Annotated in this window: 44 protein-coding genes and 2 pseudogenes (2 of these 46 cut by a window edge); 31 read left to right on the top strand and 15 right to left on the bottom strand. The window is 63.9% G+C overall.

The features are described 5' to 3' along the window. Both A6V37_RS02600 and A6V37_RS02595 read right to left on the bottom strand, forming a co-directional pair. Nucleotides 1–594, bottom strand: partial view of a LysR substrate-binding domain-containing protein gene (locus tag A6V37_RS02600; protein ID WP_064265856.1) — the 5' portion only. The gene continues 66 nt to the left of window position 1, outside the view; 594 of the gene's 660 nt are visible here — the first part of the coding sequence; its start codon is at nucleotides 592–594; its stop codon lies beyond the left edge, outside the window. Between the two features lie 20 nt (nucleotides 595–614). Continuing rightward, nucleotides 615–2,156, bottom strand: coding sequence for an FGGY-family carbohydrate kinase (locus tag A6V37_RS02595; protein ID WP_064265857.1), 1,542 nt, complete (start codon nucleotides 2,154–2,156; stop codon nucleotides 615–617). Nucleotides 2,157–2,425: 269 nt separating this feature from the next. Between A6V37_RS02595 and deoC the strand changes: the two genes are divergently transcribed. The 8 genes from deoC to A6V37_RS02555 all read left to right on the top strand — a co-directional run bounded on the left by deoC (nucleotide 2,426) and on the right by A6V37_RS02555 (nucleotide 12,112). Then, complete coding sequence (deoC, locus tag A6V37_RS02590; protein WP_064265858.1) at nucleotides 2,426–3,436, top strand: deoxyribose-phosphate aldolase; 1,011 nt, start codon at nucleotides 2,426–2,428, stop codon at nucleotides 3,434–3,436. A 22-nt stretch (nucleotides 3,437–3,458) separates the two neighbouring features. Next, a complete protein-coding gene (locus tag A6V37_RS02585; protein WP_064265859.1) occupies nucleotides 3,459–5,852 on the top strand; it encodes an aldehyde dehydrogenase family protein in 2,394 nt (797 codons plus the stop codon). A 63-nt stretch (nucleotides 5,853–5,915) separates the two neighbouring features. Continuing rightward, entirely contained in the window at nucleotides 5,916–6,395 is a 480-nt protein-coding gene (locus A6V37_RS02580; protein ID WP_064265860.1) for an RbsD/FucU family protein, read from the top strand. Next, on the top strand, nucleotides 6,392–7,330 hold the full coding sequence (rbsK, locus tag A6V37_RS02575) for a ribokinase (protein ID WP_064265861.1): 939 nt from the start codon (nucleotides 6,392–6,394) through the stop codon (nucleotides 7,328–7,330). The genes A6V37_RS02580 and rbsK overlap by 4 nt, the downstream gene beginning before the upstream one ends. 11 nt (nucleotides 7,331–7,341) lie before the next feature. Further along, on the top strand, nucleotides 7,342–8,388 hold the full coding sequence (locus A6V37_RS02570; protein WP_100249343.1) for an ABC transporter permease: 1,047 nt from the start codon (nucleotides 7,342–7,344) through the stop codon (nucleotides 8,386–8,388). A 52-nt stretch (nucleotides 8,389–8,440) separates the two neighbouring features. Then, on the top strand, nucleotides 8,441–9,445 hold the full coding sequence (locus tag A6V37_RS02565; protein ID WP_064265863.1) for a substrate-binding domain-containing protein: 1,005 nt from the start codon (nucleotides 8,441–8,443) through the stop codon (nucleotides 9,443–9,445). A 64-nt stretch (nucleotides 9,446–9,509) separates the two neighbouring features. Then, entirely contained in the window at nucleotides 9,510–11,036 is a 1,527-nt protein-coding gene (locus tag A6V37_RS02560) for a sugar ABC transporter ATP-binding protein (RefSeq protein WP_064265956.1), read from the top strand. 20 nt (nucleotides 11,037–11,056) lie between these two features. Next, nucleotides 11,057–12,112: an ABC transporter permease gene (locus A6V37_RS02555; RefSeq protein WP_064265864.1), complete on the top strand. Its 1,056-nt coding sequence runs from the start codon at nucleotides 11,057–11,059 to the stop codon at nucleotides 12,110–12,112. A 51-nt stretch (nucleotides 12,113–12,163) separates the two neighbouring features. Here the strand turns inward: A6V37_RS02555 and A6V37_RS02550 are convergent, their stop codons facing one another. Then, entirely contained in the window at nucleotides 12,164–12,895 is a 732-nt protein-coding gene (locus tag A6V37_RS02550; protein ID WP_064285754.1) for a DeoR/GlpR family DNA-binding transcription regulator, read from the bottom strand. Between the two features lie 217 nt (nucleotides 12,896–13,112). Further along, nucleotides 13,113–14,250: pseudogene (locus tag A6V37_RS39825) on the bottom strand (ISKra4-like element ISBte2 family transposase); the annotation flags it as partial. A gap of 234 nt (nucleotides 14,251–14,484) precedes the next feature. Between A6V37_RS39825 and A6V37_RS02530 the strand changes: the two are divergent. The 4 genes from A6V37_RS02530 to A6V37_RS02515 all read left to right on the top strand — a co-directional run bounded on the left by A6V37_RS02530 (nucleotide 14,485) and on the right by A6V37_RS02515 (nucleotide 18,507). Continuing rightward, the gene (locus tag A6V37_RS02530; protein WP_064265869.1) at nucleotides 14,485–15,339 is read left to right on the top strand and encodes a MurR/RpiR family transcriptional regulator; all 855 of its coding nucleotides are present in this window, start codon (nucleotides 14,485–14,487) and stop codon (nucleotides 15,337–15,339) included. 135 nt (nucleotides 15,340–15,474) lie between these two features. Beyond that, a complete protein-coding gene (locus tag A6V37_RS02525; RefSeq protein ID WP_082904839.1) occupies nucleotides 15,475–16,551 on the top strand; it encodes a C45 family autoproteolytic acyltransferase/hydrolase in 1,077 nt (358 codons plus the stop codon). A 34-nt stretch (nucleotides 16,552–16,585) separates the two neighbouring features. Continuing rightward, the gene (locus A6V37_RS02520) at nucleotides 16,586–17,914 is read left to right on the top strand and encodes an aspartate aminotransferase family protein (protein WP_064285752.1); all 1,329 of its coding nucleotides are present in this window, start codon (nucleotides 16,586–16,588) and stop codon (nucleotides 17,912–17,914) included. A gap of 35 nt (nucleotides 17,915–17,949) precedes the next feature. Continuing rightward, nucleotides 17,950–18,507, top strand: coding sequence for a carboxymuconolactone decarboxylase family protein (locus A6V37_RS02515; protein ID WP_064265872.1), 558 nt, complete (start codon nucleotides 17,950–17,952; stop codon nucleotides 18,505–18,507). A gap of 201 nt (nucleotides 18,508–18,708) precedes the next feature. Here A6V37_RS02515 and A6V37_RS02510 read toward each other — a convergent pair whose 3' ends face one another. Beyond that, nucleotides 18,709–19,017, bottom strand: coding sequence for a DUF4148 domain-containing protein (locus A6V37_RS02510; protein WP_064265873.1), 309 nt, complete (start codon nucleotides 19,015–19,017; stop codon nucleotides 18,709–18,711). A gap of 377 nt (nucleotides 19,018–19,394) precedes the next feature. On the opposite strand from A6V37_RS02510, the gene A6V37_RS02505 reads away from it, so the two are divergent. The 5 genes and pseudogenes from A6V37_RS02505 to A6V37_RS02485 all read left to right on the top strand — a co-directional run bounded on the left by A6V37_RS02505 (nucleotide 19,395) and on the right by A6V37_RS02485 (nucleotide 23,427). Continuing rightward, complete coding sequence (locus A6V37_RS02505) at nucleotides 19,395–19,820, top strand: OsmC family protein (protein ID WP_064265874.1); 426 nt, start codon at nucleotides 19,395–19,397, stop codon at nucleotides 19,818–19,820. A gap of 312 nt (nucleotides 19,821–20,132) precedes the next feature. Then, complete coding sequence (locus tag A6V37_RS02500; RefSeq protein ID WP_064265875.1) at nucleotides 20,133–20,348, top strand: hypothetical protein; 216 nt, start codon at nucleotides 20,133–20,135, stop codon at nucleotides 20,346–20,348. A gap of 77 nt (nucleotides 20,349–20,425) precedes the next feature. Beyond that, nucleotides 20,426–21,064: a TetR/AcrR family transcriptional regulator gene (locus tag A6V37_RS02495; protein WP_064265876.1), complete on the top strand. Its 639-nt coding sequence runs from the start codon at nucleotides 20,426–20,428 to the stop codon at nucleotides 21,062–21,064. A gap of 31 nt (nucleotides 21,065–21,095) precedes the next feature. Next, nucleotides 21,096–22,653: pseudogene (locus A6V37_RS02490) on the top strand (MFS transporter). 501 nt (nucleotides 22,654–23,154) lie between these two features. Continuing rightward, complete coding sequence (locus A6V37_RS02485) at nucleotides 23,155–23,427, top strand: YodC family protein (protein ID WP_064265877.1); 273 nt, start codon at nucleotides 23,155–23,157, stop codon at nucleotides 23,425–23,427. Nucleotides 23,428–23,472: 45 nt separating this feature from the next. Here A6V37_RS02485 and A6V37_RS02480 read toward each other — a convergent pair whose 3' ends face one another. Beyond that, entirely contained in the window at nucleotides 23,473–23,784 is a 312-nt protein-coding gene (locus A6V37_RS02480) for a superinfection immunity protein (protein ID WP_064265878.1), read from the bottom strand. Nucleotides 23,785–23,988: 204 nt separating this feature from the next. On the opposite strand from A6V37_RS02480, the gene A6V37_RS02475 reads away from it, so the two are divergent. Together A6V37_RS02475 and A6V37_RS02470 are read left to right on the top strand one after the other, a co-directional pair. After that, nucleotides 23,989–25,452 (top strand): M20 family metallopeptidase, encoded by a 1,464-nt coding sequence (locus A6V37_RS02475; RefSeq protein WP_064285751.1) that lies wholly within the window; start codon nucleotides 23,989–23,991, stop codon nucleotides 25,450–25,452. A 437-nt stretch (nucleotides 25,453–25,889) separates the two neighbouring features. Further along, the gene (locus A6V37_RS02470) at nucleotides 25,890–26,777 is read left to right on the top strand and encodes a crotonase/enoyl-CoA hydratase family protein (protein WP_064265880.1); all 888 of its coding nucleotides are present in this window, start codon (nucleotides 25,890–25,892) and stop codon (nucleotides 26,775–26,777) included. 75 nt (nucleotides 26,778–26,852) lie between these two features. Here the strand turns inward: A6V37_RS02470 and pdeR are convergent, their stop codons facing one another. Beyond that, nucleotides 26,853–28,856, bottom strand: a complete 2,004-nt coding sequence (gene pdeR / locus A6V37_RS02465; protein ID WP_064265881.1) for a cyclic di-GMP phosphodiesterase — start codon at nucleotides 28,854–28,856, stop codon at nucleotides 26,853–26,855. A gap of 204 nt (nucleotides 28,857–29,060) precedes the next feature. Beyond that, entirely contained in the window at nucleotides 29,061–33,656 is a 4,596-nt protein-coding gene (locus A6V37_RS02460; protein WP_064285750.1) for a DEAD/DEAH box helicase, read from the bottom strand. A 216-nt stretch (nucleotides 33,657–33,872) separates the two neighbouring features. On the opposite strand from A6V37_RS02460, the gene A6V37_RS02455 reads away from it, so the two are divergent. After that, the gene (locus A6V37_RS02455; RefSeq protein WP_064265883.1) at nucleotides 33,873–34,922 is read left to right on the top strand and encodes an aldo/keto reductase; all 1,050 of its coding nucleotides are present in this window, start codon (nucleotides 33,873–33,875) and stop codon (nucleotides 34,920–34,922) included. A gap of 37 nt (nucleotides 34,923–34,959) precedes the next feature. Here the strand turns inward: A6V37_RS02455 and A6V37_RS02450 are convergent, their stop codons facing one another. Continuing rightward, nucleotides 34,960–35,331 (bottom strand): carboxymuconolactone decarboxylase family protein, encoded by a 372-nt coding sequence (locus tag A6V37_RS02450; protein ID WP_064265884.1) that lies wholly within the window; start codon nucleotides 35,329–35,331, stop codon nucleotides 34,960–34,962. A 116-nt stretch (nucleotides 35,332–35,447) separates the two neighbouring features. Here A6V37_RS02450 and A6V37_RS02445 point away from each other — a divergent pair, with 116 nt between their 5' ends. After that, nucleotides 35,448–36,392, top strand: coding sequence for a cupin domain-containing protein (locus A6V37_RS02445; protein WP_064265885.1), 945 nt, complete (start codon nucleotides 35,448–35,450; stop codon nucleotides 36,390–36,392). A 17-nt stretch (nucleotides 36,393–36,409) separates the two neighbouring features. On the opposite strand, the gene A6V37_RS02440 is transcribed toward A6V37_RS02445, so the two are convergent. Further along, a complete protein-coding gene (locus tag A6V37_RS02440; protein WP_064285762.1) occupies nucleotides 36,410–36,979 on the bottom strand; it encodes an FUSC family protein in 570 nt (189 codons plus the stop codon). A 193-nt stretch (nucleotides 36,980–37,172) separates the two neighbouring features. On the opposite strand from A6V37_RS02440, the gene A6V37_RS02435 reads away from it, so the two are divergent. Beyond that, nucleotides 37,173–37,754: a glycine zipper domain-containing protein gene (locus tag A6V37_RS02435; protein WP_064285749.1), complete on the top strand. Its 582-nt coding sequence runs from the start codon at nucleotides 37,173–37,175 to the stop codon at nucleotides 37,752–37,754. A gap of 105 nt (nucleotides 37,755–37,859) precedes the next feature. On the opposite strand, the gene A6V37_RS02430 is transcribed toward A6V37_RS02435, so the two are convergent. Next, nucleotides 37,860–38,198 carry a BON domain-containing protein gene (locus A6V37_RS02430; RefSeq protein WP_064265888.1) on the bottom strand — a complete coding sequence of 113 codons (339 nt, stop codon included), beginning with the start codon at nucleotides 38,196–38,198 and terminating at the stop codon, nucleotides 37,860–37,862. A 420-nt stretch (nucleotides 38,199–38,618) separates the two neighbouring features. Here A6V37_RS02430 and A6V37_RS02425 point away from each other — a divergent pair, with 420 nt between their 5' ends. From A6V37_RS02425 to A6V37_RS02385, 9 genes are all read left to right on the top strand, one after another. After that, nucleotides 38,619–40,100, top strand: coding sequence for an RNA polymerase factor sigma-54 (locus A6V37_RS02425; RefSeq protein ID WP_064285748.1), 1,482 nt, complete (start codon nucleotides 38,619–38,621; stop codon nucleotides 40,098–40,100). Nucleotides 40,101–40,273: 173 nt separating this feature from the next. Further along, a complete protein-coding gene (locus tag A6V37_RS02420; protein ID WP_064265890.1) occupies nucleotides 40,274–41,452 on the top strand; it encodes a pyridoxal phosphate-dependent aminotransferase in 1,179 nt (392 codons plus the stop codon). A 181-nt stretch (nucleotides 41,453–41,633) separates the two neighbouring features. Continuing rightward, nucleotides 41,634–43,430: a S10 family peptidase gene (locus A6V37_RS02415; RefSeq protein WP_064285747.1), complete on the top strand. Its 1,797-nt coding sequence runs from the start codon at nucleotides 41,634–41,636 to the stop codon at nucleotides 43,428–43,430. A gap of 257 nt (nucleotides 43,431–43,687) precedes the next feature. Beyond that, nucleotides 43,688–44,434, top strand: coding sequence for a FadR/GntR family transcriptional regulator (locus A6V37_RS02410; protein ID WP_064265892.1), 747 nt, complete (start codon nucleotides 43,688–43,690; stop codon nucleotides 44,432–44,434). A 307-nt stretch (nucleotides 44,435–44,741) separates the two neighbouring features. Then, a complete protein-coding gene (locus tag A6V37_RS02405) occupies nucleotides 44,742–45,485 on the top strand; it encodes a (Fe-S)-binding protein (protein WP_064285746.1) in 744 nt (247 codons plus the stop codon). Next, on the top strand, nucleotides 45,482–46,876 hold the full coding sequence (locus A6V37_RS02400) for a lactate utilization protein B (protein ID WP_064265894.1): 1,395 nt from the start codon (nucleotides 45,482–45,484) through the stop codon (nucleotides 46,874–46,876). Before A6V37_RS02405 ends, A6V37_RS02400 begins: the two co-directional genes overlap by 4 nt. Then, nucleotides 46,863–47,447, top strand: coding sequence for a LutC/YkgG family protein (locus A6V37_RS02395; protein WP_064265895.1), 585 nt, complete (start codon nucleotides 46,863–46,865; stop codon nucleotides 47,445–47,447). Before A6V37_RS02400 ends, A6V37_RS02395 begins: the two co-directional genes overlap by 14 nt. Nucleotides 47,448–47,511: 64 nt before the next feature. Next, nucleotides 47,512–49,254, top strand: coding sequence for a VRR-NUC domain-containing protein (locus tag A6V37_RS02390; RefSeq protein WP_064265896.1), 1,743 nt, complete (start codon nucleotides 47,512–47,514; stop codon nucleotides 49,252–49,254). Continuing rightward, nucleotides 49,251–51,515 (top strand): ATP-dependent DNA helicase, encoded by a 2,265-nt coding sequence (locus tag A6V37_RS02385; protein ID WP_064265897.1) that lies wholly within the window; start codon nucleotides 49,251–49,253, stop codon nucleotides 51,513–51,515. The genes A6V37_RS02390 and A6V37_RS02385 overlap by 4 nt, the downstream gene beginning before the upstream one ends. Before the next feature lie 110 nt (nucleotides 51,516–51,625). Here the strand turns inward: A6V37_RS02385 and cysC are convergent, their stop codons facing one another. From cysC to A6V37_RS02365, 4 genes are all read right to left on the bottom strand, one after another. Beyond that, entirely contained in the window at nucleotides 51,626–52,870 is a 1,245-nt protein-coding gene (gene cysC, locus A6V37_RS39820; protein WP_278185262.1) for an adenylyl-sulfate kinase, read from the bottom strand. 454 nt (nucleotides 52,871–53,324) lie between these two features. After that, nucleotides 53,325–55,835, bottom strand: coding sequence for a mechanosensitive ion channel family protein (locus A6V37_RS02375; RefSeq protein WP_082904838.1), 2,511 nt, complete (start codon nucleotides 55,833–55,835; stop codon nucleotides 53,325–53,327). A gap of 126 nt (nucleotides 55,836–55,961) precedes the next feature. After that, entirely contained in the window at nucleotides 55,962–56,312 is a 351-nt protein-coding gene (locus tag A6V37_RS02370; RefSeq protein ID WP_064265898.1) for an NIPSNAP family protein, read from the bottom strand. Between the two features lie 215 nt (nucleotides 56,313–56,527). Continuing rightward, nucleotides 56,528–57,671, bottom strand: the 3' portion of a protein-coding gene (locus A6V37_RS02365; RefSeq protein ID WP_064265899.1) for a sigma-54-dependent transcriptional regulator. Its footprint extends 290 nt past the window's final position; only the last 1,144 of its 1,434 coding nucleotides appear in the window; its start codon lies beyond the right edge, outside the window — the gene reads right to left on this strand; its stop codon occupies nucleotides 56,528–56,530.

Genomic DNA, 57,671 nt, shown 5'->3' with positions numbered 1-57,671 from the left:
GATTCTTCGGATCTTGAGTGGTTGCATCTTTTGTCCAACGTGTACGAGGGTGACGGGCATTGGTTCAGGCTCGAAATCCCTGAGGACACGTGTAAGCGAGCCTTCTTCGACGGCGTGGGCTGCCTGGTAGGACAGAACGTGCGTTACACCGACGCCTGCGATAGCAGCATCAATCGCGGCTTCAGCGGTATTAACTGAGAGGCGGCGGACACCAGTCTGGATGTCCGGCCGCTGGCCGCGAGTGGAGGCGAAAGACCACGTTGCCCCTGATGCGAGAGCTTCGAAGTTCACGCAGACGTGGTCTTCGAGATCCGCTGGCTTCTTGGGCCTGCCGGCGCCGGCCAAGTAGGTGGGACTTCCGCAAAGCACGCGACATACCGTATCGACTGGTGTCGAAATGAGCGAGCTATCCGGTAGATGACCGATATGGAGTGCGATGTCGATTCGGTTGTCAATCAAGTTAGCCAACGTATCGAGCATGCCGACGTCGCGGGCAGCCGCGGCGACATAGGCGCCGCCGCGAGCCAGCGCTTCGACACATGCACGCCCGATCCCGCTCGATGGGCCCGTTACCAACACTCGCTTCTCGCTCAAATCGAATTCAGCCTTCGTGACTAGACCTGCAATCTGTGCATGAATGGTTTGAGCGCCGGGTAGAGGTCCACGTAGACTTTGAAACGTTCGGCATACTTTGCGAGATGATGCGCATTGGGCCGCGCGCGCTCGACGAGAGTAGACCATCCGCCTTGCGCGACTGCGTGCGAGACGAGTCCTGCTCCGACCGCAGCCAATAATGCCGCGCCCATAGCAGCCTCCACTTCCTGTTCGATCGTGAAGACCGGATAGCCGGTGACGTCGGCGATGATCTGCATCCATAGATCCGAATGTGCCGCACCGCCGACGACAATCAGCCTGTCATCGAGCGACTGTGCGCCTTGACGACCTGCCTCGATGTTGTGCTTCAGCGCGAATGCGACGCCTTCCAGCACCGCTCGATATAGATGCGCGCGCGTGTGGACGAGATTGAGCCCGACGAATGCGCCACTCGCCTTCGGGTCCCATATCGGGCTGCGCTCGCCCATCAGGTAGGGCAGGAACGTCACGCCGTCTGCGCCGGCAGGCACGCGCGCGGCCGCCTCCTCCAGTAGCACGTGCGGATCGCCGTGTGGCAAGGTTTGCGCTGCTACGGTCTCCGCGTGACAGAACTGCTCGCGATACCATGTGACTGACGCACCTGCCGTGATCGCGCCACCGAACACGTACATGTCGCGCCGCCCGTTGAAAACGTGGGGCATGCTGACGAGACCATGCCGTGCGTCGACTTGCTGATTGATGTAACCCCAGCACATGCTGGTGCCGATCATCGCTACGTGCTGGCCTGCACGGGTGGCCCCGGCGGCAAACGTCGCGACGGCGGCATCGACGCCGCCGGCGATAATCGGCGTGCCCGGCGGCAGGCCGAGGCGCACAGTCCATTGCGACAACAAGCCCCCGACAATGTCCGTTGATTCGACGAGCCGCTCGGGCATCATCGTCGCCGGAATGCCAAGCATGTCGAGTGTCGTGCCGGACCAGTCGCGCCGCTCGACGTCGTAGACGCCGCCAATATTGCCTGCCGAGCTGTGATCGACGGCAATTTCTCCGGTCAGCAGGTAGATCACGTACGCGTTTGGCGGGAGGAAGTAGCGCGTGTTCGCCCATACGTCGGACCGATGGTCGCGCAGCCACAGCATCTTCGTGAAGCCGTAGTAGCTGTCGACGCCATTGCCGGTGATCGCGAGAAGCCGGCCGAGATCGACGTGCTCGCGCACCCAGTCGACTTGCGCGGTCGCACGGCGGTCCATCCAGATCAGGCAAGGATGCAGCGGTCGAATGTCTTTGTCGACCGGAATGCCTGAGCCGCCGTACAGACTGCTCACGCAGACCGCGCGAATCGCCGACGTCGCGATGTTCCGCTCGCGCGCCGCGTCGACGCAGCGCGCGATGCACTCGAGTACCGCATCGAACCAGACCGAAGGCCATTGTTCAGCCCAGAACGGCTTCGGCGTATCGAGCTGATAGCCGGCCGAATGCCTTGCGACAATCACGCCGTTGCGGTCGACGAGTAACGCTTTCGTGCTCTGTGTGCCAATGTCGACACCAATCACGTAGTCCATGGAGTCTCCACGATTAGACCTGCTCCGCTCCAATCAGCGAAGCTGCGCCTTGTGCGTCGGCCAGAGGATTGGCCGTCCCACTGACGGCACATCCATTCAACTTCACTATGTGAACATACTAACATCGAGTCAGCCGGCTGCCGCACCATATGCTAGCCACTCTGCCGCGAAATGCAGGTTTTCCCTATGTCACGATCGTAACATTCGTGTTCTAATCTGATATCAAGTTATCAATAAGTGTTGTGCGTCGCACAACAACGAGCCTACCTATGTTCGATGAAGCATCCAGTTCCGTGGTCGCCTGGCCGGGTCGCGCGCACGCGTCGCACGCCCGTGTCCGCAATCCCGGTGTTCAGTTCGACCTGTCGTGGATCGACTCGCTGCGCGTGAACCGGTCGGCGGTCGAGCAGCGCGTCGCGACGCTCGGCACGCGCCGGTCGGTCAAAAAGGACGCGCAGGCCGCGTGGCTGCTCAAGGCCATCACGTGCATCGACCTGACCACGCTCGCTGGGGACGACACGGCTGGCCGCGTCGAGCGTCTGTGTGCAAAAGCCCGCCGCCCGGTGCGTGACGATCTGCTCGAAGCGCTTGGGATGCAGGCACAGTCCATCACTACGGGGGCGGTCTGCGTATATCACCGCTTCGTGAGCACGGCGGTCGCGGCGCTGGCGGGCAGCGGCATTCCGGTCGCGGCCGTGTCCACCGGATTTCCTGCCGGGTTGATCCCGCATCCGCTGAAACTCAAAGAGATCGAAGCGTCGGTGGCCGATGGTGCCGCCGAAATCGATATCGTGGTGACCCGTGAGCACGTGCTCACCGGCAACTGGCAGGCGCTGTACGACGAGATGCGCGATTTTCGTGGGGCGTGTGGCGATGCCCACGTGAAGGCGATTCTCGCCACTGGCGACATCTCCACGCTGTCGAACGTCGCGAAGGCGTCGATGGTCTGCATGATGGCGGGCGCAGATTTCATCAAGACGTCCACCGGCAAGGAAGGCGTCAACGCGACGCTTGCCGTGTCGCTCGCGATGGTCCGGATGATCCGCGAGTACTTCGAGCGCACCGGCATCGAAATCGGTTTCAAACCGGCGGGCGGCGTGTCGACTGCGAAGTCGGTGCTCGAATACCAGATCCTGATGAAAGAAGAACTTGGACGGCAATGGCTCGAACCGGACCTGTTCCGTATCGGCGCATCGAGCCTGCTGGCCGATATCGAGCGACAACTCGAGCATCACGTGAGCGGCCGCTATTCCGCATTTCATCGTCACCCGGTCGCGTGACCTCGCACAACGAAGACCCCACATGAGCGTAGCTGAATATTTTTCTTCGATGGAATACGGACCTGCCCCGGAAGACGACAAGGCCGCGCGCGCCTGGCTTGCTGAGCATGCGAACGGCTTTGGCCACTTTATCGATGGCGCTTTCCGCGTGCCGGCGTCCGGCGACGGTGCTGCGACATTCGAATCCCGCGAGCCTGCGACGGGCCGTGTGCTCGCAAATATCGCGCAAGGCGACGAGGCCGATGTGAACGCGGCAGTCGCTGCCGCTCACAAGGCGCTGCCCGCGTGGCAGGCATTGGGCGGCGCGGGCCGCGCGCGGCATCTCTATGCGCTCGCACGAATGGTGCAGCGGCATAGCCGGCTCTTCGCCGTGCTCGAATCGCTCGACAACGGCAAGCCGATCCGCGAGACGCGCGACATAGACATTCCCCTTGTCGCACGACATTTCCTGCATCACGCCGGCTGGGCACAGCTTCAGGAAAGCGAACTGTCGGGCTGGACACCGCTTGGCGTCATCGGGCAGATCGTGCCGTGGAATTTCCCGCTGCTGATGCTGGCATGGAAGATCGCGCCGGCACTGGCCACCGGCAATTGCGTGGTGCTGAAGCCCGCTGAATTTACGCCGCTGACGGCGTTGCTGTTCGCAGAACTCGCGCATCGCGCGGGTCTGCCAGCGGGCGTGTTGAATGTCGTCACAGGAGACGGCCGCACCGGCGCAAAGCTGGTCGACCATCCTCAGGTCGCGAAGATCGCGTTCACCGGATCGACCAGTGTCGGCCGGCAGATCCGTGTCGCGACTGCGGGCTCGGGCAAGTCGCTCACGCTCGAACTTGGCGGCAAGTCGCCGTTCATCGTCTTCGACGATGCCGATCTGGATGGCGCGGTCGAAGGCGTGGTCGACGCGATCTGGTTCAACCAGGGGCAAGTCTGCTGCGCGGGTTCGCGGTTGCTGGTGCAGGAGGGTGTTGAAGCGCGCTTCATCGAAAAACTGAAGCGCCGGATGGAGACGCTGCGCGTCGGTCACTCGCTCGACAAGAGCATCGACATGGGCGCGATTGTCGACGAGGTGCAACGGGAGCGCATCGAATTGCTTGTCGCGCAAGGCGAGCGTGAAGGGTGTGAGATCTACCAGCCCGCACATCTGCGGATGCCTGAGAACGGCGTGTTTTTCCCACCGACGCTGGTCACCCGCGTTGCGCCCGCCTCGACGCTTGCGCAGGAGGAAATATTCGGACCGGTGCTGGTCGCGATGAGCTTTCGCACGCCCGACGAAGCGGTCGCGCTCGCGAACCATTCACGTTACGGACTGGCTGCGAGCGTGTGGAGCGAAACGATCGGCCGCGCGCTCGATATCGCGCCGCGCCTTGAATGCGGTGTCGTGTGGATCAACGCGACCAACCTGTTCGATGCGGGTGTCGGCTTCGGTGGCTATCGCGAGTCGGGCTTTGGGCGGGAAGGCGGCCGTGAGGGGATCTACGAGTATCTAAAGCCGCAGGCGTGGACCAAACTGCCGCTCCACGCGGACGAACGCGACGAGGTGAGACCCGTCGCGCAAGCCGATGTCTATCTCAGCACGATGGATCGGACCGCAAAGCTGTTCATCGGCGGCAAGCAGATGCGGCCGGACAACGGCGGCTCGCGCGTCGTGCGTGCGCCGTCCGGGGTTATCGTCGGCGAGGTGGCGGACGGTAGCCGCAAGGACGTTCGCAATGCGGTCGCAGCGGCGCGTAGTGCGGTGAAGTGGTCGCAGGCCAGCACGCATAGCCGTGCTCAGGTACTCTACTACCTGGCGGAAAACCTGTCGGCGCGCGCGGACGAATTCAGACGGCAACTCGTGATTCGTGCAGGATCGAACGAGGCCGAAGCCGAACGCGAAGTCGAGGCATCGATCACGCGGCTCTTCACGTATGCCGCGTGGGCCGACAAGTTCGACGGCGCAGTCCATTCGCCGCCGTTGCGCGGCGTCGCACTCGCCATGAACGAGCCGCTTGGCGTGCTTGGCGTGATCAGCCCGGACGAAGCGCCGTTGCTGGGTTTCGTGTCGCTGATCGCACCGGCGCTTGCGATGGGCAATCGGGTAGTCGCCGTGCCGAGCGAACGCTGCCCGTTGATGGCGACGGATTTCTATCAGGTGGTCGAGACGTCGGATGTGCCGGCGGGTGCGTTGAACATCGTCACCGGCGAACACGCGACGCTTGCAAAGGTACTTGCCCAGCACGACGACGTGGACGCGCTGTGGAGTTTCGGCGGCGCAGAATTCTCGACGCTTGTCGAGCGTGAATCGGTCGGCAATCTGAAGCGCACGTTCGTCGATCACGGGCGCGCGTTCGACTGGCACGCTGCGTCAGCAGAAGGTTTGCCGTTCCTGCGGCAGGCGGTGCAGGTCAAGAACATCTGGATTCCGTACGGCGACTGATCGCCGGCAATGACAGCCGTGGGCTCAGACCTGTAACAGGCGCCCGCAAGATGGAGGAGACACATGCTGAAGAATATCGATCCGTTGCTCAACCCCGATGTGCTGTACGCACTCTGCGCGATGGGTCACGGCGACGAAGTGGTCGTCTGCGACGCGAACTTCCCCGCGGATTCCGTCGCCCGGCAAACCGTGCTGGGCAAAGTGCTGCGGCTTGACGGCGCCAACGCACCGCGCGCCATTCGCGCGGTGCTGTCGGTCCTGCCGCTCGACTCGTTCGTCGATCATCCGGCAGAACGCATGGAAGTGGTCGACGATGCCGATGCCTTGCCTGCCGTGCAGCGTGAAGCGCAGCGCGAAGTCGATCATGCGGAAGGACGTTCGATGCCGTTCGCGTCGATCGAGCGCTTCGCGTTCTACGAGCGGGCAAAAAAGGCGTACTGCGTGATTGCCACGGGCGAAGCGCGCGGCTATGGCTGCTTCATCTTCAAGAAGGGTGTCGACCTCGCTCCCGATGCGCCCAACGCCGCGGAGGGTTCACGATGAGCGTCGTCATTCTCGGCATCTATGTGACCGATCTCAGCTTCCGCGCGAGCCGGATGCCGGCGCTTGGCGAAACGATTGCCGGCACCTCGTTCGCGATGGGCCCGGGCGGCAAGGGATCGAACCAGGCAGTCGCTGCCGCGCGAGCCGGCGCGGACGTCGTGTTCTGCACGCGCATCGGCGGCGACGCATTCGGTGAGATCGCGCAATCGACGTGGGCCGCCGAAGGCATCACGTCGCGCGCGACAGTGGTCGACGACATGGCAACGGGCGCAGCCCATATCTACGTCGATGACGTCACAGGCAGCAATGCGATCATCGTCGCGGCCGGCGCGGCCGGCACGCTCGGCCCCGCCGACGTCGAGGCGATCGAGGCCGACATAGCAAAGGCGAAGGTGTTCGTCACGCAACTGGAGCAGCCGGTCCCGGCGGCGAAGCGCGGTCTCGAGCTCGCGCGCCGCCATGGCGTGACGACCGTGTTCAACCCCGCGCCGGCCGTGCCGTTCGATGACGACATGTTCCCGCTGTGCGACTACATCACGCCGAACGAAACCGAAGCGACGGCGCTCACGGGCGTGCCGATCGAAACGCTCGACGATGCCCGTCGTGCGGCCGACATCCTGCTGTCGAAGGGCGTGCGCGCGGTGATCGTGACGCTCGGCGAAGCGGGTGCGTTACTGCACACGCGCGAGCTTTCGGAGCACGTGCCCGCATTCGATTGCGGCCGTGTGGTGGAAACCGCCGGCGCAGGCGACGGCTTTGCTGGCGGCCTCGCCGCGGCACTGTCGCGCGGCGATTCTCCGCTCGACGCGGTGCGCTTCGGCTGCGCGCTGGCGAGCCTGTCGGTCACTCGGGCGGGCACCGCGCCGTCGATGCCGACGCTCGACGAAATCAACGCGGTACTAGGCGCGCACGCTGCGCTCGCGGCTCAATCATGAGCGGCCTGAACATGACATCCTGGTCGTCCCGGTTCAGGGACAGGCAACTGAACTTCCTGGTTGGCGTGAACCTGCTGATCGTAATCGTCGCGACGGTGCTGTCGCACGGACAGTTCGTCGACATGGACAACCTCCAGTCGATGGGCGGCCAGTTGCCGGAACTCGGGCTGCTCGCACTCGGCATCATGCTGTCGATGGTGTCGGGCAACGGCGGCATCGACCTGTCGGGCGTCGCGCTTGCGAATCTGTCCGGCATGGTCGCAGCAATGCTGTTACCGCATCTTGTCTCCGCCGACGATTCGCCCGCGCTCTACACGGCGGTGTTCACCGCGATCGTGCTGGCGATGGGTGTGCTCGGCGGCGTACTAAACGGGATCGTGATCGCGCGCCTGCGTCTCACGCCGATCCTGTGCACGCTTGGCACGTCGCTATTGTTCACCGGTATCGCTGTCGTATTGAGCAACGGCGCGTCGGTACGGGTCGAATACGTCGATCCGTTGTCGGCGATCGGCAACGGCACGTGGTTGCAGATTCCGATCTCGTTCGCGATCTTCGTCGTGACCGTGCTCGTGCTCGGCTGGGTGTTGAGACGCACGCCGTTCGGTCTGCGTCTGTTCCTGATGGGCACCAATCCGAAAGCGGCCTTCTACGCGGGCATTCCGCGCACGCGGATGCTTGTCATCACGTATGGCCTGTGCGGCGTGCTGGCGTCGCTCGCCGGTCTGATCAGCGCGACGCATACGTCGAGCGCAAAGTGGGACTATGGCAACTCGTATCTGCTGATCGCGATCTTGATCGCGGTGATGGGCGGCGTGAATCCGTCAGGCGGCTATGGACGAATTGTCTGCGTATTCCTCGCCGCGACGGCGCTGCAATTCCTGTCGAGCCTGTTCAATCTGCTAGGCGTATCGCAGTTCTTCGGCGATTGTGCGTGGGGCTTCCTGTTGCTTGCGTCGCTGGCGTTTGCGGGCGGTGAACGGGTTCGCACGATCTTCGGCATTGGCGGCGCGCGAGCCGCGCCCAACGTGCCGCGGCCGCCCGCGTCGACGGGACGTTAGATTCAACTCTTCCTTCATGTGCAGCACATTCGAACCATACAGGAGACATCGCATGAAACTGAATCGACTTGCTATCGCTGCCGCAGGCGCCGCTCTCGCGGCGGGCGCGATCTTCACGGCGCAAGCCGCGACTAACGAGACGATCGTCACGGTCGTCAAGGTGACCGGCATCAACTGGTTCAACCGGATGGACGAAGGCGTCAAGGAGTTCGGCAAGGACAACCCGGGCATCAACGTGTATCAGACAGGTCCCGGTCGCGCTGACGCCGCGCAGCAACTGAAGATCGTCGAGGACCTGATCGCGAAGAAGGTCACGGCGATCGCTGTCGTGCCGTTCGACCCGCCGACGCTGGAACCCGCGTTGAAGAAAGCGATGGATCGTGGCATCAAGGTCGTCACGCATGAAGCGGACAACGAGAAGAACACGATGGTCGACATCGAAGCGTTCGACAACACCGCATACGGCGCGGGTCTGAACGAACGTCTGGCGAAATGCATGGGCCAGCAGGGCAAATGGGCAGTGCTGGTGGGTTCGCTCGGTAGCCGTTCGCAGGTGCAGTGGGCCGACGGCGGCATCGGTAATGCAAAGCAGAAATACCCGAAGATGGACCTCGTCGAGCCGAAGCTCGAAACCAATAACGACGGGGAACAGGCGTACAAGGTCGCGAAAGAGGTGCTGCGCAAGCATCCGGACCTGAACGGCTTCCAGGGCTCGTCGTCGCTGGATGTGATCGGCATTGGCCGCGCGGTCGAAGAAGCGGGCAAGGTCGGCAAGATCTGCGTGTACGGCACGGGCCTGCCGACCGAGGCTGGCAAGTTCCTTGAAAGCGGTGCAGTCAACGGCATCGCGTTCTGGGATCCGAAGCTCGCCGGCATCGCGATGAACAAGGTCGCGCAGATGCTGGTCGCCGGCAAAACGGTGGAGAACGGCGCGGACCTCGGTATCGTCGGCTATAACAAGGTGACCGTCAGCAAGGGACCGGGCAAAGGCATCATCGTGCGCGGAGCAGGCTGGGTCGACGTCGACAAGACGAACTACAAGCAGTATCCGTTCTGATGTGCGGCGGCGCGCGCCGTGCACCGTGCACCGGCGCGCGCCGCCTTCAACACTGCAGGTGAACATGAGTCAGGCACCGCTTCTCGAAGTCGTCGATATCCATAAGCACTTCACCGGCGTGTATGCGCTGCGTGGCGTGAGTCTGCAGTTCGAGCGCGGGCAGATCTACCATCTGCTCGGCGAGAACGGTTGCGGCAAGAGCACGCTGATCAAGATCATCTCGGGCGCGCAACCGCCCGACCAGGGCGAACTGGTGATCGAAGGCACGCGGCACGCGCGCCTGTCGCCTTTGGAGGCGCTGGCCGCGGGCGTCGAGACGGTCTATCAAGACCTGTCGCTGCTGCCCAACATGAGCGTAGCGGAGAACATCGGTTTGACGGTCGAACTTGCTGGGCATAACGGCCGCCTCACACGGACCTTCGATCGCAAGGCGCTCGCGAAGACCGCGGCCCGCGCGCTCGGGGCAGTCGGTTTGCCCGGTGACGCCGAATTTCAGCGCACTTTGATCGAACAGTTGCCGCTCGCGACACGCCAGCTGATTGCAATCGCGCGGGCGATCGCAAGCGAAGCGCGCTTCGTGATCATGGACGAGCCAACCACGTCGCTGACGCAAAAAGAGGTCGATAACCTGATCGCGGTGCTCGCGAAGCTGCGTGCGGAAGGTGTCGCCGTACTGTTCGTGAGCCACAAGCTCGACGAGTGCTTTGCGATCGGCGGCGAGGTGATCGTACTGCGCGACGGCCAGAAGATGGCCCAAGGCCCGATCGCCAACTTCACGAAAGCACAGATCAGCGAACTGATGACGGGCAAGCATCTGTCGACCGAGCGGTATCGCCAGGTCGCCGGTACCGATGCGCATGACGCGATACTCGAAGTCAAGGCGCTCAGCCGCCGCAACCAGTTTGCCGATGTCTCGTTTTCGCTGCATCGCGGCGAGATTCTCGGCGTGACCGGCCTGCTGGATTCGGGCCGCAATGAACTGGCGCGTGCGCTGGCTGGCGTGAGTCCCGCGGATGCGGGCACCGTGACGCTCGATGGCAACCTCGTCCGGTTGCGCACGCCGTCCGATGCGAAGGCGCAGCGGATCGGCTACGTACCCGAGGATCGCCTCAACGAAGGCCTGTTTCTCGACAAGCCGATCCGCGACAACGTCATTACCGCGATGATCTCAACATTGCGCGACCGCTTCGCACAGATCGACCGGCGCCGCGCGCAGGAACTGGCTGAGCGCACGGTTAGGGATCTGCAGATCGCGACGCCCGACGTCGACAAGCCCGTTCAGTCGCTGTCCGGCGGCAACCAGCAGCGCGTGCTGATTGGCCGCTGGCTCGCAATCGATCCGCGCGTCCTGATTCTGCACGGGCCAACGGTAGGCGTCGACGTCGGGTCGAAGGACATCATTTACCGCATCATGCAGCGTTTGTCGGAGCGGGGTATCGGCATCATTCTGATCAGTGACGACCTGCCCGAACTGCTACAGAACTGCGACCGCATCCTGATGATGAAGAAAGGTCGCGTTGCCGCCGAATACCGTGCCGATCAACTCGACGAGGCCGGCCTGTATCACGCACTTCTTTCCGAGGCCGCCTGACTCACGTGAACAGCAATCTCATGAACGAATCCCTTCAGTCCGCTTCGCATCCCGAGACGGCAGCCGCAGTGGAGGCTATCGCGCCGAGCGTGCGCAAGCTCGACATGCACACGCGTCTGATGCGCAACCCCGAATGGTTCACCGTCGCGCTGCTCGTGCTGACGTGTCTGATTGTCGGGGCGATCAATCCGCGCTTCTTCCAGTACGCGACGCTGTTCGACCTGTTGCATTCGGCGACCACGATGTCGATCTTCGCGATGGGTACGCTCGTGGTGCTCGCGTCGGGCGGCATCGACGTGTCCTTCACCGCGATTGCCGCGTTGACGATGTATTCGCTGACGAAGGCCGTCTTCGCGTGGTGGCCCGATGCGCCGTTCGTGCTGATCCTGCTTGCCGGTGCATTGGGCGGTACGGCGCTCGGCGTCGTGAACGGGATGCTGGTGCATCGGCTCAAGGCGCCTTCGCTGATCGTCACGATCGGCACCCAGTACCTGTTTCGCGGCGTGTTGCTGACCTTTGTCGGCACTCAGTTCTTCATGAACATTCCGCACAGCATGGACCGGTTCGGCCAGTTGCCGTTGTTCTTCTACACGACTGCCGATGGGCTTCGTGCCGTCTTGCCGATGTCGGTCATTGCATTGGTCGTGACCGCACTGCTGACCTGGTGGCTGCTCAACCGCACGATGATGGGCCGCGGCGTGTATGCGATCGGCGGCAGTTTGCCGATTGCGGAGCGGCTTGGCTATAACGCGCGTGCGATCCAGTTGTTCGTATTCGGCTATACGGGCATGCTCGCGGGCGTGGCTGGCATTCTGCATGTATCGACGAACCGGCTTGCGAATCCCTTCGATCTGGTCGGCACCGAACTTGATGTGATTGCTGCCGTGATTCTGGGCGGCGCGCGCATTACCGGCGGCACGGGGACCGTGATAGGCACGTTGCTCGGCGTGGCGCTCGTCACGCTGATCAACAGCGTGCTGATCCTGATTGGCGTGCCGAGTACCTGGCAAAAGGCAATTATCGGCGCCTTCATTCTCATTGCCGGGACGTTGTTCGCGCTCGGGCGGAGGGGCTGACAGCAGGAGAAGAACCGCGTTGCGGCTGGCGGCCGCAACGCGTTTAGAGGTTCAATTCGGCTGGCGCTTTCGCACCGTTTGCCCCACTTCGGTCACGATCGAATCGAACTCATCGAGTTGCGAAAACCGCACTGCCTTGACCTTGCCGAGTTTGCTCTGATCGACCACCAGATGACGTTCGACGGCGCTCGCCATCGCCGCCTGTTTGATAGCCACTTCGTGAAAATTCCAGCAGGTCACGCCACGCACCTCGTCAACGCCGCCGGCCGATAGAAAGGCCTTGTTGATCCCCATTCGCCGCAACGTCTGGATGCTGTCTTCGCTCGCAAACGAATCCGACGACGGCATATACTCCCCGCCCAGCAATATCATCCGCACGTTCGGTTTGCGCCGCAAAACTTCCGCGACGTTCAGCGAATAACACACCACCGTCAGATGCATGTCGGCGGCGATCAGGCGTGCGAGCGTGACGAGCGTTGTCCCGCAGTCGATGAAGATGGTCTCGTCGTTCGCGAGCAGACTTGACGCGATAGCGGACGCTTCCGCCTTTGCCTGCGCAAAGTGGTCTTTTTCGTGTTCGATGGTGTAGCCCGCGGCGTTGGGCACGTCGTTGGCGCTGACGATGTAGCCGCCCAGATAGATGAACTGACCCGGCGTCGCGGCAATGTCGCGACGCACGGTCATCTCGGAGACCTGAAGCAGGGTAGCGGCATCGCGCAGATGCAGGATACCTTGTGATTTCAAGGTATCGGCAAGAAGGCGCAAGCGATCGATTTTGGCCATCTGGCGGGGGCGTATCGGGCGCTGGAGAAAGATCACCCGAACGTTAGAATGGAGTCATGAGATGAAAGAATTATAACAACGCATATTGGCGACATGCGTCGCGACCCTCAAATATTCTGTTGTTTCGCTTAGAGCGAAGCAAATTTGTCAGTCGCCGGCATGACGCTGGCGTGGAAAAGGAAGCGTTAAAAATCTTGGGTCCGTAGCTCCGATGTCACCTCGAACTGCTTCGATAACCCGGCAGCTTCGCGTGGCACTGGTTTCCTTGGCGGCTCGTATCTCGCCAGTCGTTCGACAAGGTCACCGTTGATCACAACACACCGGACCTGGGCAAGCAGATGAGTTCCGATCGGCGACCGGTGCATTTGTTGACGCTTGCACATGCGCAGATTGAGCACCTGATTGACCGCGGACTCGGCCGTGGCGGTGGAGATATAGTTGGCACGACGAAGTCGTGCGCCGTAGTTCATCGTCGACCCGCCATTCGCTTCGACGTATTCAACAAGCTATCGAGTCCGATACTCAAGTTGCGCCAGACTCTCTGCAATCCCAGGCGTTTCAAGCACGATCGTCCGACAGGGGATCAGGATGCTCTGCATCCGAGTTTTCGCCTTCTCCAGCTTGGCGTGCCAGAAGCACCAGCGCAGTTTGTGAACGCGGGAGATCAGCACACGTCGGACGGCGTTTTCCGGTTCCGTCCGCGCACGCATGGCCTTGATGATCTGCTCGAGATACGTCACACGCATAGATATATGGAACCAGTCCAGGACAGGTGTGGAAGAAAACGGCGACCGACAGGCGATTCACTGCAGGCCATTGGCACCAGCGATGATGAACGACAGTTTCGGCCGATCGCTTCCCGACGCGGCTTTCACAAGGGTGGTGAGCCGCTCCGCACTATCCGGCAACCGATATCTCACGAACGCGAATACGCGCGAAGTCTGGTCTTTGGCGGTCAGTTGTCCCGTTAGAACCTCAAAGCTCGAACATTTTGATTTGCATTGTCTCCCAAACGGATCCTCCGTCGATGGTCAGCGTCCCCCCGTCTCTTCGTTCGTGGTGCGACATGCAGCCGGCTGTACCGCCTCGATGCGCACACCCGCCCGTAGCGCTCCGTTTCGCATGCTCACATGGTTCAATGTTTCACGCACAGGCAGGAACTCACGCACCATGGTGACCACTTGGCGATACGGCATCTGTGCCGAGACCCTGGGGTCAAGCAACAGCAGCTCAGCGGTCGCCTGCGCCGGGATGAATTCGGTCATCGGACTATAGGGATACTCCAAGCGAAAGGGCGGCTCGCACGGACGGCAAATGATCCGGGCACTGAGCAGGGGCACGGTATCAAAGACCGTAGTCAAGCTATCGGATGGTTGCCGCTACTCGTCGTCCCAGTTTGATATACAGCTTGACTGCGCGGATGCGGTCTTCGTATGAATACATGAACTACCTCCAGGTAGTCCAAGATTTTGTCTGCATCCCCAGAATTCGTTTGTCACTCACCACACCCTGTCACTTCTGTTGGATGCGATGTGCCGAGTGGTAACATTTGTTGTCATCCTCATCGGCCGCTCACCCGGTACATCCGCATGCCAGACAGTTTCGACCAGCTCGCCGCCCTGATCCGGGCGCGCTTCTCCGAACTGAGTCCGCAGTTCCAGATGGGGGCGGGCTTTTTGCTCGACCATCCCGACGAGGTCGCGGTCTCGTCCATGCGTAAAGTGGCCGAGCGGGCCCAGGTGCAACCGGCATCGCTCGTGCGTCTGTCGCAGCAACTCGGTTTCCCCGGCTGGAACGAATTGCGCAACCTGTTCGTCGCGCGCGTGCGCACGCGGCCCGAACCGCTCACGAGCCGCGCGCGGTCGCTGGTCAAATCGAAAGACGCGCTCGCTAACGACCTGCTGGTGGCGCAACAGCACAATCTCGAGGTGACCGCCGCCCATAGCGGCCGCGTGATCGTGGAAGCGGCGCGGCTCTTGCGGCGCGCGCCGCATGTGCATGTGGCGGGATTCCGCTCCTGTTATGCGGTGGCATTTGGCCTCGTGTACGGCTACCGGCTGTTCCGGTCGTCCGTTTCCTTGCTCAACGGCGAGGCCGGCACGCTGGAAATGCAGTTGCGCACGCTCGAGCGCGACAGCGCAACCATCGTGATCAGTTTCGCGCCGTACTCCGTGGAAGCGGCACGCGTGGCCGAAGCGGCTCTGGAAAAGGGCAGCAAACTGATCGCGATTACCGATAGCGCCGTCTCGCCCATCGCGCTGAATGCCGACAAGGTGCTGATCTTTTCGCATGAGAGTCCGTCGTTTTTCCCGTCACTGGTGGCGGCCACCGCCATTGCCGAATCGCTGGTCGCGCATCTGCTCGCGCTGGAAGGGGGCGACGCGGTCGAGCAACTCGCGATCGCCGAGCAGGCGCTGCACGCGAAGGGCGCGTACGTGCCTTGAACGTTCCGGTGCAAATGAGCTGAGACAGGGCGCAAGGGAAGCGGGGCAGCTTCAATTGAATCCGCATGGCGCCATTTGACAACAAATGTTGTTTAGAAGTATAAATGCGTACCGATTGTTGAATGGGTGCGAGCCGTGGCGTCTAAGCAGGATTTGAGTCTCTTTCAGGTAAGCGGCGAGCCGTATGACATCGGCTACCGGTTGGGCGAACTCGCGAAACCGGTGTTCGCCGATTACGTGAATCAGAGCAGCGCGTGGCGGGCTGTTCAGCGATGGCGCGGCGCGCCGTTCGTGCAATCCTTGCGCGACGCGGCGCGGGTCGATTTTCCGGCGCTGCTGGCCGAACTCGACGGCATGGCGGCAGGCTTGGGCTGCGCGGCGGAAGACGTGTTTCTCTGGAATTGCCGTGGCGAGTTGATTCACAACGCGCCGGACGGTTGCACCACGCTGGCGGCCGTGGAGGGCGACGCGCGCTTCATCGCGCATAACGAAGACGGCGATCCCTTTCTGCGTGAGCGCTGCGCGCTGGTCGAGGTCCGGCCTGTGGGCAAACCCGGCTTCGTGAGTTTCTACTACCCAGGGTCATTGCCGGGTCATACCTTCGCGGCAAGCCACGCGGGTATCGTGCAGGCAATCAACAACCTGCGCATCCGTGTGCCCGCTGCCGGCGTGCCGCGCATGATTCTCGCGCGTGCCGTGCTCGACGCGGGCTCGCTCGACGAGGCGCTAACCATCCTGCGCGATACGCCCGCTGCGAGCGGCTTTCATCACACGCTCGGTGCCGCGGGCGACGCACGATTGTTCAGCGTCGAAGCCACAGCGCAGCGCTGTTCCGTGCAAACCGTGCCGAGGCTTGCGGGCCACGCGAACCACATGATTCACCCGGGCTGCGAAGCCGAGGCGCAAATCGTCACCGACTCCTCGCATGACCGCCAACAGCGGGTGGAAGCTTTGCTTCCCGCGCTGGCACGTCCATTGCGGCCCGCCGCGTTGCTCGGTGTATTGCATGATCGCGCGCCGTCGGGATTGCCGATCTACCGCGACGACCCGCTCGATCCGGACGACGAAAACACCCTTGCCACCGCGCTCTTCGAAATCGGCCCGTCCGGCGTGTCGATGCAAGTCTACCGGCAAGGGCAGTGCGCATTCGACACGTATATCGCCCGCACGGCGTCCGAGCCGTCCGAGCCTTCCAATCCAACCCGCGCCTGACCGGCTGCCGCCACTACCAGGAAACCCGCATACCATGACCACCGTTTTTCATCGTTCACCGAAGCAGCGGCTGCCGGTTGCCGTCGCGGGCGACGGCATCGAACTGATCGATTCCACCGGCAAGCGCTATATCGACGCGTCCGGTGGTGCCGCCGTTTCGTGTCTCGGCCATAGCAACCAGCGCGTGATCGAGGCGATCAAACGGCAGGCGCAGCAATTGCCTTACGCGCATACCTCGTTTTTTACCACCGAGCCGGCCGAGGAACTCGCCGACCGCCTTGTGGCGAGCGCGCCGAACGGGCTCGAACACGTGTACTTCGTGTCGGGCGGATCAGAGGCGATCGAAGCCGCGCTGAAGCTGGCGCGGCAATACTTCGTTGAGAAGGGCGAACCGCAACGCCGCCATTTCATTGCGCGTCGCCAGAGCTATCACGGCAACACGCTGGGCGCGCTGGCGATCGGCGGCAATGCGTGGCGCCGCGAGCCGTTCCTGCCGATCCTGATCGAAGCGCATCACGTGAGTCCGTGTTACGCGTATCGCGAGCAGCGCGCCGGTGAATCCGATGAGGCATTCGCACAGCGTCTCGCCGACGAACTCGAGCAGAAGATTCTCGAGCTCGGCGCCGACACGGTTGCAGCGTTCGTCGCGGAAACGGTGGTCGGCGCGACGGCGGGCGCGGTGCCGCCGGTGCGCGAGTACTTCCGCAAGATTCGCGCGGTGTGCGATCGCTACGGCGTGCCGCTGATTCTCGACGAGATCATGTCGGGCATGGGCCGCACCGGCTATCTGTACGCCTGCGAGGAAGACGGCGTGGCTCCGGACCTGCTGACCATCGCCAAGGGTCTCGGCGCGGGCTACCAGCCGATCGGCGCGACCCTGGTGAGCGACCGGATCTATCAGACGATTGTCGGCGGCTCGGGCTTCTTTCAGCATGGCCACACCTATATCGGTCACGCCACGGCCTGCGCCGCGGCGCTCGAAGTGCAACGCGTGATCGCCGAGGACAACCTGCTGCCGAACGTGCTGGCGCGCGGTGAACAGTTGCGCGGCCGGCTGCGCGAGCACTATGCGCAGCATCCGCATATCGGCGACGTGCGGGGACGCGGGCTATTCGTGGGCGTGGAACTGGTCAAGGACCGCGCCACTAAGACGCCGTTCGACTCCGGCCTGAAACTGCACGCGGCAATCCGGCGCGAAGCGTTCGCGCGCGGATTGATGGTGTACCCCATGGGCGGCACGGTCGACGGCCGGGTCGGCGATCATGTACTGCTGGCGCCGCCGTTCATCTGCACCGCGCGCGATATCGACGAGATCGTCAGCCGCCTCTCGGACGCGATCACTGGCGCGCTGGCCGCGGCCTGATAAATTCGACACCACCACGAGCAGCGAGAACGACAATGACCGAGCCGCGTTTGCCTCAATTCGACTTATCCAGCGCCACGCCCGAGCAGAAGGCGGTGCTGGACGAGATTCTGTCCGGCCCGCGCGGCAATCTGAACGGCCCGTTTCTCGGCTGGATTCATAGCCCGGAACTGGCGCAGCAGGCGCAGCGTCTGGGCGCGTTCTGCCGCTACCGGACCGGCTTGCCGCTGCGCCTGTCGGAACTGGCGATTCTGGTGACCGCGGCGCGCTGGCAGGCGCAGGCGGAGTGGTACATCCATTACCCGATCGCGCTGGAAGCCGGCGTGGCCGAAGCGGATGCCGAGACGATCCGCCAGGGGCGGCGCCCGGCGTTCACCAACGCGGACGACGCATTGATCCACGACTTCGCGAGTGAACTGTACGAGACCAAACGCGTCTCGGACGCGACGTATGCGATGGCGGTCGAACGCTTCGGGCTGCAGGTGGTGATCAACCTGGTGGGCCTGCTTGGCTACTATGCGCTGGTGGCGATGACGCTGAACGTATTCGATATGCGGGCGGTGGGACAGGCGAGCTTGCCGTTCGCCGAGTAGTAGCGCCTGAGTGGCGCCCTGGAGGCGCGTGCGGAGCGGTCTTACCTTTTACGTTGCTGCCATGCAAAGCGCCCCGGTCGCGAGTGTCGCAACCGGGGCGCTTTGTTTACTGCGGCTGCACCCTGGCCTGCGGTGCGCTGACTAAAGCGGCGACGACGTGCGGCAACGACGTCGCCGCTTGTGGCCTGGCTTATGGCCTGATTACTGGCCGCGATACGTCGAGAACAACTGCTGCTGCACCGTGACCGGGGCGCCAGCATCCCACGAAGTCGCCTTCGCGCCGCCCACGTCCTGCGAACCCTGCGACACGGCCGCCACTGCGACAGCGTTTTGCGGCACGGTCTTCGGATAGTTGACGTCGTTCTGGTTCAGCAGGCCCGCTTGCTGCGCGCTCACCAGTTCGGCGCGAACCTGCGCGCGCGTCACCGCACCATTCGCCTGCTGGGCGAACGAAACAGCCGGAACGATCAGAGCGGATGCGACAACCACGGCGGAAATAAGCGACTTCATGATGACCTCCAGTATTCGATTGTTGATGAGACCGGGTTGATTGCTGTGTCCCGATCTGTTGAGGCGAGTCTATTTGTTACGAGGTCAGTGATAAAGCCGCTTTTCCATGAAAGATTATTACCGTTTTTGATATGATTTTCGGCGAGCTTTCAGTTTCGAACGATTCCTGGCACCGTCACGGCGCTGGCACAGGGAAGCGCCTATGATGAGGGTCCGGTCCACGCCAGCGCCTGTAGCACCGCGCGTGATACCCCGAAAGAAGCTCTTGGGGACTTCGACCGATGCCTGAACCGCAAACCATCCGGGCGGGACCATTGCGGCGGGGCATCCCGTTTGATCGTGAAGCGCGCGAAGCAGGGCACATCAGGAGAAGAGCGATGAAGCGCAAGGCATCGGCAGTCTGGCAAGGCGGCCTGCAAGACGGCAAAGGCTCGATTTCTACCGACAGCGGCGTCCTCAAGGAGACCCAATACTCGTTTTCGACACGCTTCGCGGACGGCATCGGCACGAATCCGGAGGAGCTGATCGCGGCTGCGCACGCGGGCTGTTTCTCGATGGCGCTCTCGGCGGAATTGGGCAAAGCCGGCATCACGCCTGAGCGTATCGCCACGACTGCCGCCGTTACGCTCGATAAGGACGGCGGCGGCTTCACGATCACCGCGGTGCATCTCGACGTCGCCGTGAAGATCCCCGGCGGCGACAAGGCCGCTTTCGAAAAAGCGACGGCCGACGCCAAGGCGGGTTGCCCGGTATCCAAGGTACTGAACGCTACGATCACGATGGACGCGAAACTCGAAACCTGAGATCGCGTATTTTCACAGGACATCGGCGGTACCAGGCCGGCGTGCGGATGAGAACCGCCGTCGGCTTTTTTGATTTCGGCGGGCGTGAATGAGCTTGCAGTTGGCGGAGTGGGCGGCCGCCTGACCAGAAGATGGAGCCTTGCTGACGCGCTGATGACCTTTGTGCCATACGCACGCCTGTCTGTCAGACGACGCCGCGCTGGTCGCCACGGCGCGCGTAGGCTTCGCGGCTCACGTGAGCCGCAACGTGGCCACGGACGGCTGCACGTACGACTTCGATCAGCGCGACGCGATGCGTTCCCGCGCCGGGAGGTGGGCACGGTGACCGGCATGGCGGGGTGCGTCGCCGGTATCGGCAATCTGGCTTTTACGCTCATGATCGGCGGGCTGGTCAGCAAGATCGGCTACACGCCGTTCTTCATTGCGCTCGGTTTTGGCGATCTGATCGGCGCCACCGTGCTGTGGACGGTGGTCAAGCCGGCGAAGCCGCGGCCGCTCGAGCCGCTTGCCGGCGAGGCGAGCGCCTGATCGGGCGAGTGGAAACTGCGCGCAGCCTACGAAAACTCGTCTTGCTTTCTTGAACGGTTAGTCATAATATCCATCCCATGAAGCGAACAGGCGATACGAAGCAATCCGCGAAAAAGGCGGGCGAGGTGTGCGTGCGGGGCCGGCCGCGCGAGTTCGACACGGCAACCGTGTTGGCGAGTGCGAGCCAGGTGTTCTGGAACCGCGGCTACCACGCCACCTCGATCGACGACCTGTGCAAGGCCACCGGAGTCCTGCGTGGCAGCTTGTATGGGGTATTCGGCGACAAGCACGGCATCCTGCTGGCCGCGCTGGACCATTATGCGGAAGGCTCGGTCGCTCGCCTCGCCGAGCGGCTGAACGCGCCGGTGCCGCCTGAAGAGGCGCTGCGCAATGCGTTGATGCATTACGCGCGGGTCGCCTGTGCGCTGACCGGCGAGCGCAGCTGTTTCATTACAAATACCACGCTGGAAATGCAGTCGGGCGACGAAGAAGTGCGCGCCCGCGTCGCTGCGATTCACCGCCGCATGGCAACGCTGCTGGCGGCCTCTGTGATTCGTGGCCAGGCGAGCGGCGCGTTCAATTCCACGCTCGACGAAAAGGCCGTCGGCGCTTTTCTGCTTTGCGTGATGCAAGGCCTGCGCGTGCTGGGGCGGGTCGCTCACGAGGAAGACGCGCTAGTCGGGGTCGTGGACGTCGCCATGCGCGCGCTCGTCTAAATTTTTTTGCCGATTTATTGAACGATCAGTCATGAACAATGAAGCGATCAAGTCCGCTGCGGCGGCATTTGTTGGACCGAGGCGCGCCGCGGCCTGTGCGGTGAGCAGTCCGGCGGCGGGGCCGGGCATCGCATCCGCGAAGGTGACGGCTACGGCCGCCAACGCCACGCCGCGCTTCGAGCGGCAGGGGCTCGCGCTGGCGGTGCTGTTTGTCGGGGCGTTTCTCGCGCCACTCGACTATTTCATCGTCAACCTCGCGCTGCCTTCGATTCACACAGGCTTGAACGCGAGCGACGCGCAGTTGCAACTCGTCGTGTCCGCCTATGCATCGGCGTATGCGGTGCTGCTGATCACGGGCGGGCGCCTCGGCGACCTGTTCGGCCGCCGCCGCATGTTCATGACGGGGCATGGCGGGGTTCGTGGTGGCATCGGCCTTGTGCGGCTTCGCCACCAGCGGCCACATGCTGGTGATTTCGCGGATCGTGCAAGGCATCGCGGCCGCGGTGATGGCGCCGCAGGTGCTCGCGACCATCCGCGCGGTCGTGCCGCTGCATCAGCAGACCAAGGTGATGAGCCTGTACGGCTTCGTGTTCGGGCTGTCGTCGATCGTGGGGCAACTGGGCGGCGGCGCGCTGATTACGTATCACCCGTTCGGGCTCGACTGGCGCATCATTTTCCTGATCAATATTCCGATCGGCATTGCCGCGTTTATCGGCACATGGAAGTTCGTGCCGGAGAATCAGCCGGCCACGCGCACCGGCATCGACGTGAAGGGCGTGGCGCTGCTGTCCGCCGTGCTGCTGCTCGACATCTACCCGATGACGCACGGCCGCGAAGCTGGCTGGCCGGCGTGGACTTTTGCGATGTTCGCACTCGCCGTGCCGGTGTTCGCGCTCTTCGTGATGACCGAAATGCGCGTGGAGCGCGGCGGCGGCCATCCGCTGGTGGATTTGCAATTGTTCCGCAATCGGGCTTTTGCACTGGGTCTCGTGCTCGCGTTCCTGTTCTACTGCAACAGCGCGTTTTTCCTGACTTACGGCATCTTTCTGCAAACCGGTCTGCACTGGACGCCGCTCGCGTCAGGCATTGCGATCATGCCGTTCGCCATCGGCTTCGTAGTCGGACCGCTGACGTCGCCCGCCGTGGTCAAGCGCATCGACGGCCACGTGCTCACACTAGGTTTTTCGATGATGACGGCCGGCTTTATCGTCACAGGCTGGTCCGCCACGCAGGCAGCCGCGCCGGATCTGCTGTTCTATTGCGGCCTTGTGTGCGCGGGCGTCGGTCATGGCTTGCTGCTGCCGTCGATCATGCGCATCGTGCTGCAAGAGGTCGTGCCGGAGAAGGCAGGGCTGGCGTCGGGCGTCATTTCGTCGACGCTGCAGATCGGCTCGGCATTCGGCACGGCGGCCATTAGCGGCGCCTTCTTCGGCGCGATCGGCGGGCGGGCGGCGCCGGGCGTGTATGCGCACGCGTTCCAGATCAGCCTTGCGATCAACGCGGTGCTGATGTTCGTATGTATCGGCTTGAGCGTGCTGCTCGTCCGGCATCAGCGGTTGGCACGGCGCCACGCGACGCAGCCGGTTTGAAAATCCGGCGCCGGTAATCGTTTTCAACAGGCGCTGCTGGAAAACCATTATGCGTTTGACGCAAAACTGATTTTCGGATCTCGTGTATTCGCCGGTGATTCAGCCGTTCATAGGTAACTCAATTTTTGAGCGGCTTGAAATAAACCCGAAAGCTTTTCGCCCCAGCTTTAGATGTGACAAATACGGTTCGCATTTTCTACTGATTGCGCCCGCGAGTCGAAGTAACTCTTTCGATCGTGCGGTGCCGCACAGAAGGCCCGCTGGTCATGCATTGCAGGGTTTTCCCTGTTTTGTTCGCCATCGGCCGGAACGTGAAAGCGATTCCAGTGCTGATGAAAACGGTATCAATAAAAAGCACTTGCGGCGATTAAATTCGATTGTTAATCTGGCTTCTCTTTTAGAGTTTTCCTTCAGCAAGGCTAAAGTCGAGAAACATGGCGCAATGACTTAAAAACGCACAACGTGACGTAGAAACGCACAACGGCTCCATAGGGGATAAATATGCTGACCGCTACCATTGACGCACTCCAGACCGCACCCGCCGCCCAGTTCAGTGTCGGCGACGTCGTCACGCTGAAGGAAGGGGGCTCGCGCATGACGGTCACGTATGCGGGCCCGGTGGCGCTCAATCCCGGCGAGTGGCTGATTTGCGAATGGTTCGACGAGCAAGGCGAATTGCGCCGCGAGATGTTCTCTCCCGCCAGCGTGCGCGCCGAGCCGCGTTCGATCCCCGCCGGCTCGGTCATGTGGAGCCGCATGGGCCGTGCGGCCTGAGCGGCGTGTTGCCGCTCCGGGCAGATCCCGGTCTGACAATCCGCATTATTTTTCCGGACGATTCCGCCCGGTGGCGCGGCGTTGCACGCGCACCATTAGCGCGGACGAAAACGCTCGCATACTGACGAGCTTGCGCTTTTCCACCACCTCACCCGCGATGTTCTTCGGCGGGTTCGGCTGCAGCGACCAGTAGAGCGCGAGCAGCCAGCCAAAACCGGTCCAGCCAAGACAGGCATTGAAGAGCGCCAGCGTCAGCACGTCGTGGCGCTTGCGGCGGTCCGCCAGAATGGCCGGCAGAAAATACAAAGGCAGGGCAATCAACGCGGCGATTGCCTGAACCAACACAGTGCCACTCATGAACCCGTTCCCGTTATCCGACGTATGCGGTAATTGTCGCGCGATTGCCCTATTTTCGCAGCCTGGGGCCTAACGGGAGTATCGGTTGCCGCGCGGCGGTGATGGCGGCGGCGCGCGGGAGATGGGCAGCGAGGGGTTCAGTCGGCATCACATCGGGTCTATCATGGCCGTTTCTACCGAAAAGAACCCCCACGGAACACCATCATGATCTCCGACGATACGACCCAAAAGGCTCGCAGCATCAACCAGGACACGCTACGTGAATTCGTGGACCGCAAGTGGAACGACGAGATAGTGCCCGCGCTCACGGACTACATCGCGGTGCCGGCCAAGAGTCCGGCATTCGATCCTGAGTGGGTCAAGCACGGCTATCTGGAGCGCGTGGTCGCCGACGCCGCGCAATGGGCCGAGCAGCAGCCCGTGCGCGGCCTGAAGCTCGAAGTGATTCGTTTGCCGGGCCGCACGCCGGTGATTTTCTTCGAGTCGGCCGCGACCCGTTCCGGCAGCGAAGAAACCATCGTGCTGTACGGCCACCTCGACAAGCAGCCGGAATTCGACGGCTGGCGCAACGACCTCGGGCCGTGGACGCCGAAACTCGAAAACGACAAGCTCTATGGCCGCGGCGGCGCCGACGACGGCTACGCGATCTACGCGAGCATCACCGCGCTCGCCGCGTTGGACGCGCAAGGCGTCGAGCGTCCGCGTTGCGTCGGCCTGATCGAAACCTGCGAGGAGTCGGGCAGCTACGACCTGCTGCCGTATGTCGACGCATTGCGCGAGCGGCTCGGCAAGGTCGGGCTCGTCGTGTGTCTCGATTCGGGCGCGGGCAACTACGATCAGCTGTGGCTCACCACGTCGCTGCGCGGGCTGGTCGCCGGCGACCTCGAAGTGCAGGTGCTCGACGAAGGCATTCACTCGGGTGGCTACGGCGGTATCGCGCCGTCGAGCTTCCGCATCATGCGGCAACTGTTCGACCGCCTCGAAGACGCCGCCAACGGCACGCTGCTGCCGAAGGGCTTCCACTGCCCAATCCCGGCGGACCGTCTGCGCGAAGCGGAAGCGACCGCGCAGATTCTCGGCGACGACGTCTGGAAGAAGCTGCCGTGGGCCTGCGGCCAGGACGGCCGCCAGGTACTGCCCACCACGACCGATCCGCAAGAAGCGCTGCTCAATTCGACGTGGCGTCCGTCGCTCTCGGTGACCGGCGCGGCCGGGCTGCCTGCGCTGGCCGACGCCGGCAACGTGCTGCGTCCGCGCACGGCGTTCAAGCTGTCGCTGCGCCTGCCGCCGCTGATCGAAGCCGAGAAGGCGGTTGCCGAGCTGAAGGCGCTGCTCGAATTCGATCCGCCGTACAACGCGAAAGTGACCTTCAAGCCAGACGCAGGCGCGGCAAGCGGCTGGAGCGCGCCCGACCTTGCACCGTGGCTTGCCACGGCGCTCAACGACGCATCGCGCGAACACTACGGCGCTGACGTCGCGTACATGGGGCAGGGCGGCACGATTCCGCTCATGAACGTGCTGAAGGCGGGTTTCCCGAAGTCGCAGTTCATGGTGTGCGGCGTGCTCGGACCGAAATCGAATGCGCACGGACCGAACGAATTCCTGCACATACCGTATGGCAAGAAGCTGACGTCCGCAGTGGCCCAGGTCATCGCCGCCGCGCCGTAAGCGCGGGTTCGCGGGTTCGTCAGTCGTGAAGGACGCGGGCGCCAAACAGCGCCCGCGTCTTTATGCAAAATAGATAAATTACCGATTAGTCGGCCAATCAGAAAAAATTACATTCGCCGGGCATATTTTCGATTGCATTAACTAATCGAATTCTATTTCTGTCGCGCTCAATTCCAGCAAGAAATTCATTTCCGGCCGCAGGTGCGTTGCCACTCGTCGTGCGCACATTGGTGGGCTAATTTCGCCCATTTTCGGTGCGCAAGCGTTTGCGCTTCGCTTATCTCTCGCGCAAGCGCGTCCCCTCTCTGGAGCGTTTGCTGGCGGGGCTTTGAGCGCGGCTTGCATTGTTCTGTTGGTTACCCCGCTCCCATCCGAATCCGGTCTGCCTTAGGCTCGCATTGCAATGCCAGTGTTTAACCTCAAAAGGACCGTTCAAAATGAATCTGCATAACCATCACGCCTGCCGTCCCTTCCTCGAAGCCGGTAATCTTTCCCAAATTTCCGCGTACTACGAAGAAGGCCGCAATGTCATGTGGATGATGTTGCGGGCGCAGCCGCGTCCCTGTTTCAATCTCGACCTGGTGCACGACATTCTGGAACTCGCGCAGGCAGCACGAGAGTCAGGCTTGCCAATCGACTTCTGGGTGACCGGTTCGTTGATTCCCGGCATGTACAACGTCGGCGGGGATCTGGATTTTTTTGCTGAGGCGATCCGCTCCGGCAGGCGCCATGAGCTGATGGCTTACGCGCGGGCCTGTGTCGATTGCGTACACGCGGCGGCGCGCGGTTTCGATACGGGAGCGATTTCGATCGCGATGGTGGAGGGCACGGCACTCGGTGGGGGCTTCGAGGCCGCGCTCGCGCATCATTATCTGCTCGCGCAGAACGACGCGCGCATGGGTTTCCCGGAGATCGCCTTCAACCTGTTTCCGGGCATGGGCGGCTATTCACTGGTGGCGCGCAAAACCGGCATGCGGCTCGCCGAGGAACTGATCGGCATGGGGGAATCGCACACCGCCGAATGGCACTACGGCAAGGGGCTGGTCGATCAGCTGTTCGAACCGGGCGAAGGCTACGTCGCGACGCGCACGTTCATCGATACCCTCAAGCCGAAGATGAACGGCATCCGTGCGATGTTGCGGGCGCGCCAGCGCGTGCTGCAACTCTCGCGCGCGGAGCTGATGGAGATTACCGAGGACTGGGTGGAAGCCGCCTTCTCGATCGAGGAGAAGGATCTCGCCTTCATGGAGCGGCTGGTCACGCTGCAGAATCGCCGGACCTCGAATATGCGTCAGACGGCGCTCACCACGGCGAATTTCGCCTGAGCTTACCGGCTTCGAGCGCGGCGGTTGGCAAGTGAGTGGTCTATCGAGGGGCTTTCCCGCGGGACGCGCGGAAGCTCAGGCAATCAGCCTGAGCTTCTGCCTGTCCAGCAACCAGCGTTCGAACTCAGGCGCGGGCATGGCCTGACCGTACAGGTAGCCCTGCACGTAGTCGACCCCCAGGCCCTTCATGAACACTTCTTCCGATTCAGTCTCGATGCCTTCGGCGACCACCTTGAAGTTCAGTTCCTGCGCGACCGCCACCATGGAGCGAACGAGGGCTTGCGCTTTGGTGTCGGCATTGATGGAGCGCACGAAACTGCGGTCGAGCTTGATGACGTCGAGCGGAATGCGCCCGAGTTGCGACAGCGACGAGTAGCCCGTGCCGAAGTCGTCCAGATGAACCTGGGCGCCCAGTTGGCGGAACTGCTTGATCAGTTCGATCGCCGCCGCTTCGTCTTCGATCAGGCAGCTCTCGGTCAGTTCGAGGTCGATCAGGCACGGCGCGAGACCGGCGCGCTGCATCGCCTCGCTGAAATGGCGGACCACGGCCGTATCGACCAGCTGCCGCGCCGACACGTTGATCGCGATGCGCAAGTTATAGCCGTCGGCTTTCCATTTGGCGGCCTGCCTCGCGGCGGTTTCCATGACCCAGCGGCCCAGCACGCCTATCAGACCAGACTCTTCGGCATAGCGAATGAACTCCACTGGCATGATCTGCCCGCGCTCCGGCGAATTCCAGCGCACCAGCGCTTCGGCGCCTTGCACCACGCCGGTGGCAAGCGAGAGCTTGGGCTGGTAGTGCAGGGTGAGCTGGCCCTCTTCGATACCGCGCCGCAGGTTGGTGTCGAGCCACATGTACTCGGCGACCTTGCGGTTCATTTCCGGCGAGAACACGCGGTGCGTGCGCTTGCCTTCGTCTTTGGCGACGTACATGGCCGTGTCGGCCGAACGGATCAGCGACTCCAGGCTGTCGCCATGTTCCGGATACCGTGCGATGCCGATCGAGCAGCCCGTGTAGACCTCGACCAGGCCGAGGCTGAACGGTGTGCGCATGCGCTCGAGAATACGCTGCGCGGTGGCCTCGAGTTCGTGCGCGGTGCCCTTCGCTGCGAGCACGATGAATTCGTCGCCGCCGAGGCGCGCCAGTGCGTCGCCTTCGTTCAGGCAACTGCTGATGGCCGTCGACACGTCGCGAATCAGGCGGTCGCCGAATACGTGGCCGTAGTGATCGTTGACCTTCTTGAAGTTGTCGAGATCGAGGAACAGCACGCCGACGGTTTCGCCCGGCGCGGCCTCTTCGATGGCGGCGCGGATCTTGTCCTGGATCGCGTTGCGATTCGCGAGGCCGGTGAGCGAGTCGGTGTTGGCGAGTTCGGTGAGTCGTTCCTGGGCGAGCCGTTCCTCGGTGATGTCCGTGCCTGAGCAGATCAGATATTGTTCGTCGACGCCGCTGCCGCTGCGCACGAACTTGTTGCGGAACAGGAAGAGCCGCTCGCCATGCACCGTTTTGACGCGCCGCTCGACTTCGTATGACACGCCGCGATTGAAGAAGCCCGCGATGTTCTGGCTGGAGGCGGCGCCGTCTTCGCTGGACATGAACAGCGCCCACACGTTGCGGCCAACGATGTTCTCTTCCTTGACGCCGGTGAGCTCCTCGGCGAGCCGGTTGAAGCGCTGTATCCGGCCATGCCGGTCGACGATCACCACAACCGAATTGACTTCGGAGACGACTTGTTCGGCGAACGAAAGACCGTTGACGAGATCGCGGGCCACCGATTCGGTGTCGTCATAAGCCGAGGCCGTGCCGGCCCAGGTGTTGCTGTTGATCTTTCTGCCGACCAGGTGCAGGCGCAACGGTTCGCCGAACATCCGCACGTCGAGAACGAGATGCGAAGTGACACCGGTGAGGCAGCGGATTTGCGAGGCCTGTTGAGGATTCAGCGGAATGGCGACATTAACCGGCACGTCACCGGTTACGGGCGTGAGCTCGAGCGCATTGCTGTCGTTGGACAAACGCCAGCATGGGCTGCTTGTGCCGAACTGGGCAAAAAGCACCTGATCGTGTTGGTCGTCGTTCATGAAATCCCCGGGCCGTGTATGCCGGTGACAGCCGTCGAGGCGAAGTCGGCATACAGTCTTCATCATACTTAAGACTGTCTCATTGTAACGAAGCGGCCGAAAATCGGGCCTATAAAGATTAACGGTCAGTAATATTCGTAGCTTTAGGGCTCTTTTGTCGCGAAAATCCCATCATTTATGCGATTCGCACGCGCGCTAAATGAATTAAAAGCGTTGCGCCAGCCACCCGCGAGCCCGTTCCCGCTCGTGCGGAACCGTTTCCAGTGACGGTTCGAACCAGAATGCCCCCGCGATGAGTGTGGCCACGACGACGCCGTCGCGATACAAAATCCGATTTCCCGCTACCGCGGGTACACGTTCGCCCACCAGCAAAGTGCCCGCAAGATTTAACGGATCGGCGCCGGCGACACAGACAAAAGCATTGCCGTTCGCTTTGTCGTTTGGTTTGTCGTTTGCATGCCGCCGCACGTGGCGCAGCACGGGAATTGCTTCCGGCAACGCAAACTGTTCACCCGCGAGACCGTTCACAAAACGACCGCCTCGAATGACGCCGCGCGCTTCGAGTCGCTGGAACACGCGCAGCAGGTCCCGCCAGGGCGGCAGCCACTCGGCCTCGCGTTCGAGCAAACGCCAGAACACCACGCCATAACGGCGCAACAAGGTCATCGCGACGTGCTCCAGCACCTCCGGCGGCAATGTCCCGCGGCGCTGCTGCACCGGTTCGTCCGCGACGGCGGCGGGCCGGCGCACCAGTGCCCAGCGCCCCGCGTCGTCCATGCCGCCGATCAGCGCACCCGCACCTGCACGCGCGCGCCCGTTGCCGGAAAACGCATGGCGTTTGGCCGCCGGTTTCAGCAAGGCACGCAAGCCCGCGAAACTGTCGGAATTCACGAGCCCGGCCGCCACCAGTTCACCCAGCGCGTTTTCCAGTTCGATACGCAATACGCGAACTTCCGCCAGCAATTCGTCGAAGAACATCGCCCCATGTTGTGCCAGCGTGTCATACACGGATTGCGCGCGGGCCGACAGCTCCAACGGTTTCGAAGGGGCGAGCAAGGCGCTCCAGACGCGTACCTGCGCGCGCGGCAGCAGGACTACCGGCGTGCTGCGCACCGGCCCCGTCGCGCCGCGTGCGCGCTCCGTCAGGCGTGTCCAGACGATCTTGCCGGCCCGGCATAGTTCGTCGAGCGAAGTATTCGAATAGGCCCTTACGCGGGCCGGCAGGATGTCGTCTTCCCACGCGCCGGCCGCGGCCTGGAAGCCTTCGAGCTGGTCGAGCACCGCCGCCAGCGCATCGCGACCTTCGCTGCGGGTGTCCGGCGTCAAATGCTGCCATTCGAATAGAAAGCGCATGAAGTCGTGCCGTTCCACCGGCTCGATTTCGCGCCGCAGGCGTTTCACCGTGTAGCGGTGTATCCGCGCAAGCAGATGGCGTTCGCACCATTCCTCTTCGGTGGTGTGCGGTGTGAAGCGCCCGCGCATCACATAGCCTTCGGCTTCGAGACGTGTGAGGCTTTGTTCGACCGATGCCGCCGGCAACCTCAGCGTGTGCGCAATCGCGCTCGCCGGCAACGGGCCGAAACCCGTCAGACGCGCGCGGAGTGTGTCGAGCAGGGCGTCGTCGGCGTTCCAGTTGTCGTTGTAGCCTTTGGGCGCGGTGAGCGGTGGTTCGAATCGTGCGTCGGGATAGAGCGACTGAAAACAGGTGAGACGTTCTATGGGCAGCCATAAGGCGTCGCCGGCGCCGAGCGACAGCCGGGTGGCGCGGCCGGATTCAGCAAGCGTTGCGAGCCATGCCGGCCAGCCCGCGTTATGCCGCGCTTCAGCCTCGGTGATGCAAGCGAGGCCGGTCAGCGCTTCGTGCATCTCGTCGGCGTCGCGCGCTTGCGGCCAGGCTTCGTCGCGCACGCTGTCGATGGCGGCGGCGTCGAGCGCACCGAGATCGTCGGCGCTCGACGGATCGGTCCAGCGGCGGTTCAGCACAGCCTGGGTGCGGCGTTCCTCGAGCGGCGCGTCGTCGAGGTAGGCGTACGGCTTGGCGGTGAGGATTTCGGCGGCAAGCGGCGAGGGCGCCGGCAAATCGCGCGCAACCAGCGTCACGTCACCCTGTTCCATGCGGCGCAGCAGCGCGAGCCAGCGTTCGCTGTCCATCGCTTCGTGCAGACAGTCGTCGACGGTTTGGTCCACTAAAGGATGATGCGGAAGCTCGCGTTCGCCGACCACGTTCTCCAGGCACGCCACCTGGTCGGGAAACACGTGTGCCAGCAGATCTTCGCTGCGCATGCGCTGCAGTTGCGGCGCGGTCTTGCGCCCGCCGGTGTAGCGCGGCAAGCCGAGTGCGATGGTGGCGCTCCAGCGCCAGCGCACGCCGAACAGCGGCGCATCGAGCAGCGCCTGGATCAGCAGGTGTTCGGCACTGTTCGAGTGCAGATAGCGCCACACTTCGTCGAGCACGAACGAGTGGCTGCCCGTTAGCGACAGCACGATGGCGTCTTCCGTTGCGGCCGCTTGCAGTTCGAAATTGAAGGTGCGGCAAAAGCGCTTGCGCAGCGCGAGGCCCCACGCGCGGTTCACCCGGCTTCCGAACGGCGCGTGAATGACCAGTTGCGTGCCGCCGGATTCGTCGAAGAAACGCTCCATGACCAGCGTGTTCTGCGTGGGCAGCACACCGAGCGCGGCGCGCGCACGGGCGAGATAGTCGACGATCTGACGCGCGGCGGCTTCGTCGAGACGGAGTTCGTCCACCAGCCAGTCGATAGCGCGTTCGAGACGGGCGGGCAAGGTATCGGCCAACGTCGCGGCCAATGTATCGGCCGACCTCGCGGCCAACGTACCGGTGCCGTTTGCCACGGACCGCGGCGACAAATCCGGTCCTTCGAGAAGCCGCTCGATCTGTTCGCGCAGCCGCGCCACGCCGAACGACAGCTCATCGCTGCGTCCGGGCGCCTCGCCGAGCCAGAACGGAATGTTCGGTGGCTGTCCCTGCGCGTCCTCGACCCGCACCCGGCCGCTTTCGATGCGCAGAATCCGGTATGACGCGTTGCCGAGCTGAAACACGTCGCCGGCCAGGCTTTCGACCGCGAAGTCCTCGTTGACGGTGCCGATCTGGATCGCCTGCGGTTCGAGCACCACCGCATAGTCCGCGTTTTCGGGGATCGTGCCGCCCGAGGTGACCGCCACCAGCTTGCCGCCGCGCCGGCCGCGCAACGTGCCGCTCACCACGTCGCGATGGATATAGGCGCCACGCGGACCGTGGCGGCTCGTGTAGCCTTCGGCGAGCATGCGCAGCACGTCGTCGTACTGCTCGCGCGTCAGTTCCGCGTAGGGCGCGGCGCGCCGCATCAGCTCGAAAAGCGCGTCCTCGTGCCACTCGGCGCTCGAGACTTCCGCGACGATCTGCTGGGCGAGCACATCGAGCGGCGCGCGCGGAATCCGCAGCGCGTCGAGTTCGCCGCGCCGCACGCAATCGAGCAGCGCCGCACATTCGATCAGATCGTCGCGCGAAGCCGGAAAAAGCCGGCCCTTGGGCATGCCGCCGACGTGGTGGCCCGAGCGTCCGACGCGTTGCAGGAACGGCGCGATCGCGCGCGGCGAGCCCATCTGGCAGACCAGATCGACGTCGCCGATATCGATGCCGAGCTCCAGCGCCGCCGTGGCGATCAGCACGCGCAATTCGCCGCGTTTCAGCCGCTGTTCGGCCTCGAAACGATGCTCTTTGGCGAGGCTGCCGTGATGCGCGGCCACCACGTCCTTGCCGAGCCGCTCCGTCAGATGGCGCGCGGCGCGCTCGGCCATGCGGCGCGTGTTGACGAACACCAGCGTAGTGCGGTGCATCGCTACCAGTTCGGCAAGGCGGTCGTAGACGCGCTCCCAGACCTCGTTGGCCATCACCGCTTCGAGCGGCACGGGCGGAATCTCCAACGCGAGGTCGCGCTCGCGGATATGACCCACGTCGACGATCGCGCAGTCGGCGGGCAGGCCGCTGTCGATGCCTGCGCCGCCCACCAGAAAGCGCGCGACGGCGCTCACCGGCTTTTGCGTCGCGGACAGGCCGATGCGTGGCAGGCGCCGCTGACACAGCGCGTCGAGCCGCTCCAGGCTGAGGGCGAGATGGCTGCCGCGCTTGCTGCCGGCAAGCGCATGGATTTCGTCGACGATCACCGTACGCACGGTGGCAAGCATGCGGCGGCCCGAGTCGGACCCGAGCAGCACGTAAAGCGATTCCGGTGTGGTGACGAGCACATGCGGCGCGCGCTTTCGCAACGCGTTGCGTTCCTGCTGGCTGGTGTCGCCAGTGCGCACGGCCGTGCGAATGTCGAGCGGCGGCAGGCCGCGCGCATCGAGTTCGGCGGCGATGCCTTGCAGCGGCACCTGCAGATTGATGCGGATGTCGTTGGACAGCGCCTTGAGCGGCGAGACATAGACCACCAGCGTTTCATCAGGCAGCGCGCCGCCGTTGGCGAGGCCCTGCTGGACGAGGTCGTCGAGGGCGGACAGGAAGGCGGTGAGCGTTTTGCCCGAGCCCGTCGGCGCCGCCACCAGGGTCGAGCGGCCACGGCGAATCTGCGGCCAGGCGGCGGCCTGGGCGGCGGTCGGGGCGGGGAAGGTTTTCAGAAACCAGCCGGCTACCGCGGGATGGAACCCGGCCAGCGCATTCGGCGCGGTCAGTGTGTCTGACGTGTCTGGTGTGTTCAGCACCTCGGCCGTTGAACGGCCGCTCGCGGGCACCTTGCCGGAACGGGACGGCGTGGTGGCGGGCGCTGCGTCCAGCGCGGTGGCGGTGTTCGAAGGCGAAGTCATGCTGGCATGGACGGGGGCAGGGCGAGCCATATCCGGAAGGCGGCGAAAGCAGGCCGGTTGCAAGGTGCAGGAATCAATCAGTCTGGCAGGTTTACCGGCGCTTTGCCGAAGAGTGCTTGCGTTTGCTCGCCGCTTCGGCCCTCGCTAACCGGATTTTGGCAATTGCAGTACTCTCTACGCCTCACTCACCCGCGAATCGACAGTGGAGTCTCGACGATGCGATACAACCAGTTGGGCCGTACCGGTGTGTTTGTTTCAGAATTATGTCTTGGCACGATGACCTTCGGCGGTGGCGACGGCATCTGGAAGCAGATCGGCGATCTGCAGCAGGCGGACGCGGAGCGGCTGGTCGGCCGGGCGCTCGACGCGGGCATCAATTTCATCGACACGGCCGACGTCTATGCCGACGGCCTGTCCGAACAGATCACGGGCCAGGCGCTGAAGAACCTCAAGGTGCCGCGCGACAAGGTGGTGGTGGCGACCAAGGTGTTCGGCCAGACCGCCGAGTTTCCGAACGCGCGCGGCGCGTCGCGCTATCACATCATCGACGGTGTGAAGGCGAGCCTGAAGCGCCTGCAGCTCGATCACGTCGACCTGTATCAGATCCACGGTTTCGATCCGGCCACGCCGATCGAAGAAACCGTGCGTGCGCTCGACACGCTGGTGCAGCACGGCAATGTGCGCTATGTCGGCGTGTCGAACTGGGCCGCGTGGCAGATCGTCAAGGCGCTGGGCATCGCGGAGCGCCACGGGCTCGCGCGCTTCGAAACGCTGCAGGCGTATTACACGCTGGCGGGCCGTGACCTCGAACGCGAACTCGTGCCGATGCTGCAGAGCGAAGGCCTCGGCCTGATGGTGTGGAGTCCGCTCGCGGGCGGTTTGCTGAGTGGCAAATACGGGCGCGAGCAGCAGGGCGAAGCGGGCAGCCGTCGCACGAGCTTCGATTTTCCGCCGGTGAACCGCGAGCGCGCGTACGACTGTATCGACGTGATGCGCGCCATCGCCGAAACGAAGCACGTGTCAGTGGCGCAGATCGCGCTGGCGTGGCTGCTGCATCAGCGCGTGGTGACGTCGGTGATCGTCGGTGCGAAGAAGGTCGAGCAGCTCGACGACAATATCGCGGCCACCGGTGTCTCGCTCACCGCGGATGAACTCGCGAAGCTCGATCAGGTCAGCACGCTGCCCGCCGAATACCCTGGCTGGATGCTGGCGCGCCAGGGCGAGCCGCGCCGCAAGCAGCTTGAAGAGATGCGGCATCCGGCGTAGCGGTAGTGGCCGGCGCGCAGCTCGCCGCCAGCCGTACTTACTCCGCGGCGGCTTCGGCTGCGCCCGCCGCTTCGGCCGTATACGCCGCCGCGGCATCCATCGTGCGCGCCGAGTACACCATTGCCGCCCCCGCATTGATCGCGACTGCCACACCCAGTGCTTCGGCGATTTCGTCGCGCGTGGCGCCGTGCTTCAGCGCTTCGGCCGTGTGCACGGTAATACAGCCATCACACCGCAAGCTGACCGCGACGGCGAGCGCAATCAGTTCCCGCGTCTTGGCGCCGAGCAGGTCCTTCTTCTGGCCGGCGCCCGACAGCGCCTGATATCCCCTGACGGTTTCCGGCGACAGTTTGCCGATCTCGCCGATGCGGCCGACCAGTTCTTTGCGGTAATCGATCCAGTTCAACATGGCAATGCTCCTTGATCCGTTGCGCGCCGGCGGGTGCCGGCGTCGTGAGAGGAGTATTGCGCCGCGTGGCGATATCCTGAATACTCGATTCGCTCAACTTTTAGCGCGGCCGTCTCATGGATACGCTTAGCCGATTGATCGACCTCGCCCGGCCCCAAGCCAGCCTCGATCTGCGCTGCCTGCTCTCGGGCGCCTTCGATATCGATCACGGGCAACTGGAAGCGGGCATTGCGCCATTTCATCTGGTGCTCGACGGCGGGTGCATCGTCGAAACCGCCGACGGCGCGCAGCATGCGTTGCAGGCGGGGGATTTCATGCTGTTTCCGCGTGGCGCTTCGCACCGTGTGCGCGACCTGCGGCGTTCGGCGGCCGCAGCGCCGCCAACGCTGGGTCACGACGGCATGCTGCCCGTGCGCCGCAGCGGCGGGAGCGCGGACGCAAGCGCGCCCGCCGATCTCGATCTCCTGTGCGGGCGCTTTTTCTATGCGCCGGGCTCATCCGCGTTGCTGCTGAACGCGTTGCCCGATCCGCTGCACGTTTCGCTAAGCGGCGTGCAGACGCTGGGCTCGCTGCAAACGGTCATCGCGGTGATGCGCGGCGAGGCCGAGCGGCGTCAGCCGGGCGCGCTCGCCATCGTCACCGCCCTGAGCCATGCTCTTTTCGCCATGGCGTTGCGCGTGCATGGCGAGCAGGACGCGTCGACCTCCGGCATGCTTGCGCTGCTCGCCGACGCGCGGCTGGGTGCCTCCGTGCAAGGCATGCTGAATGCGCCCGAGCGTGCGTGGACCATAGCCGAACTCGGCGAGCTCGCGGCAATGTCGCGCGCGACTTACGCGCGCCATTTCAACGAGCGCGCCGGCATCACGGTGATGGACTTTCTTACGCAGATACGCATGGCGATCGCCTGCGATCTGCTGCGACGCACGAAGCGCAGCGCGGCCGAAATCGGCGAAGCAGTGGGCTATCAATCGGAGGCCGCGTTCGGCAAGGCGTTCCAGCAAAGCGTGGGCGTCACGCCGGGACGATACCGGCGCGGCACGCCGGAGAACGATGCGGAGTAATCCTGATTAGTGTCTGATTAGCGCTTGTCCGATTCGCCGATCCAGCGCTTCTCGAGCCATGACATGACGGCGGCGACCAGCAGCGCGCAGACCGTGCCGATCGTCACTTCGGCGAGGCGCAGCAAGGCTTTGTCCCACACCGGACCCACGCCCGGCGCGAGCAGCATGATGGTCGCGGTAATGCCGCCCAGCCGCGCCGCGCTGCCCACGTTCACGATCCAGCAGATCACGATGGCGACAGCCACGGTCGCCGCATACGCCGCGAAGTAACCGCTGCCCAGCGTGGCGCCGGCGAAACCGCATATGCCGCCGACCATGGCGCCGATGAATTGGTCGCGCGACAGCTTGCGGGTGTCGGTATAGCTGTGCTGGCTGACCGCGATCGCCGTGATCGCCGCCCAAAACGCTTCCTCGGTATGTAACGCGCGCGCGATCGTGAACGCGAGGCTCGCGCCGGCGACCGCCTGCACGGCCATGAAGCCGCCTTCCATCAGGCGCGCGCGCAACGGCAGCGACTTGAGAAAGGTAAACAGCGAATCAGCGGCGCTCGCTTGTGCCGTCCGTCCTGAATCGTCAGGTGGGGTCATGGAATGGGCGGGGCGTGAATGCAGCATGGGAGTTCCGCATTCTAGCGATTCGAATCGACTTTCGTGAAGGGACAGACCGGGCGCTGCGGAAGTACTCGACCAGGACGGCGCTGAAGGCGTAGTGTTGTAGAGCGGACTGTTCAGCGCAGACGGCCTGGTTCGCGAACGCTATTCAACGATGCAAGGAGGCCTCATGTCACTCATCGTCGCAGCACGTTTCACGACTTTTCCCGCCGCTGAAGACGCGGCCCAAAAGCTTTTTAACGCAGGTTTCGTCGAAGAAGACGTCACGCTGTTTTTCGTCAATCCGCGCGGCCAGCACGCGCGTCATCATGCAGTAGGCGATGTCCACGCGGGCGCGGGCTCGCTGGCCGGGCCTAAACACGCTGGCATGCATGTCACCCTCGGCGCGGTCGTCGGTGCGGCGGTGGGGGTTGGCATCTTCGCGGCGTTTGCGGCGCCGATTCTCGTATCCCTGATTGCAGCGGGCGTCGGCGCCTATATCGGCTCGATGGTCGGCGCGATGTTGCGCACGCGCGACGGCGGCCACGCCGCCCACCATTGGCCGTTTTACGAGGAGATGCGCGCCTCCGGTGTGCTGGTTGCCGTGCATGTGTCGTCGGACAATCAATTCGATGCCGCGCGCGTGTTGCGCGAAGCAGGGGGCGCGGCGATCGAGCGCGCGAGCGGCCGCTGGCAGCAGGGGCGCTGGGCCGACTTCGATCCGCTGAAGCAGCCGGAGCCGCTCAACGAATTCACGGAAAGGCACGCCTGAGGCTCAGGTGCGTGAAGGTGCGCACAGGTTCGTTCACCAGCGGCCAGCCCGCATGACAATCAAGTGGGAGCGCGAAACCAGCGCTCCCAACCCAATCGACCGATCTTACTCGGCGGCGATCTTCAGATGATTTTTCACGCTCGACACGCCCTTCACGGCTTCCACTACTTCACCGGCCGCGGCCTTGTCGTCGGCGGACGGCACCGAACCCGTGAGCCATACCACGCCCTTGCGCGTCTTCACGTGAATATGCGTCGACTTGACGTTGCTGGCGGCAAGCAGATCGGCCTTGGCCTTGGTGGTGATGGTGCCGTCGTCGATATGCTGGCCGACGGTCTCGGATGAAGCGGACGGAGCCGGAGCGGTGGTTTGCGCCGTGGCGTTCAACGCGAATGCGATACACGCGATGCTGCCGGCGGTCTTGAGAAGTGAGAGGGTCTTCATGGATTCTCCTTTGGATGTTGATGGGAATGGCGGTCCTGTCACCTGCACAAAGGGCAATTCACAGCGCAGGGACTGGTGTGAGTCCACACGGTGTTCGTCCGCAAGTGCTGTGCCCAGCACCCCGTGCGCGCGGCATCCTTCATAGGAAAGCCGTGACGCTGCAAGCATTCCGGATGAGGAATCGGATGCCGCGGCACCCAGGAATTCGCTCATGCGGCGGGTGGAACCGGCGGCCGGAATTTGCCGGGTTCTTGTAAAAAAGGCGCCCGACGGGCTGCGCAATTAGCGGACCCGAAAATGCAAAGCGTAGAAAAAACAGCGTGTTGCGTGCGCTGGTACGGCAGTTGCTCGGAAGACGTTACGAATCATTTTTAAACGCACCTTACCGGCCACTTCCTGCCACCAACGGGACTCACAACCATGCCGTCAATTGAACTACGCACAAGGCAATCTCTCGCACTCACCCCGCGTCTGCAGCAATCGGTGCGTCTGTTGCAGTTGTCGTCGCTGGAGTTCCAGCAGGAATTGCGCACGGCGCTCGACACCAATCCGTTCCTCGAGTACGACTCGTCGGAAACGGAAGACGTGGCGCTTGCCACCGTCACACCGGGCGAAGACGCCGGCGGGCTGCCCGCGGCCGACACGGTCGCCACTGCCGAAGCCGATTCGCTGCCGGCCGAAGCCGGCGCTGACGGGACGCTAGCAAGCGCGGGCCAGGACGAGATGCCTGGTGACTTCGCCGGCGAGTACGGCAGCCACGGTTCGACGCGGCAAAACGGCGATTCGGCCAGTAGCGACCCCGGTGAATGGGCGCGGTCGCAACCGACCTTGCGCGAGCAGTTGCACGATGCGCTGCGTCTGTGCCGGCTCGACGACCGTGACCTCGCGGTGGCCCGCTTCATCGTCGAGGCGCTCAACGACGACGGCTATCTGCGCCAGGACCTCGCCGACCTGGCGAGTACCGTCGACCTCGAACCTGAATTGACCGAAGCAGAACTGCTGGTGGCGCTGCGTCTCGTGCAATCGCTCGACCGGCCCGGTCTGGGAGCCCGTTCGTTGTCCGAGTGCCTCGCGCTGCAGTTGAACGCGTTGCCGGCCGATACGCCGGGACGCGACGTGGCGCGGCAAATCGTCGAACATCATCTGGAGCGGCTCGCGCGCCGCGAACAGGCCGAACTGCAGAAGCAGATCGGCTGCGAGGCCGAAGAACTGCGGGTAGCCTGCGCGCTGGTGCGCAAGCTGGACCCGAAGCCAGGCGACTGCTACGGCCGTGCCGAAGACAACTACGTGGTGCCGGACGTGATCGTGCGTCAGGTGCGCAACAAGTGGGTCGTGACGATCAATCCGGCGGTGCAGCCGCGCGCGCGCATCCATCGCATGTACGCGGAGCTGTTCGCGCAGTCGTCCGGCACGAGCCGCTCGCCGCTCGCGCAGCAATTGCAGGAAGCGCGCTGGCTGATCCGCAATGCGCAGCAGCGCTTCGATACGATTCAGCGTGTGGCGGAATGCATCGTCGCGCATCAGAGAGCGTTCTTCCAGTACGGCGAAATCGCGCTCAAGCCGATGGTGCTGCGCGATGTCGCCGACGAACTCGGCCTGCACGAATCCACCATTTCGCGGGCCACCGGCAACAAATACATGGCGACGCCGCGCGGCATTTTCGAGTTCAAGCACTTTTTCCCTCGCGAGCTTGGCACGGAAAGCGGCGGCACCTGTTCGGCCGCGGCCGTGCGCGCGCTGCTCAAGGAAATGATCGCCGCGGAAAACACGCGCGATCCGCTCTCGGATGTGACGCTCGCCAGAATGCTCGCCGCCCAGGGCGTGCTGGTCGCGCGCCGCACGGTGGCGAAATACCGGCATCTGATGAAGCTGCCGCCGGCGGAATTGCGCCGCCAGGTTTGAGCGCACGCGGACACCGCGGTGCTCGTGCCGTCCTTGCTGTCTCGCTGATCTGTCGAACGGGGGTTCGGTTACGCCACGCGAGCTGTTCCGCTCGCGTGGCGCTTTTTCGTATCTGGACGTATCCTGCTCGCCCCTTTACATTGGCAGGTCAAGGAAAAAAACCGGGCGGGCCAATGAAGTATTCGAATCGGGTCGAGCGTTTGCAAGGCCGGCGCACGTCGGCATGGGAAATCCATCGGGTCGCGCAGCAGGCGCTGGCCAATGGCGAAGATGTCATCGTGCTGAGCGTTGGCGACCCCGACTTCGCGACGCCCGCGCCGATCGTCGAGCGCGCGGTCGAGGCCCTGCGTGGCGGCGATACCCATTACAGCGCGGTGTCCGGCCGCGAGCCGCTGCGTGCCGCGATTGCCGAACAACACGCGCGCATGACCGGCTGCGCCGCGAGCGCCAGCAACGTGATCCTGACGGCGGGGGCGCAGAACGCCGTGTTTGCCACCTCGTTGTGCCTGCTGGAAGAGGGCGACGAAGTGATCGTCCCCGAGCCGATGTATCTGACCTACGAGGCCTGCGTGCGCGCGGCGGGCGCCACGCTCGTGGCGGTGCCGGTCGACCGGGAGCGGGCCTTTCACGTCGACTGCGACGCGCTCGAAGCGGCCGTCACGCCGCGCACCAGAGCGATCTTTTTCGCGACCCCGTGCAATCCGACCGGTGTGGTGATGCAACGCGAAGATCTCGAACGCATCGCGCGGCTCGCTTGCGAGCATGATCTGTGGGTGCTCTCCGACGAGGTGTATGCGGAACTGACCTTCGAGCGCGAACATGTCAGCATCGTCTCGCTGCCCGGCATGGCGGAGCGCACCGTCACGCTCGGCAGTTTGTCGAAGTCGCATGCCATGGCGGGCTGGCGCGTGGGCTGGGCGATCGGCCCCACTGAGCTGATCGAGCATATGGGGCGGCTCGCGCTGGCCATGCTCTATGGTTTGCCGGGCTTCATCCAGCAGGCCGCCTTGACCGCTTTGCAGAACAAGACGCAGATTGCCGCCGAAATGCGCGCCATTTACCGGCGCCGGCGCGACGTGGTGTTCGAGCGCCTGCATCGCGTGCCGGGCCTGCGTTGTCTGCTACCCGAGGCGGGCATGTTCATGATGGTCGACGTCAGTGGCACGGGCCTCGACACGGTCGACTTCACGTGGCAGCTGTTTCGCGCGCAGGGCGTGTCCGTGCTCAATGCAAGTGCCTTTGGCGAGACCGCGAATGGCTTCGTGCGGCTGGGTTTTGTCGTCGACGAAGCACAACTGGTCGATGCATGCGAGCGGATTGCCGCATTTGTCGGCGCATTGCCCGCCCGGTGAGGAAGCGTCTTCGCGCTTTGGCAAGATATGCATCGCGGTCAATACGGGCGGCACGGTGATGAGTAAGCCGCTGCCTTTCGATTGACGCCGGCGAGGCTTGCATCAAGAATCCAGCGCCGAATTCGTCTTAAGCTGGAACACTCTGGACATCGGCGCATATCGACTCGTCGTCGGGAACCCCATGGGCCTTCGCATTTATTTCTCGTTGCGCCAACCGTTGATGGCGGGATCGGCGGCGGTCGCGCTCGTGGCCGTCGCGCTCCTGCTTGCCGTGCTCGCCGTGTTCAGCCAGATGTGCGCGGCCGCGGAACCTGGCGATTCGCCCGATGCCGGGATGAGCGCCGAAGCGGCAGCGTCGGAGGCGGCAACCCCGGAACCCGACACCCCTCGCGTTCAGACCGAAACATCCAATGCACGCCCGGACGTGAACGGGCAGACGGACCAGCAGCCGCACGCCACGCCGGCGCGCGCGAGCCGCCCGTCGGCGGTGCCAGTCGCCGCATCCAGCGAGGCGTCGGGCAGTGCGCCACCGCGTAACGCGAATCCCGCATCGCAGCCTATCCCGGTGCCGCCGGAAACGACCTCGGTGACCCGGCACTCGATCCAGCTCGACGGCCGCAAGATCGACTACACGGCAACGGCCGGCAGTCTGCTGTTACGCGACAAGACCGGCCAGGCCAATGCGAGCGTCTTCTATGTCGCCTACACCGTGGCCAGCAAAACGCCCGCCACGCGGCCGGTCACTTTTCTCTTCAACGGTGGTCCGGGTGCCGGCACCGTGTTCCTGATGATCGGTTCGATCGGGCCGAAGCGGGTGCATACCGCGAGTCCCGCCGGGACGCCGCCCGCGCCGTACACGCTGGAGGACAATCCCGACAGCCTGCTCGACACCACCGATCTGGTATTTATCGATGCCGTCGGCGCGGGGCTTTCGAAGGTCGTCGGCCGCGGCACGGGCAAGGATTTCTGGGGCGTCGACAAGGATCTTGCCGCGTTTTCACAGTTCATCGACCGCTATCTGACGGTGAATCAGCGCTGGAATTCGCCGAAGTATCTGCTCGGCGAATCATATGGCACCGCGCGTGCCGCGATGCTCGCGTATCAGCTGGGACAGGACAATATCGCGATCAACGGCGTGATCCTGCTGTCGTCGGTGCTCGATTCATCCGCGTTCTCACCGGGCTCGGATTTCAAGAGTGAAAGCTATCTGCCGAGCTTTGCGGCGATTGCCTGGTATCACAACAAGATCGTGCCGAAGCCGGCCAGCCTGCCGGCCTTTCTCGACGAAGCACGGGCCTTCGCTCGCGGACCTTATGCGCAGGCGCTCGCGCAGGGCGACGCGCTGCCGGACGCCGAGCGCGACGCCATCGCCGCGCGCGTCGCTCAGTTCACCGGACTCGACGTTGGCTACGTGAAGCGCAGCCGTTTGCGTCTCTATCCGTCGCGCTATCGCAGTGAATTGCTGCGCGATCAGGCGCGCAGCGTCGGCCGCTACGACGCGCGCTTCGAAGGGATCGACTTCGACAGCGTGTCCGAGCGGCCTGATTTCGACGCCTCGGTGAGCGGCGTGTCGAGTGCTTTCGACGCCGCGTTGCATAAGCATCTCACCGAGGACCTGCATTTCACGCCCACCGACACCTATCGCGTGTTCAACGACGAAGCGTTGACCCAGTGGGACTGGAAGCATCGCGAATGGTGGGGCGAACACTTGTCGGTGCCCTATGCGGCCGGTGATCTGGCTGAGGCGATGCGGCAGAATCCGCAACTGCGCGTGTTGTCCGTGAACGGCTATTTCGACCTGGCCACGCCGTTCTACGCGACGGAGTACGCGCTTGCGCATCTGGGCATTGACGGGGCGCTGCGCGACAACGTGCGGATCGCGTACTATCCGACCGGCCACATGATCTATCTCGACGATGCGGCCTTGCACGTGCTCAAGCGCGATCTGGCGAGTTTCTACGCGGCGGGGGCACGTTAGGTTGCGGGCGCTGCGGTATCGCGAATGCGGCGCGGGCAACTCGCGGGCGGCAACGCTGGCGGCTATTGCAGGTGCCAGCGCTCAGCCGTGGCCGACGCGCCGCGCGCGCGGATTCGACTCGCACTGTTGAACGGTATAATTCGTTCACCGTCGCGCCGTGGTTCAGCGTTGTATCACGTTGCGTCCACGCCGCTGTCTTGTGCCTGATCTTCGCTTCACCAACCGGCTTCATTCACCAGCTTCGCTCACCATCGCCCATGGAATTTCGTCCGATCCAGTCCTTCACGCGTAAGCGACTTTCCGACGTGGTGTCCGACCAGATCAAGCAACTGATCTCCGACGGCACGCTGATGCCCGGCGACCGGTTGCCGGCCGAACGCGATCTGGCCACGCAGCTCGGCGTGTCGCGGCCCTCGCTGCGTGAAGCCCTGATCCGGCTGGAAGCGGACGGCTACATCGAGACCTCGGGGCGGGGCGGCTTCACGGTGGTCGACGTCACGGCACCGATCATCTCCAAGCCGCTCGCCGAATTGCTGCTGCAAAATCCGCGCACCAGCGCCGACATTCTGGAATTGCGCCAGGGGCTCGAATCGATTTCGACGGTGTATGCCGCCGAACGCGCCACGGCCGCCGACCTGCGCAAGATCACCGCGGCGTTCGAGGCGTTGAAGGCCGGCTCGTTGTCGCAGGATCGCGTGAACCTTGCGGAACTGGACGCTGCGTTTCACCTGGCAATTGCCGACGCCACGCACAATATCGCGCTTGCGCACGTCATGCACGGCATCCATACGTTGATCCGCGAAGGTATGCGCCAGTACCATCGGCTGATCGATTATGACGACGCCATGGAAAAGCAGTTGATGAGCCAGCACCAGGCCATCTACGACGCCGTCATGGCGCGTGACGCGCAAAAGGCCCGCAAGGCGGCCGAGCGCCACCTCACCTACGTGCGCGAGATGTACCGCGAAGACGCGGCGAAGCCTTCGCCGAGCGTCGTTTCCTGATTGACCGGCTGCCGCGCCCAGCCGGTAACTGTCCCGCAGGCCGCTCACCACCGCGGCCCCATTCCTCGCCAATCACCCGGTTGACACCGTCCGCCGACTTCCATATATTCTTGGTCAGACCAACAATACCAGTCTGACTAAATTCGGGAAATCATGGAGTCAGCAGCAAGAAAACTGCCGAGCTGCATGCTTGCCGGTCAGCCGCGTTGGTCATGCCGGTGCGCCGCGCCGGCGCACACGCTCGCCGGTCTGATTCCGCAGTAGAGTAGGCAAATCGCCTGGTGCCGTTTCTGATTTCAATGAGCTTATGAAAGTCGCCCTGTTTATTCCGTGCTTCATCGACGCGTTTTATCCCGAAGTGGGCATCGCCACGCTCGAATTGCTCGAACGGTTCGGCCTCGAAGTCGACTATCCACAGGAGCAAACCTGCTGCGGCCAGCCGATGGCGAACAGCGGCGCGCATGCCGAGGCAGCCGGCGCCGAGCGCGTGTTCGCGCGCAACTTCGCGGGCTACGACTACATCGTCGGACCGTCGGCGAGCTGCATCCATCATGTACGCGAGCATCTGACGGCGCTCGAGCAGACCGACGAGGTGAAGAAGGTCCGGGCGAACGCTTACGAACTCGTCGAGTTTCTGCATGACGTGGTCGGCGCGCGTGAATTTCCGTGGGCCGAGTTTCCGCATCGCGTCGGCCTGCACAACAGTTGCAGCGCGCTGCGGCATCTGAAGGAAGCGTCGATTTCGGAGGTCGCGGGCACGCCGTTCTCGAAGCCGCGTACGCTGCTCGAAGGCGTGAAGGGCATCGAGTTCGTCAAGCCGGCGCGGCCCGACGAATGCTGCGGTTTTGGCGGCACTTTCTCGGTGACCGAAGAGCCGGTGTCGGTGCGCATGGGGCAGGACAAGGTGCGCGATCACCTGAACGCGGGCGCCGAGTACATCGTGTCGGGCGACATGTCTTGCCTGATGCATCAGCAAGGCTGCGCGGAACGCATGAAGGCGGACGCGCGCTTCATCCATATCGCGCAGATCCTGAATGGAGCACGCGCATGAGCAACCGGATCGATCACGCGAAAGCCGCCGGGGCTTTCATCGGCAAGACGGAGCACGTGGCGTTTCACGACCGGCGCCTGTGGGATTTGCGCGAGAAGCGCGACGCGCAGGCGCACGGCATGGCCGAGTGGGAGACGCTGCGCGAGCTGGCCTCGGGCATCAAGGAGCACACGCTCTCGCATCTGGCCGGCTATCTGGAGCAGTTCGCGTCCGCAGCAGAGGCGAACGGGGTCAAGGTTCATTGGGCCGCCACGGCCGAAGAGCACAACGCGCTCGTGCACCAGCTCATGTCCGAGCGCGGCATGACCACGCTGGTCAAAAGCAAGTCGATGCTCACCGACGAATGCAAGATGCGCGAGTATCTCGAACCGCGCGGCATCACGGTGATGGAAACCGACCTGGGCGAACGCATCCAGCAGCTCGATCATCAGGATCCGAGCCACATGGTGGTGCCGGCGGTTCACAAACTGCGCGCGGACGTCGCCGAACTGTTCGGCCGCACCATTGGCACCGATCCGCAAAATAGCGACATCCACTACCTCGCGGAGAGCCAGCGGATGAACACGCGCCCGTACTTCCTGCGCGAGAAGACGGCCGGCATGACAGGCTGCAATTTTGCGGTCGCCGAGACGGGCACGGTAGTCGTGTGTACTAACGAAGGCAATGCGGACCTGTCGGCCAATGTGCCGCCGCTGCATATTGCGTCGATCGGCATCGAGAAGCTGATTCCGAAGGTCTCGGACCTCGGCGTGTTCATCCGCATGCTGTCGCGCAGCGCGCTCGGCTCGCCGATCACGCAGTACACCTCGCATTTCCGCGCGCCGCGTCCGGGCACCGAGATGCATTTCATCCTCGTCGATCACGGCCGTTCCGAGCGGCTTGCGATGGAGGATTTCTGGTACTCGCTCAAGTGCATCCGTTGCGGTGCCTGCATGAACACCTGTCCGGTGTACCGGCGCAGCGGCGGGCTGTCGTATGGCGGCACGTACTCGGGGCCGATCGGTGCGATCATCAATCCGACGTTCGATCTGAAACGCTATAGCGCGTTGCCGTTCGCGTCAACGCTCAACGGCAGCTGTACGAATGTGTGCCCGGTGAAGATCAATATTCACGAGCAGATCTACAAATGGCGCACGGTGATCGCCGAGCATCACGAGGTGCCGTTCGTCAAACAGGAAGTGCTGAAAATGGCAGGCCGGTTGCTGGCGAGCCCGACCTTGTATCGCGCGACGGTGTCGTCGATGGGCAGCGCGTTGCGGCGCTTGCCGAATTTCGTGCTGTATAACCCGCTCAATATCTGGGGCAGGCAACGCGAGCTGCCGGAGGCGCCGAAGCTGACCTTCCACGCCTGGTACAAGAAGAATCGTGGAGGCGGTCATGGCAACGCGTGAGGATTTTCTGGCGAAGGTGCGGCGGGCGCAGCCGCCGGCGCGGCCACGGCCCGACGTGCCGTTGTTCAACGCGGCGGGCGGCGATCTGCGCGCGCGCTTTACGACGGCGTTGCAGGCAATGGGCGGCACTTGTGTCGAAGTATCGGCCGCGAGCGAGGTGAGTGCGCTGATTCGAGAGCGGTTCGGTGCGGAGGCATCCATCGCCTCGGCGGCAGCGGAAGTGCCCGGCACACGCGCGCTCACAACCGACATGGAGCCGGCCCTGTTGCAGGATATCGACGTGGGCGTGGTGCGGGCGCGCTTCGGCGTGGCCGAGACCGGGTCCGTCTGGTTGAGCGAGCGCGAGTATGTTGTCAACGCACTGGGGTATATCGTGCAGCATCTCATCGTGCTGCTCGATCCGGCGCAATTGCTCGATGGCTTGCAGGACGTGTATCGGCGCGACGATTTCCGCGACGCCCGCTTTGCGGCGCTCGTGACCGGACCGTCGGCCACGGCGGATATCGAAGGCGTGCTGATTCGCGGCGCGCAAGGCGTGCGTTCGTTGACGGTAGTGTGGCTGGGGACGTGAGTCTTGCCGCGCCACGGACTTTGCTATCATAACTGTATAAACATACAGGTTTCGTGAAAGCGCCGTGGCAACAGACGCCTCTCCCTATGCTCTCTACTATCTGCTGAATTTCGAGCGCGCTCTCGCGTGGCTCGCGCAGCGTTACGACGACCTGCTCGACGCGCACGAGCACGCGTTTCTCCGCGAGTTCGCCGCCTTACCTCAGTCCTCGCGCGCCTTGCTGGTGCGCATGCTGATGCGCAAAGGCACGCTGTTTCGCGCGAGCCGCCTGTCTTACGAGGAGATCGGCTGCCCGTTGCAGGCGGTCGCGCCGATCGCAGCGCTCGGCTGGATCGATACCGACCCCGGCCTCACGCTCGACGAACTGTTCGCGCTCACCACGCGTGCCGAATTGCTCGACATTTTCGCGGATGCCATCGCGTTGATTCCCGGCGCAAAGAGCCTGCGCAAGCCCGATCTGCTGGAAACGCTGCGACCGCTTTACACCGGCGACGAATCGGCGGCACGCCCGCTCAATACATGGCACGCTCAAACGGCGGATCGCGTTCTCAGTGTCGTCATCGCGCCGTTGTGCGAACGTCTGCGCCTGATGTTCTTCGGCAATCTGCACCAGGAATGGTCGGAGTTCGTGCTGGCCGACCTCGGTGTGTTCCAGTACGAGAAAGTGGCGTTCAGTCCAACGTCGCGCGCGTTTCAGCAGCGCGCGGACGTCGACGTTTATCTCGCGCTGCACGCGTGCCGCGAAGCGCTCGAATGGCTGCCTGCCGGTGAGAGACACGCTGCTGCCGTCGACGATCTCGTCACGGCGGTCCGGGCTATCGAGACCGCCAATCCGTGGCTTGAAACCCGTCGCGCGAAGCTGCTGTTCCGCATCGGCCAGCATTGCGAGCGTCAACAGAATTGGCCGGGCGCGCTCGCGGTTTATGAGGGTTGCGCGTGGCCCGGTGCGCGTCATCGGCGCATTCGCGTGCTGGAGCGCAGCGAACGTTTCGACGAAGCCTACGCGCTGGTCTCGCAAGCCGCCGCCGCGCCGGAAAGCGAAGAAGAGGCCCAGCGCGTGGCGCGCATGCTGCCGCGTTTGCGGCGCAGACGCGGTGAGCCGGCGGTACGCGTGGTGGCGGAGCGGCCGGTCGAACGCGGCACGCTGGTGCTGCCGAGGCCCGAGCTGGTGCAATCCGTCGAATTCGTCACTCGCGACCATCTGACCTGTGAGGCCGCGCCGGTTCATTACGTCGAGAATGCGCTGATCAACTCGCTGTTCGGCCTCCTGTGCTGGGAGCCGGTGTTCGCGGCACTGCCCGGCGCATTTTTCCATCCGTTCCAGCGCGGTCCCGCCGATCTGCACGCGCCGGATTTTCATGCGCGCCGCGCGCCGCAGTTCGCCGCCTGTCTCGCGCAACTCGACAGCGGCGCCTATCGCGAGACGATCCTGCGGCATCTGCACAGCAAGGCGGGCTTGCAGTCGCCGTTCGTGTTCTGGGGGATGCTGACAACGGAACTCGTCACGCTGGCGCTCAACTGCTTGCCCGCGGCGCATCTCAAGCTGTGGTTCGAGAGGTTGCTGCGTGATATCCGCGCCAACCGTTCGGGCCTGCCGGACCTGATCCGCTTCTGGCCGGCGGAGCGCCGCTACGAATTGATCGAAGTGAAAGGGCCCGGCGACCGCTTGCAGGACAATCAGATTCGCTGGCTCGCGTACTGTGTTCAGCACGGCATGCCGGTGCGCGTGCTCGACGTGCGCTGGGCGGATGAACCCGTCACCGGCGACGCCGGCGTGGCGCAAGCCGTCACCGGGACTCCCGCATGACCTACGTGGTGGCCGTACGGGCGATGTGCGAGTTCACCGCCAGACGCGGCGATCTGGATCTGCGCTTCACTCCTGCGCCGACTTCGCTCGAAGGCATGGCGGGCCATGCGACGGTCGCCGGGCGGCGCGCGAGCGGCTATGAAAGCGAAATCACGCTGACGGGCACGCATCGCGGCCTGACCGTGCGCGGCCGTGCCGACGGCTACGACCCCGCAGCGAACCGGCTTGAAGAGGTCAAGACTCACCGTGGCGATCTCGAGCGCATGCCCGCCAATCACCGCGCGCTCCATTGGGCGCAGGCGCTCGTCTACGGACATCTGCTGTGCCGCGCACGCGGGCTCGCGGATTTGACGGTAGTGCTGGTGTACTTCGATATCGGCAGCCAGAAGGAGGTGCTACTGACGCAGACGCATAGCGCGCGCGATCTGGAGGTTTTCTTCGTCGAACACTGCGAGCGCTTTCTCGATTGGGCCGTGCAGGAAGAGGCGCATCGCGCCGCGCGCAATGCCGCGCTCGGTGCGTTGCAGTTTCCGCACGGGGCGTTTCGCAGTGGGCAGCGCGAACTGGCGGTGTCGGTGTATCGCTCGGCACGCGACGGCAAGCCGCTGATGGCGCAGGCGCCGACCGGCATCGGCAAGACGCTGGCGACGATTTTCCCGTTGCTCAAGGCGTGTGCGGCGGACCAGATCGACCGCGTGTTCTTTCTGACCGCCAAGACGCCTGGCCGCGCGCTGGCGCTGGATGCCATCGAAACGCTCAACGGCGGCGCTGCGCGCTTGCCGCTGAGAACCCTGGAGCTGGTTGCGCGCGACAAAGCCTGCGAGCATCCCGACAAAGCCTGCAATGGCGAGTCCTGTCCGCTCGCGCGCGGCTTCTACGACCGGCTCGACGACGCGCGCAGCACCGCGCTGGCCGGACTGAACCTGAGCCGCGGCGCGGTGCGCGAAGCGGCGCTGGCCCACGAAGTCTGTCCGTACTATCTGGCCCAGGAACTGGCGCGCTGGGCCGACGTGGTGGTGGGCGACTACAACTACTACTACGACAGCAGCGCCATGCTGTACGCGCTCACGCAGATCAACCAATGGCGCGTGGGCGTGCTGGTCGACGAAGCGCACAACCTGCTCGACCGTGCGCGGCGCATGTACACCGCGTCGCTCGATCAGGCGGCGTTCAGGCTTGCGCGCAAGACAGCGCCGGCCCCTTTGCGCAAGCCGCTCGAACGGCTGCAACGCGAATGGAACGCTGTCAAACGTGCGCAGACCGGGACCTATCAGGTCTATACGGACGTGCCCGGCAAACTGCTTTCGGCCGCGCAGAATCTGATCGGTGCCGTCACGGATCAGCTCGCCGAAGCGCCGCTTTCCATCGACGAAGCGTCACTGCGCTTTTTCTTCGACGCCATGCATTTCGTCGCGCTAGCCGAGCAGTTCGGCGAGCATTCGATTTTCGACGTGACGCTCGCCACGGACCGCTACGCGCCACGCGACAAAACCAGTGCCACGCTCTGCGTGCGCAACGTGATTCCCGCACCGTTTCTCGCGCCACGCTACGCCGCCGCGCGCACCACGGTGATGTTTTCGGGCACGCTCAATCCGCATCATTTCTACCGCGACACGCTGGGGCTGCCCGGAGAGACGCAATGGCTCGACGTCGAAGGGCCGTTTCGCGCGGAGCAGTTGCAGGTGCGCGTGGCCGGCAATGTCTCGACGCGCTGGCGCGACCGCGAGCGTTCGCTGGTGCCGATCGTCGATCTGATCGCGCAGCAGTACTCGGCGCAGCCGGGCAATTATCTGGGCTTTCTGAGCAGCTTCGAATACTTGCAGCGCGTGGTCGCGTTGATGCGCGAGCGGCATCCGGAGCTGCCGGTCTGGGAACAGGAGCAGGGCATGGACGAAGCCGCGCGCGATGCGTTTCTCGCGCGCTTTCGTACCGCGAACCAGGGCGTGGGCTTCGCGGTGCTCGGCGGCGCGTTTTCGGAAGGCGTCGATCTGGCCGGCGAGCAACTGATCGGCGCGTTCATCGCCACGCTCGGTTTGCCGCAGATGAACGAGGTCAACGAACAGATGCGCCGCACGATGGACCTGAAGTTCGGCAACGGCTACGACTACATGTATCTGTACCCCGGCTTGCAGAAGGTCGTGCAGGCAGCCGGGCGCGTGATTCGCACCGAGCAGGACCGCGGGGTGGTGCATCTGATCGACGACCGGTACCGGCGGCCCGAAGTGCGGCGTTTGCTGCCGCGCTGGTGGGAAGTGCACTAGGGTAAAAGCGCCCACGGGCCGGCACCTCGTGGGCGCGTGCCGTTACGGGTCAGAAGGGGATGCGTGCGGACGTGGCCGCTCAGGTCAGCCTCGTCGGCCAGCGGCCACGCTCACGCCGCCTCGAAGGCGATCAGCTGCTCGACGGCTTCGTTGATGGGCGTGGTGGTGGTTCGAATCACGATCTCCGCATGTTGCGGCGGCACGTATTTCGCGGAAACGCCCGTGAACCCGGTCAGCCGGCCCTGCCGCGCCCGGCGGTAGTGTCCCTTGGGATCGCGCGATTCGCAGACGTCGAGTGGGGTGTCGACGAACACCTCCGTAAATCCTTCGCCGACGATCTGGCGAGCCATCTCCCGTTGAGCGGACGTCGGGGAAATCACGGCAACAATGACCACGCATCCCGATTGGCGGAACAGGGTGGCGATTTCGGCCACCCGCCGCACGTTTTCCGTGCGGTCGTATTCGCTGAAGCCGAGATTAGAGTTGATGCCCTTGCGCAATTCATCGCCGTCGAGGACCGCGCACCGGTAGCCGTCGTGTTCCAGGCGGTCCCTGAGGGCGTAGGCCAGCGTGGTCTTGCCTGCGCCGGACAGTCCGGTCAGCCAGTACACGCGTTGCTCGTGATGGCGCAAAGCGGGATGGGACGCCGCGAGGCGCATTTCCTGGCTAATGCCGATGTCCGAGAAGTCGAGCTCAGGGTAGTGATTGGCCATCTTGACGATCGCCGAGATATTGTCGTGCGACAGATTCTTGCCCCGGCCGGGTGACACTTTGTTCTTGCGCTTTCCCGCGCTGTTCGCATTCAACACCGCGTTCTGGATCAGCGCATCTGACGCGTCGATTTCCAGATACTCGCAAACACGCCGCAGCACCCACTCGGGGCGCGAGACCAGGTCCTCGTAGTACACCACGAGCTTGTCCTGACACTGTTGCCACGAAGCGTAGAAGTTGAAGTACCAGGGAATGGCCATTTGCGTGACGAAATCGGCCTGTTCTTCAAGCGGGCGCGACGCAATGTCGGCCGGTGCAAACGCTGAGGGGTAGATGTTGCCTTCAATCGAATGGTGGTCGACGAGGCTCGGCACGACATCGAATATATTCCGCAGCAGCACGATGGGCCGCAGCGAGAACGCGCGCATGTATTCCGCGGTGGCGAAGGAGTAACGGATATGCTGCTGGGCGACGTATGACTCTTCGCCGACACGCTCATCCTGTTCACGTAGCGACTGGACGCACAGTTCCTGCTCGCGGTGACCATACGAGGGCACCAGGGTGGCTTCGGTAAAACCGGGCAAGGCAGCGATTGCCGACGACATGAAGGTGCTGCCGGACTTGGGCATGCACGCGAGGAGCACTCGCAAACGGCGACCTGTTGTAACCAAGATTTTGAACGCTTTTCAGTGATATTAACAAATACTTACAGTCTAGCTGAAGTCACAATTCAAAATATCGCCCCTCGTTATTTTTTGCGTTACATCACGGTAACGAATTATTACGGCGGTAATGAAACGCGGTCGTTATCCCTGTTTTTACTAATTGTCATTATCACGATTTTGCAGCGCGTGACGCGCGTTATGCCGCGTGCCCGGCCGTGAATGCGCCTGTGCTGTTTTTAAAACTTTGGGCTTAAAAGGGGTGGCGATGCTATTCGAGGCACTTTGTCCCAGATAATCAATCTGCCGCCCATAGACTGGATTGCGGGTGGCCGGAGTAAGGATTGGCGGACACCAGGTGAGTCAGCATCGCGCCGGTTTGCGCGGCCGCCGCGGACCACTCAGGTCCGGGCGGCGAGTTTGAAGACGGTTTGTCTCAGGCGGCGTTGCCGGGACCGTCGTTAGGCCCGGCTTCAGGCATGACGTTCGGCACCGCACCCGCTTCGATCCTGCCCGGCGCGCTTTGCGGGTCCCAGGTCAGCAGATGGCGCTGCGGGTTCGCGATCTCGATGCCGCGCTCACGGAAGCGCTCGACAATGCGCCGGTTGAATTCGCGCTGCACGCCCCAGCGCGCGCTGTCGCGGCACTGCATCTGACCGGCCAGCGTGATGGCGGAGTCGTCCACCGCGTCGACACCCCAGAAGGCGAAGTCGGACAGAATACCGTCCTTGTACTTGTCGTCCTCACGCAGGGCGGCGCCAATTTCTTTCAGCGTGTCGATGGCCGGATCGACCTCCTGGCCGAACACGATGCTGACCCTCACCGCCGCATTGCCGAGGCCGCGATTGGTATTGTTCACCGTCGATACCGAACTGAACGGCACGATGTGCAGCGACCCGTCGCCGCCGCGCAGCCGCACGGTGCGGATCGACAGATATTCGACCGTGCCGGACACGCCCGCGAGCGTGACCCAGTCGCCGACCTGCATGGCGTTTTCCATCAACAGGAAAATGCCCGTGATGAAATCCTGCACCAGTTTTTGCGAGCCGAAGCCCAGCGCCACGCCGAAGATGCTCGCGCCTGCGAGCAACGGCCCGATGTTCACGCCGAGTTCGCTCAGCCCGGTGAGCACGACCACCAGCGCGATCGCGCAGAAGAGCGCGGTGCGCAGCATCGGCAGCAAGGTGCGCAAGCGCGCGGCGCGCACCAGGTCGCCGCTGGTGGTCCAGCGCTTCAGCCGTTGTTCGATGGATACGTTCACGCTTTCCCACACGATCAGCGCCACGACGGCCGCCACGCCGATCGTGACGATCGCCGACGCCAGCCGGTGCCCGATGGTGCCGGCACGCAGCAGCTCGGCCACATGCACACCCCACACCTGCAACAGCACCAGCGCGGTGACGACGCCGAGGCCCCATGACACAAGGCGCCGCAGCAGCGGGTAATACCGGTACGCGTGCTGATGAGCGAGCGACTTGACCTCGTCGTCCTGCGCCTGGAAGAAGCGCGCCAGCGCGCCCAGGATCACGATCGATGCGACTCGCGCGCTTACCAGCACCGCCAGCGAAATGCCGCCGAAATGCAATAGCGCGTGATAGCCGTTCTGCACGTCGAGTGCCCAGACGAACCACAGCGCCATCACGACGAACACCGCGAACCATGCCCATACGTCGGCGAGGACGTTGCCGAGCACCTGCAGCGATTCGCGCGCGGCGAAGCCTCGGCGGATACGTTCGCCGACCGGCCTGGCGATCTGCAGCAGCAGGATCGAGATCATGACGTGGCCGGCGAGCGCGACCATTTTCATCAGCGCGAGATGCGCCGCGTCGTTCAAGCCGAGCGATTGCGCGACTACCGCGAGCGCCGACCCGGCACCCACTACGCCGACCGTCCGCACGATCCACCGCTGCACGAAGACGGCCCACGCATCGCCCATGCGCAGCAGGCGCAGGCGCGGCGCGGCCGGCTGCAGGAAGAATCCACTGACGATCACGATCAGGCGGCACAGCACGTAGATATCGATCAGCGAATCGAGCGCGTGGTCCTGCGGCGTGCCGTCGGTGGTGAAGACCGACATCAAGGCACTCGCCGCGCCGACGAACACCACCAGCGGCAGGAGCCGCAGGACCATGCTCATGAGCGCGCGCGGCAGGCGCCGCAGGAGCGTCCAGTGGAGTTTGGCGTTCGTCTTGCCCTTGGCTTCGGTGCCCTGGCCTTTGACCGAGGTCGCGGTGGGCGTAACGGCAGGCTCGGCCGCGGCGCTGGCCTGTGCCTGCGTCTGCTTCTGCGTCACAGGCGAATTGGGCGAATCGGGCGAATCGGGCGAGGGCGGCTCAGCATCGACGGGCAAGCCGGCTTGCGCTGCATCGTCGTCATCGCGCGCTTCGCGCCGCGCGGCGAGTGCCTTGTTAGCGCGGCGCAGCAGGCGGCGTGCGAGCCATTCGAGCGCGAGCGCGGGCAATAGCGCGGCCAGCAGCGTCCACACGACGTGGCCCAGCACCGCGCGCGCCTGCGGGTTGGTCGATTGGCTGTTCCACCAGCCGCGCACCGACGCCACGTCGAGCAGCGCGGCGACCGAACTGCGCAGCGACTTGCCGAGTTGGACGGCCCAATGCGCGCCCTGCCGGGCCAGCTGCGAGGCGAGCCCGTTGGACTGAAGCGCGGCCGTGGCGCTGGCCCCGGCAGGCGCCGACGCGGCCGCGGCCGCCGAGGCGGGTGGGGCGTTCAGCACGCCGGCGGCGGCGATGGCTTGCAGCGTATCGGCGACTTGCGCGCGGCGCGCCGGATCATTGAGGGCGGCGAGGGCCTGGCGGGCCTGCTCGGGCGTCAGCGTGACCGCGGTGCCGGACGCCGACGCAACGGGCGCCGCCTGTGCCGCGGCGGCAAGGACAGGCGAGGCCCCAAGAGCGAGAAGAAGGAGGATCCAGACTTGAAATAGTTTGCGCATAGGGCGTAAGGCGGGGTCCACGTGCGCACGGCGGCGCCGGAGCACATGGACCAGTTCGGAGGCGTGACCATTGACCGACACAGTTTAGGTCATACAAGTTCCGCGAACGGCCGCCCGTGGCCGCTACTACGTCGTGGCTGCAGACGCATGCACCGGCGCCACGCCGAACGTGCCGTCGACCACTTCGGTGAAGGTGCGCTCCTCACGCAGAATGAAGCGTTTCGCCTGAGCAAGCGCAAAATTATCCCGCGCTTCGGCGTCGGTGCGCAGTCTTGCCCGATACGCTTCGTATGCCGCGAGACTCTCGAAGGCGATCAGGCCCCAGGCGATGTCGTTGGTGCCTTCATGCGGCAGAAAATAGCCGACCAGATGGCCGCCGCAGCGGGGAATAATGCGGCCCCAATTACGGGCGTATTCATCAAACGCATCACGCTGGAAAGGGTCGATCTGGTAGCGGATAAAGCAGGTAATCGCCATGTGCAGGCTCCGGGAGGGGAAAGGTCATGGTCTGAAGCACCATGACGCCAGTATGGCGGCCGCCCGCCGGCGATGTTTCACTGCAAGCTGAACAGTCGATGTCAGCGGCACGAGCCGCTCACCCGAGTTGGCGCACCGCCTGGATTGGACCAGACGGGCTGGCTAAGCGCCCGGCGGCGCGGGGGGCCGGCGAACGTTGGCGCGCGAGCGCCCGGTCACGCCAGCGAAGACGCCTGTCGCTCCGCCTCGTCGTCGGCGTCCGCGCCGGCCGCGTCCGCGAGGCGCCCGCCCGTCACTTCCGGATGCAGCCGGTTTGCATGCATCAGCCGGTAGAGCGTGGCTCGTGAAATACCGAGTTCGGCCGCCGCATCGGACAGCTTGTAGCCGTGCCGCTGCAAAGCGTGCTCGATCGCGTCTTTCTCGGCCTTGCTGCGGATTTCCGCCAGCGTCACGGCCGGCCCGTTCTCGGCTTCCGGCAGGCCGAGATCGCTGGCCGTGATGAAGCGGCCCTCGCTCATCACCACCGCGCGCCGTACACAGTTGATCAGTTCGCGCACGTTGCCCGGCCACGGGTAGTTCGACATGGCGACGATCGCGTCGCTCGAGAGCCCGCGCAGCTTGCGCGCGCCGTCCTGCTTGTACATGCTGAGCGCATAGTTGGCGAGCAGCTTGATGTCGCCGCCACGCTCGCGCAACGGCGGCTCGATCAGACGCAGCACACACAGCCGGTGATACAGGTCGGAGCGGAAGCGGCCGTCTTCCACCGCCTTGTCCAGATCGACGTGGGTCGCCGAAATGACCCGCACATCGATCTTGATCGGGCCGGTGCCACCGAGCCGCTCGATCGTGCCTTCCTGTAGAAAGCGCAACAGGACGGCCTGGCATTCATGCGGCATGTCGCCGATTTCGTCGAGGAACAGGGTGCCTTTGTCGGCACTCTCGATCCGGCCGATCTTGCGTTGCAGCGCGCCGGTAAAGGCGCCGCGCTCGTGGCCGAACAGCTCGGCCTGCAGCAGACTTGGCGGAATCGCCGCGCAATTGATCGCGACGAAGGTGCTGCGGGCGCGCGGCGAGCGGTCATGAATCGCGCGCGCGGTCAGTTCCTTGCCGGTGCCGGACTCGCCGGCGATGAACACCGGGGCGTCGGTCACGCCGCACTTGTCAATGCGGCGGTACAACTGCTGCATGGCCTCGCATTGGCCGACCATGCCGTGCCGGCCGAGCGACGGCTCGGGGGCGACCTGCACTTTGCGCAGGCTCGAGAGTCCATGTGCGTGGCCGAGCGCGAACACGAGGCGATCGTTGAGCCACGGCCGCGTCACGTAATCGAAGCAATAGTCGAGAATGAAGCGGCTGACC

Origin of the sequence: Paraburkholderia ginsengiterrae (assembly GCF_001645125.1) — a bacterium.
Classification (GTDB): domain Bacteria; phylum Pseudomonadota; class Gammaproteobacteria; order Burkholderiales; family Burkholderiaceae; genus Paraburkholderia; species Paraburkholderia ginsengiterrae.
Note: the sequence above shows the minus strand (reverse complement) of the source record. Positions and strands in the feature narration are given on the sequence as shown.

What these genes read in the sequence shown, in the direction of transcription:
- A6V37_RS02595 (WP_064265857.1), bottom strand. Translation starts at nt 2,156, where the DNA reads ATGGACTACGTGATTGGTGTCGACATTGGCACACAGAGCACGAAAGCG.
- deoC (WP_064265858.1), top strand. Translation starts at nt 2,426, where the DNA reads ATGTTCGATGAAGCATCCAGTTCCGTGGTCGCCTGGCCGGGTCGCGCG.
- A6V37_RS02585 (WP_064265859.1), top strand. Translation starts at nt 3,459, where the DNA reads ATGAGCGTAGCTGAATATTTTTCTTCGATGGAATACGGACCTGCCCCG.
- A6V37_RS02580 (WP_064265860.1), top strand. Translation starts at nt 5,916, where the DNA reads ATGCTGAAGAATATCGATCCGTTGCTCAACCCCGATGTGCTGTACGCA.
- rbsK (WP_064265861.1), top strand. Translation starts at nt 6,392, where the DNA reads ATGAGCGTCGTCATTCTCGGCATCTATGTGACCGATCTCAGCTTCCGC.
- A6V37_RS02570 (WP_100249343.1), top strand. Translation starts at nt 7,342, where the DNA reads ATGACATCCTGGTCGTCCCGGTTCAGGGACAGGCAACTGAACTTCCTG.
- A6V37_RS02565 (WP_064265863.1), top strand. Translation starts at nt 8,441, where the DNA reads ATGAAACTGAATCGACTTGCTATCGCTGCCGCAGGCGCCGCTCTCGCG.
- A6V37_RS02560 (WP_064265956.1), top strand. Translation starts at nt 9,510, where the DNA reads ATGAGTCAGGCACCGCTTCTCGAAGTCGTCGATATCCATAAGCACTTC.
- A6V37_RS02555 (WP_064265864.1), top strand. Translation starts at nt 11,057, where the DNA reads ATGAACGAATCCCTTCAGTCCGCTTCGCATCCCGAGACGGCAGCCGCA.
- A6V37_RS02550 (WP_064285754.1), bottom strand. Translation starts at nt 12,895, where the DNA reads ATGGCCAAAATCGATCGCTTGCGCCTTCTTGCCGATACCTTGAAATCA.
- A6V37_RS02530 (WP_064265869.1), top strand. Translation starts at nt 14,485, where the DNA reads ATGCCAGACAGTTTCGACCAGCTCGCCGCCCTGATCCGGGCGCGCTTC.
- A6V37_RS02520 (WP_064285752.1), top strand. Translation starts at nt 16,586, where the DNA reads ATGACCACCGTTTTTCATCGTTCACCGAAGCAGCGGCTGCCGGTTGCC.
- A6V37_RS02515 (WP_064265872.1), top strand. Translation starts at nt 17,950, where the DNA reads ATGACCGAGCCGCGTTTGCCTCAATTCGACTTATCCAGCGCCACGCCC.
- A6V37_RS02510 (WP_064265873.1), bottom strand. Translation starts at nt 19,017, where the DNA reads ATGAAGTCGCTTATTTCCGCCGTGGTTGTCGCATCCGCTCTGATCGTT.
- A6V37_RS02505 (WP_064265874.1), top strand. Translation starts at nt 19,395, where the DNA reads ATGAAGCGCAAGGCATCGGCAGTCTGGCAAGGCGGCCTGCAAGACGGC.
- A6V37_RS02495 (WP_064265876.1), top strand. Translation starts at nt 20,426, where the DNA reads ATGAAGCGAACAGGCGATACGAAGCAATCCGCGAAAAAGGCGGGCGAG.
- A6V37_RS02485 (WP_064265877.1), top strand. Translation starts at nt 23,155, where the DNA reads ATGCTGACCGCTACCATTGACGCACTCCAGACCGCACCCGCCGCCCAG.
- A6V37_RS02480 (WP_064265878.1), bottom strand. Translation starts at nt 23,784, where the DNA reads ATGAGTGGCACTGTGTTGGTTCAGGCAATCGCCGCGTTGATTGCCCTG.
- A6V37_RS02475 (WP_064285751.1), top strand. Translation starts at nt 23,989, where the DNA reads ATGATCTCCGACGATACGACCCAAAAGGCTCGCAGCATCAACCAGGAC.
- A6V37_RS02470 (WP_064265880.1), top strand. Translation starts at nt 25,890, where the DNA reads ATGAATCTGCATAACCATCACGCCTGCCGTCCCTTCCTCGAAGCCGGT.
- pdeR (WP_064265881.1), bottom strand. Translation starts at nt 28,856, where the DNA reads ATGAACGACGACCAACACGATCAGGTGCTTTTTGCCCAGTTCGGCACA.
- A6V37_RS02460 (WP_064285750.1), bottom strand. Translation starts at nt 33,656, where the DNA reads ATGACTTCGCCTTCGAACACCGCCACCGCGCTGGACGCAGCGCCCGCC.
- A6V37_RS02455 (WP_064265883.1), top strand. Translation starts at nt 33,873, where the DNA reads ATGCGATACAACCAGTTGGGCCGTACCGGTGTGTTTGTTTCAGAATTA.
- A6V37_RS02450 (WP_064265884.1), bottom strand. Translation starts at nt 35,331, where the DNA reads ATGTTGAACTGGATCGATTACCGCAAAGAACTGGTCGGCCGCATCGGC.
- A6V37_RS02445 (WP_064265885.1), top strand. Translation starts at nt 35,448, where the DNA reads ATGGATACGCTTAGCCGATTGATCGACCTCGCCCGGCCCCAAGCCAGC.
- A6V37_RS02440 (WP_064285762.1), bottom strand. Translation starts at nt 36,979, where the DNA reads ATGACCCCACCTGACGATTCAGGACGGACGGCACAAGCGAGCGCCGCT.
- A6V37_RS02435 (WP_064285749.1), top strand. Translation starts at nt 37,173, where the DNA reads ATGTCACTCATCGTCGCAGCACGTTTCACGACTTTTCCCGCCGCTGAA.
- A6V37_RS02430 (WP_064265888.1), bottom strand. Translation starts at nt 38,198, where the DNA reads ATGAAGACCCTCTCACTTCTCAAGACCGCCGGCAGCATCGCGTGTATC.
- A6V37_RS02425 (WP_064285748.1), top strand. Translation starts at nt 38,619, where the DNA reads ATGCCGTCAATTGAACTACGCACAAGGCAATCTCTCGCACTCACCCCG.
- A6V37_RS02420 (WP_064265890.1), top strand. Translation starts at nt 40,274, where the DNA reads ATGAAGTATTCGAATCGGGTCGAGCGTTTGCAAGGCCGGCGCACGTCG.
- A6V37_RS02415 (WP_064285747.1), top strand. Translation starts at nt 41,634, where the DNA reads ATGGGCCTTCGCATTTATTTCTCGTTGCGCCAACCGTTGATGGCGGGA.
- A6V37_RS02410 (WP_064265892.1), top strand. Translation starts at nt 43,688, where the DNA reads ATGGAATTTCGTCCGATCCAGTCCTTCACGCGTAAGCGACTTTCCGAC.
- A6V37_RS02405 (WP_064285746.1), top strand. Translation starts at nt 44,742, where the DNA reads ATGAAAGTCGCCCTGTTTATTCCGTGCTTCATCGACGCGTTTTATCCC.
- A6V37_RS02400 (WP_064265894.1), top strand. Translation starts at nt 45,482, where the DNA reads ATGAGCAACCGGATCGATCACGCGAAAGCCGCCGGGGCTTTCATCGGC.
- A6V37_RS02395 (WP_064265895.1), top strand. Translation starts at nt 46,863, where the DNA reads ATGGCAACGCGTGAGGATTTTCTGGCGAAGGTGCGGCGGGCGCAGCCG.
- A6V37_RS02385 (WP_064265897.1), top strand. Translation starts at nt 49,251, where the DNA reads ATGACCTACGTGGTGGCCGTACGGGCGATGTGCGAGTTCACCGCCAGA.
- A6V37_RS02375 (WP_082904838.1), bottom strand. Translation starts at nt 55,835, where the DNA reads ATGCGCAAACTATTTCAAGTCTGGATCCTCCTTCTTCTCGCTCTTGGG.
- A6V37_RS02370 (WP_064265898.1), bottom strand. Translation starts at nt 56,312, where the DNA reads ATGGCGATTACCTGCTTTATCCGCTACCAGATCGACCCTTTCCAGCGT.